Origin of the sequence: Vibrio sp. 10N.261.52.C2 (genome assembly GCF_041471425.1) — a bacterium.
GTDB lineage: Bacteria > Pseudomonadota > Gammaproteobacteria > Enterobacterales > Vibrionaceae > Vibrio > Vibrio crassostreae_C.
In genome coordinates, this window is record NZ_JBFROH010000050.1 from 1 (window position 1) to 57,671 (window position 57,671).

Here is a 57,671-nt window from a genome sequence, read left to right on the forward strand (position 1 = left end):
TGAAACCAAATTTGATTCCGCGGAATCTGTTTTACTTCTCTTTAAAAAAGGGAAGATAAAACGTTTTGATATTCATCAACGAGTGCCCACACAGATTGATAGGTTTAAATTGTTAAAGAGCTTCTCTTCGTTGTGACTTACATCACTTCGGAAGAGGCGGCCATTCTAGCGATTTAATTCTCAGTGTCAAACACTTATTTGGAATTAATTCCTACTTTCTAAAAGTAGAAGCGAATCATCGCTTAAAGCTAGTTGCCTTACTAACATTTCTCGCTGAAGCCTTGTGGCGTCTGCCGTGTCAGTGAGGCGGCATTATAGAGATGCCGCTCATATTGGCAAGCAATAAATGCGTTTTTTATTAAAAAAAGAGGTTAAGCGAAGACATTTCAACCAAGGGCTTATTTATACCACTTTCACCCCAAGTTTCGAACAAATTACCCACAACGACCTGTGGATAACTACTCTCCACTATCAAAAAAGTAAGATAAACGAGCCCTAGGGTTTAGATACTCTCGAACTTGTTCAGGTAATTTGCTTGGATGAACGGCATTAACGATTTTGATCTCTTTAATAAAGAGGTCAATGATCGGAGCTTGGGTTCTTGGCACGCTAGGATCATAGATAAGTACATTTGGATAAAGCATATGTTTAGCGTTAACGGATATCACAATCCCAATCGAGTCATTTGAAAGCTGTACTACAGTTCCTGGTGGATAGACTCCCATGAACTTAACTAACAGCCCCAAGTTATCTTGGCTATATAGATGCTTGCAGCTCTTATATAGGTGGGACAGTGCCAAATACGGGATCATTTGTTGAGATTGCGTTTTACCATGGCAAAGGTTATCAAATGCATTAGCCACGGCGACTATCTTGGCAAATTCATCAATCTCATGTTCTTTTAAGCCCTCGGGGTAGCCAGAACCATCATTCATCTCATGATGTTGAGCGATCACCTTTTTAGCACTTTCAGGAAAGTCATCAATTGCCGATACAATATCCGCACCGTATTTAGTATGAAGCTTCAGGTAGTTCTCTTCTGGCACCGTTAGTGCACTCTGCTTTCTTAGTATCGCGACTGGTATTTTGATCTTGCCTACATCGTGAAACAACGCTGCGAATGAGAGGTCTTTCAATTGCTGTGTGTTATAGCCTTTGGCCTTTCCTATCATCAGTGCAACAACCGAAACATTTAGAGTATGAAAGTAAATATCTTCGAAATCTGCTTTAGCATTCATAAGGTGCAAGGTGACGTTATCATCGCTCACTAGAGTTTCAACGATATCATCAACAAGAGCCTTAACCTCCCCTACTGCATCTAAAGGTCTGTTACGGATCTTGGTCATCACAGATCGCATTCGAGCAAGCGAACGTTCAAACTCTCTCTCACAATGACTCACCCTGCGGCGGTAAGAGCTAAGGGTTTCGATACGCTCATGCTTATCTTTCCACATTCTTTCCGTTTCAAGGCTTACCTGTGAATCAATATCGACTTCTTGTTCACCTACGTGATTAACAGGTAAAGGTGAGGTATCACTTTGACTCAGGTTTATATAGACGTGCTTAATCCCAAGATGTCGAATTACTTTTACTTGAGCGTCATCTTTGATTTTAAAGCTGTTGAATAAAAATGGGTGTTCATTCCATTTTACGGGGAGTCGTATATGCAGACCGGGCTGAATGCGATCTACGGTAATCTTTATGCTGCCCATTTTTATATATAATATTGATGATTAATCTCTATTTATAATTCTAATAAAACCAAGCAGCAATTTCACTATCCAATTTCACAGGCTCAACTTAAAGAATCACAGTGCACCATCCAGCGTATACCGAATTTATCTTCTACTTTGCCAAATCGAGCCCCCCAAAAAGTATCTGCGAGTGGAGTCATTATCCGCCCTCCCTTCTTGAGCTTTTCAAAGATTTGTTCTTGAGTCGCGGTATCTTCAGTCACAAGAGAGAGAGCGAGATTGTTGCCTTCAAGTTCTTTTGCCTTAACACCATCAGACATCATCAGCTTCATACCAAACGCTTCGAACTCAGCATGCATAACCCAATCAGGTTGAGCGCCCTCGATTACCTGTGGTGCATCACTAAAAAGCTGCTTAGATAAAACCACACCACCAAAGCACTTGTGATAAAAATCCAACGCTTCATTACAACGACCATCAAAAAACAAGTAAGGGGTTACTGTCAGCATATCTATCTCCTCTGTTAGTCCTTTAAACATAGACAATAGAAAAGAGAATGACAGGTAACATCATGATTTAAGATAATTAATTCATTATCAGATCGAATAGCGAAGGGAAATTATGAGATTTAGGAGTGAAACATCAAGATCTGTCTGATTGAAGAACAACTGCAACGACACGCCGGATTTCAAATTCACATACGTCCAAAACATAGAAAGGTCGCTATAAAAGCGACCTTTCTATGTTTGGTACCGATAGGCGGACTGATTGGACAGGCATTCTTGCCGCCACCGTGAAGGCAATGCTTCCTATACCCCAGATACAACAAAGCCCCGATTTTCATCTAGGCTTTGTCATTTAAATATGGTGCCGGTAGGTGACTTGACTGGGCTTGCATCCAAGCCGACACGCTGGATTTAAAATTCACAAACGCCCAAAACGACGAAAGGTCGCTATAAAAGCGACCTTTCTATGTTTGGTACCGGTAGGCGGACTGATTGGACAGGCATTCCTGCCGCCACCGCGAAGGCAACGCTTCCTATATCCCAGATACAACAAAGCCCCGACTTTCGTCGAGGCTTTGTCATTTAAATATGGTACCGGTAGGCGGACTTGAACCGCCACGCCCGAAGGCAACGGATTTTGAATCCGTCGTGTATACCAATTTCACCATACCGGCATTATCTTGGGGCATTGCCCTTTCGATGTTTGGCATTATACGTATGCGAACTGATGTGGCAAGTATAAAAACTTGAATTCATGTGTGTTTGCCGATAATTTCGCCACTAAGTCATAAGCTGTGCGTCATGTCTCTTTTCAGGCTAAGCCTTAAACTATATTCTGACGCCTCAATTTTTAAAGAAGTAATAACACATGACATCAACAAACACTCTGCCACCAGCAGGAGTCATGCGCCGATTTGGTGCCTTGTTCTACGACGCTCTGATCGTAATCGCTATTGAAATGTTGGCGGCTGGCGTCATTGTCGCTCTACTGCACGCGCTCATGGCTCTCGGCATTTTTAACCACAGCGGTTATGCCGATGTTAGTGACTTCTTAACCAACCATCCGATTTGGAGCCCTGCATATACCTTTTACTTAGTCGCCGTTTGGGTATATTTCTTCGTGTTCTTCTGGACTAGAGCTGGTCAAACTCTCGGCATGAGAGCTTGGAAGCTGCGCGTTCAAAACAAAGATGGCTCAGCGATCACAGTAACTCAGGCGCTGATTCGTTTAGGTACTTCAGGTTTTGGACTGGCAAACCTATGTGTTCCATTCGATCCTGAAAAACGTGGCTTTCACGATATCTGGGCAAAGACCGAAGTCGTTGTGTTACCACAAGCACGATAATGTGATTTAAGTTAGCTCCAATCAAGATCAAAAAAGGAAGGCGTTATGCCTTCCTTTTTACTATTTACAGTTTCCGCCTCAAGAGCATGATGGCAATTCCAAGGAACACCACGCTCGGGGCTATTGCGCCAAAGGCGGGTGGTATTTGATAAACCAAACTCACTGGGCCAAAGAACTCACTGGATATATAGAAGGTAAAGCCAGCAATAACACCTGACAAAATCCTCGCACCCATGGTCACACTACGCAAAGGACCAAAGATAAACGACAGTGCCATCAACATCATAACCGCGATCGAAATTGGCTGGGTTATCTTTCTCCACAGCGCCAATTCATAGCGTGATGCATCTTGCTCTGACGCCTTCAGATAAGAAACATAATCATACAACCCACTTAACGATAGCTCTTCTGGTTTAACCGTTACTATCGCCAACTTATCTGGAGCTAATGACGTTTCCCAAGAGTAAGTCGGTAAACTTTCTTTAGTAATTTGAAGTTCGTTTTCAAAAGACGTGATCTCTACATCCTTCATCGTCCACACGTTGTCTCCAACGTAATCAACTTCGTCAGAATAAATAGCGGTTTTAAGTGCCTTGTTTTCATCAAAGCGCCACATGTTCATTCCATATAGCTTCTGGTCATCGATTTTGACAATGAAGATGAAGTCATTGGCATCACGAGCCCAGACACCACTTTGCGTCGAAATAATATTACCACCAGCAATCGAGATAGTTCTTAAATCACGAGCCATTTTCTGCGCTTGCGGTGCTCCCCATTGACCAAGCAATGTCACCACGATCATCAGTGGAATAGCTGTTTTAAGTACTGATAGGCCGATATCTAACTTAGAGAAACCAGCTGCCTGCATAACGACAAGCTCAGAACTTGCAGCAAGCATACCAAGCCCTATCAATGCGCCAAGCAATGCAGCCATTGGAAAGAACATTTCGATATCACGAGGGATACTCAATAAAACGAAATACAGCGCTTGTAATAGATCGTATGTACCACGGCCAACTTTTCTTAGCTGTTCTACATATTTGATGATCCCAGAGAGACCAACAAACGTCACCAATACCAGTGACGTCGTTGCGATGATGGTTCTGCCTATATATAAATCGAGAATCTTAAACACGGCTTAAGCCAACCTCTTATTCTTGAATTTTTCTTTCAAACGCCTTACTGGCACGCTATCCATAAAGTTGGCACCAATCGCGACAAATAACAATAACGCATTGATTGGCCACATGCCGATTACCGCAGGAATGCTCCCCTCTTCGATTGAAGACTTGGTTGCACTGATTGCTAAGAAATAGGTGAGATAAATCAGTATTGCTGGGCCGATTTTCGCAAAACGACCTTGTCGAGGGTTTACCGCAGACAGTGGCACGACAAGCATGGTCAACAATGGAATACAAAGTACCAAAGAAATACGCCACTGCAACTCTGCTTTCGCACTATTATTTGAGTTACCAATCAGTTCAAGCGTAGGGATCGCTTCCCAGTCTCGACCTTTCTTCTCAACTTCACGCTGACCAATCAGGCCTTCGTATTCTTCAAAGTGCGTCACCCTGTAGTCGAGGCGAGTCGGAATGCCTTCATGACGAGTACCATCGTACATTACGATCACTTGGCGACCATCACTGAGCTCTTTTACATCACCTGACTTCGAGAACATCACACTTGGCAGTACAGAATCACGCGGACGCATTTGAGCTACGAACACGTTTTCTAACTTATTACCGTCGATATCATCAATAAACACGACAGAAGAGCCATCCGGCGTACCTTCAAACTTACCTTTTGGTAGCAAATCAACGCTGTTCTCTGCAGCTACTTCTTCATACATTTGTTCAACTTTGTCTTGTGACCAAGGAGATAACCAAAATGAGTTAAAGGCTGCAACAGATGCCGTAATTAAAGCGAGGTAAAGCGCAGATTGGATCAGGAATTTATTACCGATACCGGTGGCGTTCATGACCACTATTTCACTTTCAGCGTAAAGGCGGCCAAAAGTAAGCAAAATACCAATATAGATACTGAGTGGAAGCATCAATAGGCCCATCGCTGGCATATTTAAGCCAACAATCGACAATATAAGACTCGCAGGGATATCACCATCAGAGGCATCCGCTAAAACACTGATGAATTTTTGGCTGAGAAACACGAGAAAGAGAACAAAAAAGATCGCAAATTGGCTCTTGATTGTCTCGCGGATCAAATATCTAACAATAATCACGCTCAAATTACCTATACAAAACTTGTTTTTTTGATTGAATCACTATAATTTCCCGTTGAACCTTTTATTTTTTTAAATTTTTAGCTAAGTGTTAGCGTTCTTCTTTAAGGTTAGTTCCATTATAGGATCCAACAAGTAAGAACCCATTATCTAACATTTAGTTCGATTTGTCTTCAGGATGTAGGAGTACGCATGGAGTTCAGTGTAAAAAGTGGCAGCCCAGAGAAACAGCGCAGCGCATGTATCGTTGTCGGTGTATTCGAACCGCGCCGCCTTTCTCCAGTAGCCGAGCAATTAGATAAGATTAGCGATGGCTACATTAGTTCACTGCTTCGTCGCGGTGATCTAGAGGGTAAACCTGGCCAGATGCTACTACTGCATCAAGTACCTGGTGTACTTTCAGAACGTGTTCTACTGGTAGGCTGTGGTAAAGAACGTGAGCTAGGCGAGCGTCAATACAAAGAAATTATCCAAAAAACCATCAGTACACTAAACGAAACAGGTTCTATGGAAGCTGTATGTTTCCTTACAGAACTTCACGTTAAAGGTCGCGACACTTATTGGAAAGTTCGCCAAGCGGTAGAAGCGACTAAAGATGGTCTTTACACATTTGACCAATTCAAGAGCAACAAGCCAGAGACTCGTCGCCCACTACGTAAATTGGTATTCAATGTACCAACACGTCGCGAATTGAGCCTGGGTGAGAAAGCAATCTCTCACGGCCTTGCTATTGCTTCAGGTGTAAAAGCGTCTAAAGATCTAGGCAACATGCCACCAAACATCGCAAACCCTGCTTACCTTGCTTCTCAAGCTCGTCGTTTAGCCGACGATTACGAGACAGTGAAGACTAAGATCATTGGCGAAGAAGAGATGGAAAAACTGGGTATGACATCATACCTAGCAGTTGGCCGTGGCTCTAAAAATGAATCGATGATGTCTATCATGGAATACAAAGGCGCTCCGGATCCAGATGCGAAGCCGATTGTATTAGTAGGTAAAGGTCTGACTTTCGATTCAGGCGGTATCTCACTTAAGCCTGGCGAAGGCATGGATGAGATGAAGTACGATATGTGTGGTGCTGCCTCTGTATTCGGTACAATGAAAGCATTGGCGAAACTTAACCTGCCAATCAACGTTGTTGGTATTCTAGCGGGTTGTGAAAATATGCCTGGTAGCAACGCTTATCGCCCTGGTGACATCCTAACTACGATGTCTGGTCAAACCGTTGAAGTATTAAATACTGATGCAGAAGGTCGTTTGGTTTTATGTGATGCTCTAACTTACGTTGAGCGTTTTGAACCTGATTGTGTTGTCGACGTTGCGACACTAACTGGCGCATGTGTTATTGCTCTAGGTCACCACATCAGTGGCGTTCTATCAAACCACAACCCACTATCTCATGAACTTGTTAATGCTTCAGAGCAAGCAAGCGACCGAGCATGGCGTCTACCAATGGCAGACGAGTACCATGAGCAGCTAAACAGCCCATTCGCTGATATGGCGAACATCGGTGGCCGTCCTGGCGGCACAATCACTGCTGGTTGTTTCCTGTCTAAATTCACTAAGAAGTACCACTGGGCACACATCGACAGTGCTGGTACAGCTTGGAAGTCAGGCGCAGCGAAAGGCTCGACAGGTCGTCCTGTCTCAATGCTAGTCCAATTCTTATTGAACCGCAGCGGCCAAGAGACTGAAGAGCAATCTTCAAAATAATAAAAAGGGCCTACGGGCCCTTTTTTAATAAGCGCTATTTGTTAGACCCTGTTAACCAAGTAACATTGATATCCACGATTTTCAGTTCGAGTATTAAGTATGCAGACTGCTACATTTTACATTGTGCCTTCAGACAGCCCGCAAGCCAGCGAAGATGGTTTTGGTCACTATGTGCTGTTTCTTGCTCAGCACTTTGCAAAACAAGGCGCTAAACTTTATCTCAACTGTAATGACAAAGAGCATGCCGAGCGTATTGCTGAAGTTTTCTGGCAAGTCGAACCCTGTGATTTTATTGCGCACAACTTGGTTGGCGAAGGCCCGAAGTATTCAACCAACATCGAAATTGGCTATCAAGGCGTAAAACATAATTGGAATCGTCAGCTAGTAATTAATCTGGCCGATAATCATACAACCTTTGCGAACGCCTTTGCTCAGGTGATAGACTTCGTCCCTTGCGAAGAAAAAGCTAAGCAACTCGCTCGAGAAAGGTATAAAATTTACCGTCAAGCTAGATATCAGCTACAAACTATCGAGATTCAACATCCATAGTCAAACCTCATAGTTAAAGCTATCTTTGGATTTAGATTCAAGAAGCTTCACTTATGAAGTTTGACCACGATTAACCATTCACAGTATCCGTTTAAGAGCACTATGGAAAAGACATACAACCCAACATCAATCGAACAAGCTCTGTATAAGACTTGGGAAGAGAAAGGCTACTTTAAGCCACACGGTGACACATCAAAAGAAGCTTACAGCATCATGATCCCGCCACCGAACGTCACTGGCAGCCTACACATGGGTCACGCGTTCCAAGATACGATCATGGATACGCTTATCCGTGCTCAACGTATGAAAGGCAAAAACACGCTTTGGCAAGTGGGTACTGACCACGCTGGTATCGCAACTCAAATGGTTGTTGAGCGTAAGATTGCTGCCGAAGAAGGCAAAACAAAACACGACTACGGCCGTGAAGCTTTCATCGACAAGATCTGGGAATGGAAAGGCGAATCAGGTGGCACGATCACTCAACAACTTCGTCGTCTTGGTGCATCTGTAGATTGGGATCGTGAACGATTCACTATGGATGACGGCCTATCGGCTGCGACTCAAGAAGTGTTTGTTCGTCTATACGAAGAAGACCTAATCTACCGTGGTAAACGTCTAGTAAACTGGGATCCTAAACTGCACACTGCAATCTCGGATCTTGAAGTTGAAAACAAAGACAAAAAAGGTTTCATGTGGCACTTCCGCTACCCGCTAGCGAACGGTGTTAAAACGGCAGATGGTAAAGACTACATCGTTGTTGCGACGACTCGTCCTGAAACCATGCTTGGCGATACTGGTGTTGCTGTTAACCCAGAAGATCCTCGTTACAAAGATCTTATCGGCAAAGAAATCCTACTTCCTGTTGTAAACCGTCTTATCCCTATCGTAGGCGATGAGCACGCAGACATGGAAAAAGGCACGGGTTGTGTGAAGATCACTCCAGCTCATGACTTTAACGATTACGAAGTGGGTAAGCGCAACAACCTACCGATGATCAACATCCTAACGTTCAATGCTGATATCCGTGATGCTGCTGAAGTCTTCACGACTAACGGCGAAGAAAGCGATGTTTACTCAACAGGTATCCCTGCTAAGTACCAAGGTATGGAGCGTTTTGCTGCACGTAAAGCTATCGTTGCTGAATTCGATGAGCTTGGTCTTCTTGAAGAGATCAAAGATCACGACCTGACTGTCCCTTACGGCGACCGTGGTGGCGTGGTTATCGAACCAATGCTGACTGACCAATGGTACGTGCGCACAGCACCTCTTGCAGAACCTGCAGTTAAAGCGGTTGAAGATGGTCAAATCCAATTCGTACCTAAGCAGTACGAAAACATGTACTTCGCGTGGATGCGTGACGTGCAAGACTGGTGTATCTCTCGTCAACTTTGGTGGGGCCACCGTATCCCAGCATGGTACGACAACGATGGTAAAGTTTACGTAGGTCGCACTGAAGAAGAAGTTCGTGAAAAGAACAACCTAGCGCCTGTTGTTGTGCTTAAGCAAGACGACGACGTACTGGATACTTGGTTCTCTTCTGCACTTTGGACGTTCGGCACACAAGGCTGGCCTGAAGATACTGAAGCACTGAAAACATTCCACCCATCTGAAGTACTAGTATCTGGTTTTGATATTATCTTCTTCTGGGTTGCTCGTATGATCATGATGACCATGCACTTCGTGAAAGACGAAGATGGCAAGGCTCAAGTACCTTTCAAAACGGTTTACATGACAGGTCTTATCCGTGATGAAAACGGCGACAAGATGTCTAAGTCGAAAGGTAACGTACTTGACCCAATCGACATGATTGACGGCATCGGCCTTGAAGAGCTAGTAGAGAAGCGTTGTGGCAACATGATGCAACCTAAACTGGCTGCTAAGATCGAAAAAGCGACACGTAAGACTTTCGAAAACGGTATCGAACCATACGGTACTGATGCGCTACGTTTCACTCTTGCTGCTATGGCTTCAACTGGCCGTGACATCAACTGGGATATGAAGCGTCTTGAAGGTTACCGTAACTTCTGTAACAAGCTATGGAACGCAAGCCGTTACGTACTAATGAACACAGAAGAGCACGACTGTGGCATGTCACTGTCTGTAGAAGACCGTGCAAACATGGAATTCTCTCTAGCAGACAAGTGGATTGAGTCTCAGTTTGAAGTTGCTGCGAAAGAGTTTAACGCTCACCTAGACAACTACCGTCTAGACATGGCAGCAAACACGCTTTACGAATTCATCTGGAACCAATTCTGTGACTGGTACTTAGAGCTAACTAAACCTGTTCTTTGGAAAGGTACTGAAGCTCAACAACAAGCGACTCGTTACACGCTTATCACGGTTCTTGAGAAGACTCTGCGTCTTGCTCACCCTGTTCTTCCTTACATCACTGAATCTATCTGGCAGAGCGTTAAGCCGCTAGTAGACGGCGTTGAAGGCGAGACAATCATGACTCAAGCGCTTCCTCAGTTTAATGAAGCTAACTTCAATGCTGAGATCGTTGACGACATCGAATGGGTTAAGACTTTCATCACTGCTATCCGTAACCTACGTGCGGAATACGACATTGCACCAAGCCAAGGCTTAGAAGTAATGATCAAGGTTGCTGATGAGAAAGATGCCGCTCGTATCGAAGCGAACAAGATCGTTCTTACTTCTCTAGCTAAGCTAGACGATATTAAAGTTCTAGCTGATGGTGAAGAGACTCCTGCTTGTGCAACTAAACTGGTTGGCAAATCTGAGTTGATGATCCCAATGGCGGGTCTTATCGACAAAGATGCAGAGCTTGCTCGTCTAGATAAAGAAGTCGCTAAGACTCACGGCGAGATTAAACGTATCGAAGGTAAGCTAGGTAACGAAGGTTTCGTTGCTAAAGCACCAGAAGCAGTTATCGCGAAAGAGCGTGAAAAGCTTGAAGGCTACAAGGAAACTCTTGTTAAGCTTGAAGAGCAAAAAGCGACAATCGCTGCGCTTTAAAACCGAGTGAACGAGAAGGCTTCAAACTTCTCGGTCTAAATAGAAAGGTTGGTCTTGGTGACCAGCCTTTTTTTATGTCCCTGATTCCAATATTCCAATGCTTCTCACTCTAGCCGCACTGATTGATAGGTTTCATCTATCAAATTAATCTCTACTTCCCATTATACTTAATGATAATAATTCTCAATAATAGACCTATCAAAACAACACAACGACTGAGTAATTATCATGAAAAAGACACTAACCTTTGCTGCATTACATTTTACTATCGCATTTAGTGTCGCTTATGTACTAACAGGCGACATCTTAATTGGTAGCTTAATCGCTATGATTGAGCCCTCTGTGAATACTGTTGCCTTCTATTTTCATGAAAAGGCGTGGGCTCAAGTTCCAGCTCTTAAAGCTCGCCAGTGGATGACCAAATTAAAAACAGCAAGCTTTGCTACCATCCACTTTAGTGTTGCCTTTACCGTTGTCTACTTGTTGACTGGAGATGCTTTCATAGGCGGCGTGATGGCTTTGCTAGAGCCAACTTTAAATACCGTTGCTTACTACTTCCACGAGAAAGTCTGGTTACGTAAATCAGGCGACCAAATGGCACAACAACAATTCTGTTTGCACCAACATGCTTAGTCACCATATATTGGGTCACATATTTAGTGACCCTTTCATAGGCAGATCATGGAACAAATTGCTGAGTTCACCCTTAGACCCATTACACCGCAAGACAACCCAAGCATCGCACAAATCATTCGCCAAGTTTCGGCTGAGCATGGGCTCACAGAAGATAAAGGCTATGGCGTGGCCGATCCAACACTCGACGATATGTACTCTGTCTATAGCCAAGCGAATGCAATGTACTGGGTTATCGAACACAACGGAAAGATCGTCGGAGGCGGTGGCTTTGCCCCTCTAGCAGGTAAACCCAATGTGTGTGAGCTACAAAAGATGTACTTCTTACCGCAAACTCGAGAGCATGGCCTAGCCAAGCGAATTGTCGCTTTGAGCTTAAAGCAAGCCAAGCAATTTGGGTATCAACACATGTATTTAGAAACGACGGAGTGCTTGGGTGCTGCGGTCAAACTCTATGAGAAGCTTGGGTTTGAGCATCTTGAGTCAGCTTGGGGAGAAACAGGCCACGACGCTTGTGAGGTTGTCATGGCCAAATCGTTATAAGCAGAATGCGCCGCTATAGCGAAAGAAGGTAGCACTAAAAGATTATGAATTAGCGTAAAAAGTTACTGACGCAAGAAGTTGGGTTCAAGGCAACAAAAGAACTCTCTTCTTGCCCATCAAGTACCACTTCTAATGGGTATAGATACTTGGGGTTAGGATTCTCAATATCAAAAATGATAGGAGCTTCGACCTGGAACACGACGCCAGTATGTTCAGCGCGTACATCAATCGGCATCACGAGAGTCATACCATTAAACTTGATGGATGCCGATACTAACCCCGCCTTTAGCGTTTGATAGATAACATCCACTTTAAACTCACAGCCACCACCGTGGTGCCAGATCTGCTCTGTGACAACTTGCTCTAGCTTGACGTTTCGAACGAACTGCAGGTATGGCGCTTGCCAAATCCCGATGCGTGAATCAGATTTAGCGATAGCCTGTGAAGATACAGAGTCATCCATGTCTTCTTCAAGCAATAGGCTCTCCTCTTCTTCAAGGAAAAGGATCTCGAAACGGTTTCGGCCGGACTGCATATAAGGACGGATATCTTTACGGTATTCAGCTTGGCTACCATCACAATCAAAAACAGCCACACCATTAAGTCGAACTTCAGCAAAATAATCGACTCCAGCCATCACTAACTCAACAAATGGACACGCTAACATAGCGTCATCCACTTCGATGTCGTGCATCAGGTGCCACTCTTGCTCTGCAATTTGACTTTCACTCAAGCTATCAGGGAGCTTTGAGCTTAACGGAGCCGGAAAGGTGATGTCATCTTGTGGGATAGAGAGATCCGTCAGTGGCGAAATTTGCCAAAGACCATCGAGAAGCAACCGCATATCATTCCTTGAGCTAGATCAATTTTGACCGCATTATAATGAATGAATGCATATAAAGACATTTATTTTTCTGAGGGTAAAAAAATGCCAGCTCGAGGCTGGCATTTTTTAAAATTGGGAAAGAATTACTCTTCGCCTTCATCATCTTCGTCTGGGTAGATAGCATCTTCACCTTCGTAGTAAGTGCCCCAACCGTCGTAGATAATGTCAAACTTCTCTGCAAGGTTTACAAGCTTCTCAACTTGCTCATCAATCGCTTCTGCATTCAGAGTACATTGCATCGTTGCATCACAACAAAGTAGCTTATTGCCATCTTCGTCTTCTGTCTCTTCAGCTTCAAGCACTTCAAAGCCCATTTTGAATGCTTCAACAACCGCTTTCTCAAGCACATCGAAATCTTCAGCAAATAGGTGATGCTCGATATCGTATAGAGCTTCAGGATCGCTACCATCTTCAATTAATGCTGTAATGATGTCGCGAGTCTCTTCCTTTTGAAATTCAATTAATTCCGCTACTGATAGATATTCATCTTCGTGAGACATGTGTCTGCTCCAGAGTGTTGACTATGAAAAGATCAAATTTGATTGCCACGAAATATGGCACGGATCGTCCAGAAAAGCCACCCAGATCAGGCCTAGAAAGGTAAGTTTATCGCGAGATCGCAGCGCCAATATCAATTCAAAAGTGAAATCAAAATCACAGAAACAAATTTTCAACATTTTATTAACTGCGCCGTATTTTAGCATTTCGTTTTTGTGGCCACTTTAGGGCTTATTGAATAAAACTTGCGTGATTAGTCACGTTAGGTGCATACGCTAAACCGCTTTTGGGGTGCATAAATCCTCAGCTTGTTATCAAAAAGTGCATAATAGTGAATAAAAAATCACGATTAATAAGCAAAATTCAATTCTAACAAGCCACGAATTGAGCATAGATCCTCAAAAACGTTGTTCCGTTCGATAGCCAGTTAGTTGGAATTTAATCTGTATAAACTTAAAAATCACAGGTTTTATGACCAATTATTACCCAAATACCTTGTATTAACTCAATCTACAAAACTTGCATATTACGGACAAGCTTGTCATAAATAGACGCTGGATTAATAGTAAGGATGCAAAATGAGTAAGCTGTACGTTGGCTCCGAAGTCGGTCAATTGAGACGAGTTCTCCTAAATAGACCTGAAAGAGCACTCACCCACCTCACCCCTTCAAACTGTCATGATCTTCTATTTGATGATGTACTTGCCGTTGAAGCCGCTGGTGAAGAACATGATGCCTTTGCAGAAACGCTGCGCAGCCAAGACGTAGAAGTACTACTGCTGCATGACCTGCTAGTAGAAACGCTTGCCGTATCTCAGGCTCGTGAGTGGTTGCTGAATACTCAAATCTCAGATTTCCGTTATGGGCCGACTTTCGCCCGTGACTTAAGAAACTACCTTGCTCAAATGGATAATGAGCATCTAGCAACGATCTTACTCGGTGGCTTGGCCTACTCTGAGCTTCCTATCAAATCATCATCGATGCTGCCTAAAATGCATCGACCACTCGATTTCGTTATCGAGCCACTGCCTAACCACCTATTTACGCGAGATACTTCTTGCTGGGTTTACGGTGGTGTATCGCTTAACCCAATGATGAAGCCTGCACGTCAACGTGAAACGAACCACCTGCGTGCTATCTACCGCTGGCACCCAGTGTTCGCAGGCCAAGATTTCATTAAGTACTTTGGTGACGAAGACCTTCACTACGACAACGCTAACATTGAAGGCGGTGACGTACTGGTTATCGGTAAAGGTGCGGTACTGGTTGGTATTTCAGAGCGTACGAAACCACAAGGTGTCGAAAACCTAGCGGCTAGCCTATTTAGATCAGGCCAAGCGAGCGAAGTGATTGCGATCGATCTACCAAAACACCGCTCTTGTATGCACCTTGATACGGTGATGACACACATGGATATCGACACGTTCTCTGTCTATCCAGAGATCGTTCGTAAAGACCTCGACACTTGGCGCTTAACGCCAAAAGAAAACGGCGAAATGCGTGTCGAGAAAGCTGAAAACTACCTGTCAGCGATTGAAGGCGCACTAGGCCTTGATCAACTGAAGATCATCACTACCGGCGGTGATAACTACGAAGCTGAGCGTGAACAGTGGAATGACGCTAACAACGTACTGACAGTGAAACCTGGTACCGTGATTGGTTATGAGCGTAATGTTTACACCAATGAGAAATACGACAAAGCGGGTATCGAAGTTCTAACGATTCCTGGCAACGAGCTAGGCCGTGGTCGTGGCGGCGCGCGCTGTATGAGTTGCCCTATCGAAAGAGACGGTATCTAAGTCAAAGAGCTCAGTCAAACAGACTCAATAGTCTTATCTAGGCCAGTATTCATTTACTGGCCTTTTTTATCAAATTAATAAAATAAATATTCACAAATATAGCATTTTTATGTTTAACTAAGTTCTTCATTGATTCTATATACGCAAGGAGCGAGAGATGGCCTTTAATCTTCGCAATCGTAACTTTCTAAAACTTCTCGACTTTACTCCTAAAGAGATTCAGTTTTTACTCGACCTGTCTGCTGACCTAAAAAAAGCTAAGTATGCAGGCACTGAGCAGAAGAAACTCAACGGCAAAAACATTGCTTTGATCTTCGAGAAAGCATCAACTCGAACACGATGTGCGTTTGAAGTGGCCGCCTTTGATCAAGGTGCTCAAGTCTCTTACCTTGGCCCTTCTGGTTCTCAGATTGGTCAAAAAGAATCAATGAAAGATACGGCGCGTGTATTGGGACGCATGTACGATGGCATTGAATATCGTGGCTTTGGCCAAAGTATCGTTGAAGACTTAGGCGCTTATGCGGGCGTGCCGGTTTGGAATGGCTTAACCGATGAGTTCCACCCTACTCAGATCTTGGCTGATTTCCTCACTATGCTTGAGCATGGCCGCGGGAAGCATCTACACCAAATCAGCTTTGCTTATCTAGGCGATGCACGCAATAACATGGGTAACTCTCTGTTAGTCGGAGCCGCGAAGATGGGCATGGATATTCGCCTTGTCGCGCCAAAAGCCTTTTGGCCAGAAGAGCAGCTTGTTGAAGAGTGCCAAACCATTGCGCAAAACACTGGCGCAAAAATCACGTTAACTGAAGACGTTGCTGAAGGCGTGAAAGGTTGTGATTACCTATACACCGATGTTTGGGTTTCGATGGGCGAAGCCCCTGAAGCTTGGGACGAACGTGTGGCGGTAATGAAACCATACCAAGTGAATATGGATGTCATTAAGCTAACTGGTAACCCTCAAGTGAAGTTCATGCACTGCCTACCCGCTTTCCACAACAATGAAACTGTGATTGGTCAGCAAGTCTCTGACAAGTATGGAATGAACGGCTTGGAAGTGACTGACGAAGTGTTTGAATCTGACTACTCGATTGTATTTGATGAAGCTGAAAATCGCATGCACACCATCAAGGCGGTGATGGTCGCGACGCTTGGTCAATAGACAATAATGAAAGTAAACAAAAGCTTGATGTAATCGCTTGCGCTCACAAATTGAAAGCGTATAATTCTCGGCAATTTGTCTGAGAGTAGTGAAAATGACGCCAACCAATATTGTGATAACACATAGTAATATTGTGAAAACACCAAATATTGCTCGTAAGCTAAGATGCTTACCAGGCCGTCTATTCTGCTTTTCAGCACTTTTTTAAAGCCTCCCATTATGGGGGGCTTTTTTATGGCCAATACATTATTGTGGGGAAGAAGATCATGGCGAATTCGCTCTATCAAAAGCACATCATCTCAATTCCAGAGCTTTCTCGTGAAGAGCTAGAATTAATTGTTCAAACGGCAGGTCAGCTAAAGGCTGAGCCAAACCCAGAACTCATCAAGAACAAAGTTGTTGCCAGCTGCTTCTTCGAACCTTCTACGCGAACTCGTCTCTCTTTTGAAACTGCGATTCAACGCATCGGTGGCGATGTGATTGGTTTCGACAGTGGTGGTAACACTTCTTTGGCAAAGAAAGGCGAAACGCTAGCGGACTCGGTACAGGTTATCTCTTCATACGTTGACGCTTACGTGATGCGTCACCCTCAAGAAGGCGCAGCGCGTCTGGCTTCTGAGTTCTCAAACGGTGTTCCTGTTATTAACGCAGGTGACGGCGCAAACCAACACCCAACACAAACGTTATTAGACCTATTCTCTATAGCTGAGACACAAGGCCGCCTCGACAACCTAAACGTTGCATTCGTTGGTGACCTTAAGTACGGCCGTACGGTTCACTCGTTGACTCAAGCACTAGCGAAGTTCGACAACATCTGTTTCTACTTCGTGGCTCCAGAAGCTCTAGCGATGCCAGACTACATTTGCGAAGAGCTTGATGAAGCGGGCATCAAGTACCAACTATTGACGGACATGGAAGATGTGATTCCTGAGCTCGATGTCTTGTACATGACTCGAGTTCAAAAAGAGCGCTTCGATGAGTCAGAATACGCGCACATAAAATCCGCATACATCCTGACCGCTTCGATGCTGGAAAATGCACGCGATAACCTGAAGGTTCTGCACCCTCTTCCTCGCGTTGATGAAATTACTGTCGATGTCGATAAAACACCTTACGCTTACTACTTCCAGCAAGCAGAGAATGGTGTTTACGCCCGTGAAGCATTGCTAGCCCTTGTTCTTAACGAAACGCTGTAGAGGAGAGATATAATGTCTAAAGAGACTCAATTAAAAGTTGAAGCAATCAGAAACGGTACTGTTATCGACCATATCCCAGCCAATATCGGGATCAAGGTTCTAAAACTGTTCGACATGCACAATTCTCATCAGCGCGTGACGATTGGCCTGAATCTACCGTCTTCTGCACTGGGCGGAAAAGACCTGCTCAAGATTGAGAATGTGTTTATCACAGAAGAACAGGCGAGCAAGCTGGCACTTTATGCGCCTCATGCAACAGTGAACCAAATAGAAGATTACGAAGTAGTTAAGAAGCTACCACTAGAACTTCCTGAGCAAATCAACGATGTGTTCGAGTGTCCAAATACTAACTGTATTACTCACAATGAACCGGTTGAAAGCAGCTTTAAGATCTTTGAAAAGAAAGAAGATATTCGATTGAAGTGTAAGTATTGCGAAAAAGTCTTCTCTCGCGAGATCGTGACAGAAAGATAACGTCATACTGCAAAGAAGACCGAATGTAAAAACTATCAAATACCTCGCCTGTGCGGGGTATTTTGCGCTTTACCTATCCAAAGTTTGAAGGCACACTGAAAATTGATTTTTATCTAATAACTGATGGAATAAACCAATGACTAAAGTACTTCACACAGAATCTGCTCCAGCTGCAATCGGCCCATACGTACAAGGCGTTGACCTTGGCAACATGGTACTGACTTCTGGTCAAATCCCAGTAAATCCAGCAACTGGTGAAGTATCTGCTGATATCGCAGAGCAAGCTCGCCAATCTCTAGACAACGTTCAAGCGGTTGTTGAAGCTTCAGGCCTGACTGTAAAAGACATCGTAAAACTAACGGTATTCGTTAAAGACCTAAACGACTTCGGCACAGTAAACGAAGTTTACGGTAAATTCTTCGATGAGCACGGCGTTGCAAACTACCCTGCACGTTCATGTGTTGAAGTAGCTCGTCTGCCAAAAGATGTAGGTATCGAGATCGAAGCGATTGCGGTTCGCAAATAGGTTTTAATCTTTAGATTAAACACCTTCTAATAAACGACTTAGCGTAATACTGGGTGTTTATTAGATACAAAAAAAGGTTGCCCAGTTGGCAACCTTTTTTATTGTTCATCGTTTCGCTTAGATAATTACTTTTTATTAAGCTCAACCACTTCTTTGTCTAACTCTTCAAGTTTCGCAGCCATCTGCTCACGAGCTAGGTTAGCCAGTTCACGAACATTAGACTTGTCGTAGCCTTCAGTGCTGATTGGTGGCAGCATTTCAACAATCACGTGACCATTGTTCCAACGGTTTAGCTTCACGCCACCGGTTGAGCTACACACGATAGGGACGATAGGCAAGCCAGCACCAATCGCAGCATGGAATGCACCTGTTTTGAATGGCAGCAGACCACGGCCACGAGAACGAGTGCCTTCAGGGAACATCCAAACTGAAACATCGCTCTCTTTTAGACTCGTCACGACCTGATCAATCGTACCTACCGCTTTGCTACGGTTAGCACGGTCAATTAGGATGTTACCCGTCAACCAGTAAAGCTGACCAAATAGAGGCATCCACACTAGGCTTTTCTTACCAACAGTTACCACTTTTGGCGTTACCGCTGATGAAATCGTGAATAGATCCCAGCTGTTTTGGTGGTTCGCCACATAAACATGTTGGCCGCGAGAGTAGGCATCTTCTGGGATGCGAAGCTCTAACTTCATGCCGAAGATCTTCGACATGCGACCGAAATAACGGCCAAAGGTAAATACGTGTTTCGGGTTGCGTGGACTTAATAGGCAGTAACCACAACCAAATACAAACATAAGAATCGCAAATATCGCCACTGCGAAAATACGTAATATTGCTATCATTTTGTTCCTCACCGACCGCCAAGTTGATTCATCTATTCGCGCAAAAATGAGCAATAGATTTACTCGCGGTAAATACAACTATAAAAAAGCCGAAACCAAGGTTCCGACTTTTATGTTTTCATCTTACTGATTCATGAATCCACTAACCTAGGTTAGTTCGACTCACTAAATCGTGTAATGTTTGCGCCTAAGGCTGACAATTTATCTTCAATCTTATCGTAGCCACGATCGATGTGATAAATACGGTCAACGATGGTTTCACCTTGAGCAATACAGCCAGCAATAACAAGGCTCGCAGATGCGCGAAGGTCCGTTGCCATTACTTGAGCGCCGCTCAGTTTTTCCGTTTCACCACAGATAGCCGTGTTACCTTCGATTTCCGCTTTTGCACCCATTCGCTGTAACTCAGGAATGTGCATAAAACGGTTTTCAAAGATAGTCTCAGTGATAACACCACTGCCCTTCGCCATCATGTTAAGCAGAGTAAACTGTGCTTGCATGTCGGTTGGGAAACCAGGGTGAGGTGCCGTTACGATTTTCACCGCTTTCAGTTCACGACCCGTCATATCAAGACTGATCCAGTCTTCGCCCGTTTCAACCTTCGCACCCGCTTCTTCAAGCTTCGCTAAGGCAGCTTCAAGAAGATGAGCGTTGGTGTTGCGACAAACCACTTTACCGCCAGAAACAGCAGCAGCAACCAGGAAAGTACCTGTTTCAATACGGTCAGCAACCACAGAGTGTTGGCCACCACCAAGACGTTCAACGCCTTCGATAGTAATCGTATCTGTACCTGCGCCAGAAATTTTAGCACCCAGTTTGTTTAGGAAGTCAGCCGTATCAACAATCTCAGGCTCACGCGCTGAGTTATCGAGTACTGTTGTTCCTTCCGCTAGCGTTGCTGCACACATGATAGTAATGGTGGCACCCACACTTACTTTATCCATCACGATGTGCGCGCCTTTCAGACGGCCATCAACACTTGCTTTCACATAACCATCTTCCAACTTAATGGTCGCACCTAGTTGCTCTAGGCCGTGGATATGCAGATCAACAGGTCGAGCACCAATTGCACAACCGCCTGGAAGTGACACTTGGCCTTCACCAAAACGAGCGACTAGAGGACCTAAAGCCCAGATAGAAGCACGCATTGTTTTCACTAAATCGTAAGGCGCACAAAATTCATTAATTTCGCTGCCATCAACATGAACACTACCATTACGCGATACTTTTGCGCCTAAACGCTTAAGCAGTTCCATCGTAGTATCGATGTCACGTAGGTGAGGAACGTTACTTACTTCCACTGGCTCTTCAGCAAGAATTGAAGCAAATAAGATAGGTAGCGCTGCATTTTTTGCGCCTGAGATCGTCACTTCACCGCTTAGCGGCTTATCCGATCCAATAACTCGAAACTTTTCCATCATAAACCTTAAAGTGACATCAGTTTCTTATCACGTTCCCACTCTTCCGGCGTGAAAGCCTTAATAGAAAGAGCATGGATGTCATTGCGTTGAATGTATTCCATTAGTGGGCCGTAGATTAGTTGCTGCTTCTTAACTCGATTCATGCCGTCAAAACATGGATCAACCGCAACAACTTCGTAATGACTGCCTTCCCCTTTCACGAAAATTTCCTGAAGGTTCAGTGCTTCTGCTAATAATTCTTGTACTTTTGTGCTGTCCACAAATAGCTCCTGCCTAATTTTTTATGTGTTCTGCCATCATTGGCTGGATATTGCTCAATTGGAACAACGTTCGTAATTGTTCTGGCACGAAACTGAGCATTATATGACAGTTTTGATTTTTTGCATGCTCTAATAAGTGAATTAGCATCACCATTCCTGCTGAATCGACTCGATTTATATGGCTAAGGTCAATTTCAACGCTCGATTCCGTCGTTTGCCACTTTTCCAATATACGCCAGATTGCAGGGACACTGTCTCGGTCTAAATCACCGAACAGTTGATACTCTTTAGAGCTTAGTGCTTGCCATTGAGAATGGCTCATTATTTGTTACTCTCAAAACGAATCGGTTGTGCGGCTAATTTCTCTAGTTCGTCTGCAACTTGTAAGATGCCTTCTTGACGAATCTTAGTATTCCACTCCGATTGCTTGCTCGACAACAAGCTAATACCTTCGGCAACCATATCAAATGCTTTCCACTCGCCAGATTTCTTGTCTTTGCGAAGCTTAAATTCAAGCTTAATGTTTGGTCGCGGCGTATCGATGATGTCGACCTTGATACTGGTAATGCGGCTATCCGCTTTGATTTTTGGTTCTGGACCAAATTCAATCGTCTGATCTGTGTATTGAGTCAGCACTTGGGCATAAGAAGAAACAAGGTATTTACGGAATGAATCGATAAACACGCCCACGTCTTTTCTATCCGCGCCTTTCAAGTTTGGTCCAAGTAACTTAAGAGCTGCATATTGTGCATTCACATAAGGCATCAACTCTTCTTCCACGATGACCTTCAATAACTCTGGATCTTGGTGGATGTTGTCTTGTTCACTCTTCAAACGCTCAAATGCCACTTCGGCAACTTGAGTCATCATCTGGTAAGGCTGAGTACGGTCAATCGATTCTGCAGCAAAGGCTTGGGTAGAAATAAGCAACGCCATTGCCGCCATAAACATTGATTTCAAGTAACCAATAGCTTTTAAATAACTAATAGTTTTCAACATTATCTTATTCCTTAGCTTCGCTGTCATTAGAACCACCAACGCTATACAGCACTTGGCCAATCAAATCTTCTAGTACCAATGCTGACTTAGTGTCTTCAATTGAATCACCATCGACCAACATCTCTTCATCATCAAAAATGAAGCCTGGAACCAGACTAATGTACTGCTCACCAATTAAGCCAGATGTTAAAATTTGAGCACTAGAGGTATCTGGAAATTGTGAGTACTTCCCGTCAATAGACAGTTCAACGACAGGAAGGTAGCTCTCGGTATCAAGCTCAATGCTTTTAACTCGTCCAACAACGACGCCACCCACTTTCACTGGAGAACGAACTTTTAGGCTGCCAATGTTGTCAAAGGTCGCTTTTAGATTGTAAGTATGGTTCGAACCTATGCCTTTTACGTCAGCGACTTGAAAGATCATGATTAAGATTGCGCAAATTCCGGCAATAACAAAGGTGCCGACCCATAATTCTAATTTTCGAGTTTGTTGCATGATTAATTCCCAAACATCAATGCGGTAAGAACAAAATCTAGCCCTAGTACCGCTAGAGAAGAGTGCACTACAGTGCGTGTGGTTGCCTGACTGATACCTTCTGAAGTCGGTACTGCGTCATAACCATTGAAAAGTGCGATCCAAGTTACGGTGATAGCGAAGACCATACATTTGATCATGCTGTTACCAATATCTCGGCCAAGTTCTACTGAAGACTGCATCGCAGACCAGAAACTGCCGTGATCAATGCCTTTCCAATCAACACCAACCAGTTGACCGCCCCAAATACCTACCGCCATAAAAATCATAGCAAGCAATGGCATTGAGATAAGCCCGGCCCAAAGACGTGGTGCAATAATGCGTTTAAGAGGGTCAACGGCCATCATCTCAAGGCTTGAGATCTGCTCTGTTGCCTTCATTAACCCAATCTCTGCCGTGAGTGCTGAACCGGCTCGACCTGCAAATAATAACGCAGTCACCACAGGCCCCAACTCACGCAACAGTGAAAGCGCGACCATTTGACCAAGGTTTCCCTCAGCGCCGTAGTCAATTAACACGACATAGCCCTGCAGGCTGAGCACCATGCCGATAAACAGACCCGAAACTAAAATAATAGCCAATGACTGAACGCCAACGCTATAAAGTTGTTTTACTAATAAGGGGAAGTTTTTTAGTCGCGGGATGCCAAACAAAGCCCCAAATAACATCAAGCTTGCTCGACCAAATGACTCACAGCTCGCAAGTGTACGCTTACCGACACCCGCAATAGTTTTAACAATCATATTAAAACAAATCCTTTTCTAAGCTCTTCGCAGGGAATCTAAATGGTACTGGACCATCGGCTTCGCCTTGCAAAAATTGCTGCACTCTCGGATCGCTATTGTTGTACAACTCATCAGGTGTTCCAGCGGCAATAATCTTGCTATCTGCCATGAGGTAAACCCAATCAGCAATACTCATCACCTCTGGCACATCGTGAGAAACAACAATCGAGGTTAAGCCCAAGGCTTGATTGAGATTTCGTATCAATTCAACCAATACGCCCATGGTGATGGGATCTTGGCCAACAAACGGCTCATCGTACATGATAAGTTCTGGATCCAGTGCGATTGCGCGCGCCAGTGCGGCACGCCTAGCCATTCCGCCAGACAACTCACTCGGCATCAATTGCGCAGCACCACGTAATCCTACCGCTTCAAGCTTAAGTAATACGATGGTACGAATGAATTTTTCATTAAGTTCAGTGTGCTCTCGCAGCGGAAACGCCACATTATCAAAGACATTGAGATCCGTAAAAAGCGCACCCGATTGGAATAGCATGCTCATTTTCTTACGTGCTTGATATAGCTTTCGACGTGATAATGCAGGGATATTGTCACCATCAAACCAAACTTCGCCTTCATCTGGCGGCAGTTGCCCACCGATCAAACGCAGTAAAGTCGTTTTGCCGATCCCAGACGGCCCCATGATGGCGGTTATCTTGCCTTGAGGCACCTCTAAACTGATGTCATCAAAGATAACGCGGTCACCGCGTGAGAAGCTGAGGTTCTTAACTTTCACAAGCTCAGTGTTCAACATATTTTTGTTGTTTCCTTGCTTTAAAAAACGCCAATTATGGCTGCAATAATAATGAGTCTACTTTAGAATTAAAAGCACTGTTCAATTAATTCATATTAAACAGGAATCTATGCAGGGATTTGAAAGCATTAGGAAATTATCTATTGATCTCTCTTTCTTGCCTGCTAACTGGTAATTAATTTGCCGAGTGACTTCCCTTTTATCTAGCAACAGGTCAAAATTAGCGGTTAATTCTCCGTTTTTATTAATTTTTTAGGAATCATCATGCTTGAAGCGATTGCGTTTCTTATTATCGGTCTAGGTTTTTTGGTGTGGAGTGCAGATAAGCTGGTTTACGGTGCCGCTGCTCTTGCTCGCAACTTCGGTATTTCACCACTAGTTATCGGTATGACGATCTTAGCAATGGGGTCTTCGGCTCCTGAAATGATGGTTTCTGCGACAGCAGCCCTTGATGGCAAAACAGATACAGCTGTAGGCAACGTACTGGGCTCTAACATCGCCAACATCGCGCTGATTTTAGGTATTACAGCCCTTATCAAGCCGTTATCGATTAGCTCAGGCGTGATTCGTCGTGAACTACCATTAATGATCGGTGTCACTCTGCTAGCGGGCGCCCTATTGTGGGATAACCATTTAGGCTTCTATGAAGGCGTGTTGTTGTTTGTTCTTTTTGCCGCGTTTTTGTTTGCTATGTTGCAAATCAGCCGCAGCGAGAAAAAGAACGGCGATGCTTTCCTTGATGAGCAAGAATCAGAGATCCCTGAAGGCGTAAGTAACCCTAAGGCTGCAATGTGGGTAGTGATTGGTCTAATCGTCCTACCTTTAGCTGCTGATATGCTGGTAGATAACGCTGTGATCATCGCGAAGTTCTTCGGCATGAGCGACCTTGTCATTGGTTTAACCATCATTGCTGTTGGTACTAGCCTTCCTGAACTTGCAGCATCACTAGCCGGCGTTATGAAGGGTGAAGATGATATGGCTGTAGGTAATATCATTGGTTCAAACGTATTCAACATCCTTGCTGTTATGGGTATCCCGGGCATCCTAAACCCTTCGATCTTGAGCGAGTTCGCTATGGGTCGTGACTTCTGGGTAATGCTAGGCGTATCGCTACTACTTGTTGTGATGGCACTAGGAAAATCTCGTAGTGTGAATCGTATTGAAGGCGGCGTGTTAATTGTGACGTTCGTGGCCTACCAAAGTTACCTATTAATGAACATGTCGGCTTAATTGTTGATTTAACTTCCCGTACTTGGAGTATTTGATGTCTCAGCCATTTGATTACCGCAGCGTTGCAAAACAAGTTTTGGAAACCGAAGTTGCAGGTCTCACTCAATTAGACCAATATTTTAATGATGATTTTTGTAAAGCTTGCGACCTTATCCTGAACAACAAAGGCAAAGTCGTTGTGATGGGCATGGGTAAATCAGGCCACATTGGCAACAAAATCGCAGCAACATTGGCAAGTACCGGGACATCGGCTTTCTTTGTTCACCCAGGCGAAGCGGCGCATGGCGACTTAGGCATGATCGAACCTGGTGATATTGTGATTGCAATATCCAACTCCGGCGAATCGGGAGAAATCCTCAGCCTATTTCCTGTGTTAAAGCGTCTGAGCATCAAGATCATCAGCATGACAGGCAAGCCAGCATCAAACATGGCAACCCTGTCTGATATCCATTTACAAATTTCAGTACCGGAAGAAGCTTGTCCGCTGGGCTTAGCACCAACAACAAGCACCACGGCGACTTTGGTCATGGGTGATGCATTAGCCGTTGCACTTTTGCAGGCTCGAGGCTTCACCGCTCAAGACTTTGCCCTGTCTCATCCTGGCGGCGCTTTAGGTCGTCAGCTGCTGTTGAAGCTCGACGACATCATGCACACAGGCGATTCACTTCCTGTTGTAGCACCCGACGCACTAGTAAGAGACGCTCTACTAGAGATATCTCAGAAAGGCTTAGGCATGACAGCAATCGTTGGTGAAGATGGCCAAATGGCCGGTATTTTTACCGATGGTGATTTACGCCGTATCTTAGACAAACGCGTTGATATCCATAACACGCAGATCGGTGATGTGATGACGCTAAACCCGACGGTAGCCGAGCCAAACATGCTCGCGGTTGAGGGCTTAAACTTGATGCAAGCGAAGAGCATCAATGGCCTGATGTTATGCCAAGAAGGTAAATTAGTAGGAGCGTTAAACATGCATGACTTACTGAAAGCAGGAGTAATGTAATGACACAGACAGTCGAAACTCTATACGGCACTGTTAATTCAGATGTATTTGCGATTGCAAAAGAGATCAAACTGCTGATTTGCGATGTCGATGGTGTCTTCTCTGATGGTCGCATCTACATGGGCAACAACGGTGAAGAGCTGAAAACCTTCCACACTCGTGACGGTTACGGTATCAAATCACTGATGAACGCAGGCATTGAAATCGCGATCATCACGGGTCGCAAATCTCAAATTGTTGAGAATCGTATGACCGCTCTAGGCATTAAGCTGATTTATCAAGGTCAAGACGATAAAGTTAAGGCATACCAAGATATTTGCGATAAGCTTTCTGTAAACCCTGAAAATACAGGTTACATCGGAGACGATCTGATTGACTGGCCTGTAATGGAAAAAGTTGGCTTGAAGGTCTGTGTGGCAGATGGGCACCCGCTACTTGCAAAGCGTGCAAACTACGTGACAACCATTAACGGTGGTCATGGCGCGGTACGTGAAGTCTGTGACCTTATTTTACAAGCAAGAAATGAACTCGACGTGCATAAAGGTTTAAGCATATGAGTTTTACTCGTATTATCTATTTAATACTCATATTTATTGCCTCTTGGTCGACCTATTACTTGTACGACAAAGAGCAAACATCAACGATACAAGTGGCTCCAAATTTGGAGCTGCCCGCGTTTAGTGGCAAAAGCCTGAACAACATTAGCTACGACGAAAGCGGTATTCGCAGCTATCAGGTTGAATCGACGTATTTAGAACACTACTCAGTAGTTGGCGATACGCACTTTCAAAACCCAGTTCTTTCGGTATTCCGTGAAGGGCACACGATTGAATGGCAAGTCACCGCTGATCGCGCGATTATGGATGAGAATCAAGTTGTCACGTTTTATGACAACGTCGTGGCAAAGAACCTGTTGCCAGAAGCCAGCTTCGATACAATGACCACAGATAAAATGGTTGTTGAGCTGCCTAGCCGAGATTTTTATTCAGAGACTCCGGTCCATATGATCGGTACATTTTTTGAAACTGAGGGACAAGCAATGAAAGGTAACTTCGGTACCAACAATGCAACCCTCTTTAATTCTGTTCAAGGTAGATATGAAACTCTTACACCTTAGTTTATTCGCTTTGACCCTTGCGGCACCTAATGTCTATGCTCTGTCTTCGGATAGTGAGCAACCTGTCTACATTGACTCAGACAGCCAGCAATTGGATATGAAAAGTAACCAAGTGACTTTCCTTGGTGATGTGAACCTTAAACAAGGCAGCATCAATATCAATGCCGATAAGGTTATTGTTACTCGTAACGCCGTAAACGGTGAGATTGAAGAAATTCAAGGCTTCGGTAAGCCAGCAACCTTCTCTCAGCTTACTGACGACGGTAAGACACTCTACGGTGAAGCTGACGACCTGCACTACCAGCTTGTTGCCGACCGACTGATCATGACTAAGAATGCGATGTTATCTCAAGATGGCAGCATCATTCGCGGTTCTAAGATCACTTACCAGATCGGTTCTCAGAAATTAGTCGCTGACAGTGGTGAAAACAAACGAGTGTCAACGGTTTTACAACCAACGGAAGTGAATAAGTAACGATGGCTGTTCTTAAAGCAAAAAACCTAGCGAAAACCTACAGTAAACGTAAGGTTGTTACCGATGTAAGCTTACAGGTAGAGTCAGGCCAGATCGTCGGTCTGCTTGGGCCTAACGGTGCAGGTAAAACCACATCTTTCTATATGATTGTTGGTTTGGTGGCGCGTGATGAAGGTACCATCAGCATTGATGACCGAGACATCAGTATCTTACCAATGCACAGCCGCTCTCGTCTTGGTATCGGTTACCTGCCTCAAGAAGCATCGATTTTCCGTAAGTTGTCCGTAGAGAACAACATCATGGCGGTTTTACAAACCCGTGATGAAATGACCAACGAACAACGCCAAGATAAGCTGGAAGACCTGCTAGAAGAGTTCCACATCCAACATATCCGCACCAGCAATGGTATGGCTCTGTCGGGTGGTGAGCGTCGTCGTGTAGAGATTGCTCGTGCACTAGCAGCAAACCCGCAGTTCATTCTATTGGATGAACCATTCGCCGGTGTTGACCCGATCTCAGTAATCGATATCAAAAAAATCATTGTTCACCTGCGTGATCGCGGCTTGGGCGTTTTGATTACCGACCACAACGTTCGTGAAACATTAGACGTGTGTGAAAAAGCTTACATCGTAAGCCAAGGACACCTGATCGCTGAGGGTACTCCTGAAGATGTTCTCAATAACGAACAAGTTAAACAAGTTTATCTAGGCGAACAATTCCGTCTATGATTATATAGAGAGTATCGAGAGTTCTAAGAATAATAACTAGGTAAGTCACACTGAATGAAACCCTCATTACAACTTAAGCTAGGCCAACAGTTAGCAATGACTCCTCAATTGCAGCAAGCGATTCGTTTGTTGCAATTGTCTACTTTAGATTTGCAGCAAGAGATTCAAGAAGCACTTGAATCTAACCCACTACTCGATGTCGAAGAAGGCAATGAAGATACGCCAACATCGGAAGAAAAACCTAGCAGTGACGAAAAAGAAACTGTTGAAGCCACAGAGCAAGACTTACCTGATAGCTCAGACTTAATCGAAAAATCAGAGATTGGCAACGAACTAGAAATCGACACAACTTGGGAAGACGTCTACAGCGCGAACACCGGTAACACGGGTATTGCGATTGATGACGACATGCCGGTTTATCAAGGCGAAACCACTCAAAGCCTGCACGATTACCTACTTTGGCAACTCGACTTAACGCCATTCACTGACACCGACCGAAGCATCGCTTTTGCATTAATCGATGCCATCGACGACTACGGCTACCTCACTGTAACTTGTGAAGACATCCTTGAAAACTTCGACAATGAAGAGATCGAGCTTGATGAAATTGAAGCGGTACGTAAACGAATTCAGCAGTTTGATCCGCTAGGTGTCGGTTCAGTCAACCTGCAAGATTGCTTGTTACTGCAACTGGCAACCTTTCCCCAAGATACGCCTTGGCTTAACGAAGCTAAGTTAGTACTTACTAGCCATATCGACCAACTCGGCAATCGCGATTACAAACTGGTTATCAAAGAGACCAAGTTGAAAGAAGCAGAACTACGTGAAGTTTTGCAACTGATTCAACAGCTGGACCCTCGTCCTGGCAGTAAGATTACTCCGGATGAAACTGAGTATGTGGTTCCAGATGTATCTGTCTTCAAAGACCTTGGCAAATGGTTAGTGACCATTAACCCTGATAGCGTGCCTAAGTTGAAAGTGAATCAGCAGTACGCTGATCTGGGCAGTAAAGGCAACAGCGCCGACAATCAATACATCCGCTCAAATTTGCAAGAAGCAAAGTGGTTAATTAAAAGCCTAGAGAGCCGAAATGAGACGCTACTCAAAGTTGCGCGATGCATTGTTGAACATCAGCGTGATTTCTTCGAACATGGCGAAGAAGCGATGAAGCCAATGGTTCTTAATGATGTTGCGTTAGCTGTTGATATGCACGAATCCACGATCTCTCGTGTGACGACTCAAAAATTCATGCATACGCCACGTGGCATCTTCGAGCTCAAATACTTTTTCTCAAGCCATGTCAGCACTGACAATGGCGGTGAATGTTCATCTACAGCAATTCGCGCACTCATCAAGAAGCTTGTCGCAGCGGAAAATACCGCGAAGCCTCTAAGTGATAGTAAGATTGCTGCTTTACTGGCTGACCAAGGAATTCAGGTAGCTAGACGTACCATAGCGAAATACCGTGAGTCTCTGGGCATTGCCCCATCGAGTCAGCGTAAACGCCTGCTATAAGCTCATTTAGTCGCTAGTTACTTAGCAACTATGATCAGGCAACCAACTGAAAAGGAAAGTCTATGCAAATCAATATTCAAGGCCATCACGTTGATCTTACCGATTCAATGCAAGACTATGTTCACACCAAATTCGACAAACTTGAGCGCTTCTTTGATCATATCAATAGCGTTCAGGTTGTTTTAAAAGTTGAGAAAATCAATCAAATCGCAGAAGCTACCCTGCATATAAATCAGGGGGAAATCCATGCGACAGCAACAGATGAAAGCATGTATGCCGCGATTGATTCATTGGTTGATAAACTCGTCCGCCAACTCAACAAGCACAAAGAAAAGCTAAGTAGTCACTAACATGCAATTAAGCGAAGTACTTTCATTGGACTGCACCAAAAGTGCAGTCCAATGCACAAGCAAAAAAAGAGCCCTTGAGCTCATCAGCCAGATAGCAGCTGAGAGCTGCGGTCAAGATTCAACAGAGCTATTTGAGTGTATGTTGAGCCGTGAGAAGATGGGCAGTACCGGTATTGGTAATGGTATCGCGATTCCCCATGCTCGTATGAATGTCAGTGATAAAGCGATAGCTGTATTACTGCAATGCCAAGATCCTATCGAATTTGATGCGATTGATAATCGTCCTGTCGACCTACTATTTGCCCTGCTTGTTCCTAGCGAACAATGCAAAGAGCATCTAAAAACCCTTTCTTGTATGGCAGAACGACTAAACGACAAGCAGACTCTTAAACAGCTGCGTAATGCTCAGAGCGATCAAGAGCTTTACGACATCATGATTCAAGTGCCAACTTGCGAGCAATAACATGCGATTAATCGTGGTTAGTGGCCAATCAGGGGCCGGTAAAAGTGTTGCGTTACGAGTCCTAGAAGACTTGGGGTATTACTGTGTCGATAATCTACCAGTAAACCTGCTCAACAACTTTGTCGAATCGGTACGCGAAAGCAACCAAAACGTTGCGGTAAGTATTGATATACGTAACCTACCGAAAGAGCCTCAGTTAGTCACCGACACGCTCGAGCAACTCGAGTCAGCTACAAACATCGATGTTGATGTATTGTTCCTCGATGCCAGCAAGCAGACACTCCTTAAGCGCTACAGCGAAACCCGCAGAATCCACCCTTTATCAATTGGCCAAGAAAAGCTCTCTCTTGAGCAAGCGATTGATTTAGAGAAGACACTTCTGACACCTCTCGCAGAGCACGCCAGCATTGTGATCGACAGCAGTGACTGCAACCTCTACGAATTGAGTGAAAAGGTTCGATTTAAAGTTGAAGGCAAAGAGAAGCAAGAGCTGATCATCGTCTTTCAATCTTTCGGTTTTAAGTATGGCTTGCCAAGTGATGCCGACTACGTGTTTGATGTTCGCTTTTTGCCGAACCCTCACTGGGAACCTGCACTACGACCACTAACCGGGCTAGATGCACCAATTCACTCCTTTCTAGAAGAACACTCAGAAGTTCTGGAACTCAAGCAACAGATCCAAGGCTTTGTTGAACAGTGGTTACCAATGTTAGAGAAGAACAATCGCAGTTACCTAACGGTCGCGATTGGCTGTACTGGCGGCAAACACCGCTCGGTTTATCTAACCCAGAAAATTGGTGAGTACTTTGAGCAACTTGGCCATCAAGTTCAAATCAGACACGCCTCCCTAGAGAAGCACCAACAGGGCTAACCATGGAATTAACTCGAACTGTACTGATCCAAAATCGCTTGGGTCTTCACGCTAGAGCAGCCGTAAAGTTGGTTGAGCTTGCACAAAGCTTTGATGCAACCATCACTATCCATAGCGAAGAAGATAAAACAGCAACAGCAGACAGCGTAATGGGGTTACTTATGCTGGAATCAGCGCAAGGGCAACATATTACGATTCAAGCTGCAGGTACCGATTCACAGCAAGCACTGGATGCCGTCTGTCATCTCATTGAAGACAAGTTTGATGAGGGTGAGTAGCGAAAACGCTTCACTCACAACGCCTAAGACTCAAACAACGAACCAACCAATATTAAATCTTAGTTCTATCTAAGTTTATGATTTAAATAAGCCCCAGAATTAAGTTACTATTCCAACCATTGTTAGAATAATGAGATAGGAGGAAAATATGGCAGAGCAATTAGAATTCGACCAAGCTCACCAAACCCTCCAAGAAGTCAGCGAAGCCCTAGAAAACGGCCGATTTGTTCACGTACGCCGACAACTTCAGGACATGGAGCCTGAAGATATTGCACACCTTTTAGAAGCCTCCCCTCGCAAAAGTCGTGACGTACTCTGGCAACTCACCGATCCTGAAGACTACGGTGAAATTCTTGATGAACTAAACGAAGACGTCAAAGATGCTCTTGTGTCGAAAATGGCACCTGAGACCTTGGCAGAAGCAACCGAAGGTATGGAAACCGATGACGTCGCGTACGTACTTCGAAGCCTACCCGACGATGTTTCTCGCGAAGTCCTTTCTCAAATGGACTCCGTCGATCGTGCATTAGTTGAAACTGCCCTGTCGTACCCTGAAGATTCAGCGGGTGCGATCATGAACACCGACGTAATCACGATTCGTGGTGATGTCGATGTTGACGTTGTATTGCGCTACATGCGTATGCGTGGCGAACTGCCGGATGCAACTGATGCTCTGTATGTTATTGATGAAGAAGAACGTCTTATCGGTAACCTATCACTTACCACGCTAGTAACGACTCAACCTGATGTCCCTGTTTCAGAAGTGATGGATGATGCCGACGAAGCGATCGCGGTAGAAACCAGTGCGTCAGATATCGCGAGCCTGTTTGAACGTCGTAACTGGGTTTCTGCGCCTGTCATCGATAGTAACCAGCACCTTGTTGGTCGTATCACCATCGATGACGTGGTTGATGTTATCCGTGAAGATGCCGAACACTCAATGATGAGTATGGCGGGTATGGACGATGACGAAGATACCTTCGCACCGGTCGTAAAATCTGCTCGTCGTCGTAGTGTGTGGCTTGGTGCTAACGTACTCGCAGCACTGGCGGCAGCATCTGTATCAAACATGTTTGAAGCAACGCTCGATCAAATGGCAGCGATTGCGGTTCTGATGACTATCGTGCCTTCGATGGGGGGTGTTGCGGGTAACCAAACCGTTGCTCTGGTGATTCGTGGTTTGGCACTCGGTCATATCGGTGACAGTAACAAACGCGAACTGCTACTCAAAGAGGCAGCCATCGGCTTCCTAAACGGCGTTCTATGGGCCGTTATCATTGGTGGTATCGTGGTGGCTTGGAAAGGTAACTGGATACTGGGAGGCATCATCTCAGCGGCGATGATGACCAACTTGATTGTCGCAGGTATTGCTGGTGTAACTATCCCAGTGATGTTGAAGAAGATGAATATCGATCCAGCCCTTGCTGGCGGTATGGCACTGACCACAGTAACCGATGTTATTGGCCTATCGGTGTTCCTAGGCTTAGCGACCATACTGATCTAGTTAGCATAAGCAGTTAGCCAATTTTTGGCGAAATACAGAAAACAAAAAGGGAGCCACGGCTCCCTTTTTTAATTCATCAGATTCGCTTTAATTGAATTACTCACCCGCGACTTTCATCGACTCAAGCAGGATAGAACCCGTTTGAATTTGCGAACGTGTTTCTACGTCGTTACCCACAGCAACAATCTGAGTAAACATGTCTTTTAGGTTACCTGCGATTGTTACTTCTGATACTGGGTATTGGATCTCTCCGTTTTCAACCCAGAAACCTGCAGCGCCACGTGAATAATCACCCGTTACGGTGTTTACGCCTTGGCCCATCACTTCAGTGACTAGGAAGCCAGTACCCAACTCTTTTAGCATCTGCTCAAAGTTTTGACCGGTCGATTTAACGAACCAGTTATGAATACCACCAGCATGACCGGTTGGCGTCATATCCATCTTACGTGCGGCATAGCTCGTTAGTAGGTAAGTTGCTAGCACACCGTCAGTGATGATTTCACGATCTTGAGTGAACACACCTTCGCTATCAAATGGGCTTGAAGCCAAACCACGTAGGATGTGAGGACGCTCAGAGATATTGAACCAATCAGGTAGGATTTTCTGACCTAAATGATCCAATAAGAAAGATGACTTACGGTAAAGGTTGCCGCCACTGATCGCCATCACAAGGTGACCGATAAGACCTGTCGCAACATCGTTAGCGAACATAATTGGGTATTGGCCTGTTGGTAGCTTTTTCGCATCCAAACGGCTAATCGTCTTTTCTGCAGCTTCCTGACCTACACGCTCAGGCGTCCACAGCTCGTCACGGTGACGTGCAACGGTGTAGCTGTAGTCACGCTCCATCTCACCGTTAGCGCCTTGTCCAATTACACAGCAGCTCGTGCTATGACGACTAGAAGCATAGCTTGCTAGTAAGCCATGGCTGTTACCATAAACCTTAACGCCATAGTGGCTGTCGTAGCTTGCGCCATCACTTTGTTTGATCTTATCGCTATAAGCTAACGCTTGCTTCTCAGCAGCAATCGCAATCTCAGCGGCATAGTCAGGGTTTGGTTCATCAGGGTGAAAAAGATCCAAATCTGGAATTTCTTTTACCATGTATTCTTTTGCCGCAGGACCGGCAAATGGGTCTTCAGAAGTGTACTGAGCGATATCAAGTGCGGCCGCGACGGTTTGAGCAATCGCCTTTTCACTCAGATCAGATGTAGATGCGCTGCCTTTTTTCTGGCCGCGATAAACAGTAATACCTAGCGCACCATCACTATTAAATTCAACGTTTTCCACTTCACACATACGTGTTGAAACACTTAAACCCGTTGACTTAGTAATAGCGACCTCAGCTGCGTCTGCACTCACTGATGCCATATCCAACGCTTTAGCTACTGCGGCTTCTAGCTCAACTCTTTGCTGGGCGACTTGCTGTTTTACATCCATATCTATTCTAATTTTTTAGGTCAATATTACGTAGGATAACAAGAATTTCGCTTTCTCCCCAAGATTCTTGCTAAAATAGGCAATATATTCGTTTGAGATAGTGACATAGGCAGAAAAGATGGCTCGCAAAAACCAAAAAGCCCCATGGGAACCAGAAGAAGAAATCATCTGGGTAAGTAAGACAGAAATGAAAACGGACATGGATGCCCTGCAAAAGCTGGGAGAAGAGCTTGTTGGTCTAAAGCCTTCTGTATTAGATAAATTTCCACTGTCTGAAGATTTGGCACAAGCGATTAAAGATGCACAACGCTTTAAAAATGAAGCGAAGCGTCGTCAACTTCAATACATTGGTAAAGTAATGCGTAATGTCGATCCTGAGCCAATTCAAGCGGCTTTGGATAAAGTACGTAACAAGCACTCACAAGCAACAGCTGAACTACATAAGCTTGAGCAACTGCGTGATCGTGTTGTTGCTGAAGGTGATGCGGCTATTTCAGAAGTAATGGACATGTACCCTGAAGCAGACCGTCAGCGTCTTCGTCAGCTAGCTCGCCAAGCTAACAAAGAGAAATCAGCGAACAAGCCTGCAAAGTCTTCTCGTGAGATCTTCCAAATCTTAAAAGAGCTAAAGCTAGAAGACTAATCGTTATCTCGCTTTACTCATAGAGTGAATAAAAGACCTAGCACATGCTAGGTCTTTTTGTTTTTGACGCACTCGATATCAAGAAGCACTCAATATCAATAAATACTCACAGGAGTGATGAGTCGTCACTCACCCGCTTTAACAAATGAGCTTAATTCTGTCTGTGGATGATCCGCCGTCAGTGCCTCTATCGAGTCTTCAACCAACACCTTACCTAGCGCCACAAACACAAACTTATTCGCGATACTGCGTGCGTCACCTAAATGGTGAGTCACCATCAAGACCGTAATATTTCGCTCTGCCGCTAATCGCTTCACTAAGCTAAGCATCTCTTCACGCAGCAAAGGATCAAGCGCAGAGAAAGGTTCATCAAGCAGCCAAATATCATGAGGTTGGACAAAACAACGCGCTAACGCAACACGCTGGCGTTGACCGCCGGATAAGTGCTCAGGCAACCTATCCAAATACTCAGCGACGCCAACTTGCGCTGCGGCTTGCTCCACAGCTTGCTTTTGGGTTGCAGTAAGCTTTAAACCTGGATGCAGACCTAAACCAATATTTTCTCGCACCGTAAGGTGAGCAAACAGGTTGTGCTCTTGAAACAACATCGCCAACGGACGCTGATGTGCTTCTTTACCAATAAGCGACTGCCCAGCCACTGATATCTCACCCGATGTAGGCTCGATGAAACCAGCAACTAGCGCCAACAGTGTAGACTTACCCGCACCACTCGGCCCCATAAGCGCAACAATATCGCCCTGCTCAGCTTGAAAATCAAAGCTAAACAACTCTCTGTGATAGTGGTAATCCACATCTTTCATCACTAACATCATCGGTTCCTTAATTCTTTAGCATCGAGCTTAGATCTTCGAGTAAATAAGAATTCTATTAAGCTAAAGCTGCCGACACTCAATAACAGTAAGCTCACAGAAACTACCGCCGCCGCTTCCATTTGATAGCTGCCTAACAATTGGAATAGGTACAAAGGCAGAGTTCTAAAATCTTGGCTACCAAACAAAGCAATCGCGCTTAAATCACCCATCGCCAACATAAAGCTGATCGAGAAGGCTTGCGCCATCGGCTTACGCAATGCGCGCCATTCCACGAGCCTGAATCGAGTGAAGCCAGTCATCCCTAAACTCGCACACACATACTGATACTGCTGAGACAGGTGCAGCATAGGTTGAGCCAAGGTTTTAATTACGTAAGGCAGCGCCATTAAACTGTTGACGGCAATCACGACAAAGAAAGCTAAACTGAATACATCGGTGAATGAACGCAGTAATAAGAAGATACCCGTACTGATCACCAGCCCCGGAGTCACTAAGATAATAGTGCCAATCAGCTCGATTTTATCGGCTCGAAAATTCTTGTTCTGTAAACGCCATGCTCGGCTAGTCAGCAGTATGGCGATACCAATACCAACTGCGATAACACTTGCTAATGACGCGACTTTAACCGAGGTCATTAACGCCGCCCAAAACGGCTCGCTGCTGAGTACGGTTAATGCCTGTGAGTTAATTCCACTGACGATAACCATAGCTAATGGCGGCAATACCAGCATTGAGACTATGATGATCCAAAAGCTATCCCAAGCTTTTGACCACCAGCTGTCCTTAACCAAATATTTCTCTTCAGACAACTGACTGGCCGTCACTGAAATAGGCTTCGATAGGCGTTGAATGCTCACCGCTAGCACACCACACAGCAGCATTTGCCATATCGCGAGCAAGGCACCAGCTTGAAGGTCAAAGTCGAATTTAATCGCCTGATAAATAGCGAGCTCGATAGTGGTTGATTTAGGTCCACCGCCTAGCGCCATCACGGTAGCAAAGCTGGTAAAACACAACATGAAGACTAAGCCACACACATGTGGTAATTGCTGTCTTAAGCGAGGCCATTCAACCCATCTGAATTTGTTCCAATGACTCATACCCAAGTGAGCACAAAGCTTGTGTTGCTCGGCAGGCACGGTATCTAACGCTTGCAGAAGTAAGCGACTGGCATAAGGCAAGTTGAAGAAAACGTGCGCCAGCAAAATACCATTCAATCCGTATATGGAAAATGGCAATTCAATATCGAAGTTCGCCAAAAACTTAGCTAACCAACCACTATTGCCATAGATCGCAAGTAAGCCAAATACACCCACTAACACTGGCAGGACTAAGGTCGACGCGAACAGCCTTAACAACAAAGCGCGTCCAAAAAATTGTCTACGACACAGCGCATGAGCAATAGGTATAGCAAAGCCAACACTCAGCACCGTTGAGAGTGTCGCCTGATAAAAACTGAATTTCGTTACATGCCAATAGTAGGGATCGGACCATACTTGGCTGATATCAAGAGAAGGGGCATTGCTAAGCAATGCCCCAACTGCTGAAACCACGAAGGCGGTAATGAGTATCGCTACCCAAATCCCAACCTTAGGTGTTTTCTTTATCATAGATTGATTTTTTACCGTAAATGGTTCGCTCAGTTAACATCGAACAAACCTTTAAATACAGAAAGTTAGAAAGCTAATTTTTTAAAAGCAAATTAAAAAGTAAGTGCACTCTGCCATTCACGAATCCATGGCTTACGCTTAGCTGCAATTTCTTCGGGCGTAAAGCTTAGCGCTTTCTGAGGAACCGTAAGTTGCTCGAACCCTTTTGGAAGCTCAATATCGGTCACTGGGTACATCCAGTTGCCTGTTGGCATCGCCGATTGGAATTCATCACTTAGGATAAACGCCATAAACTCATCAGCAAGCTTTTCGTTCTTGCTGCCTTTAACCTTAGCGGCCACTTCCACTTGAGTGTAATGCCCTTCTTCGAAGCTTGCTGCTGCATACTTAGAATCGCTTTCAGCAATAATGTGGTAAGCCGGAGACGTTGTATAAGACAACACTAAATCCGACTCGCCTTCTAGGAACATTGAGTAAGCTTCAGACCAACCTTTGGTTACAGTCACTGTTTTCTGAGCAAGCTTCTTCCATGCTGCTGTCGCTTCATCACCGTATACTGATTTCATCCAAAGCATCATGCCTTGGCCTGGTGTTGATGTACGTGGATCTTGGTAGATAACCTTAAGATCATCACGCTGCTCAACCAGTTCTTTCAAGCTCTTCGGCGGGTTTTCCAGTTTCTCTTTATTGTAAACAAAAGCAAAGTAGCCAAAGTCATAGGGTACAAAAGTGCTGTCGTTCCAACCATTAGGAAGCGTTACCGATGACGTATCAACATTATGCTCAGCCAATAAGCCCGTCGCTTTCGCTTCAGCCATCAGGTTGTTGTCGAGACCTAGCAAGATATCGGCTTTGCTGTTGCCGCCCTCAAGACGTAAACGGTTCAGAATAGACACGCCATCTTCTAGAGCGACAAAATTCACATCACAACCACACTTCTCTTCGAATGCTTTTTCAACGGCAGGACGAGGGCCCCAATCCGCAGCAAAAGAGTCATAGGTGTATACAGTCAAAGTGTTGTCTGCAGCAAAGGCAGAAAAAGAAATAGCTGTAGTAACAGCAAGGGTAGTTAATGTGAATTTCACTGGACGCTCTCCATGGTCTGAGCGGCACAGGTTTGAGGGAGGAGAACGGTAGAGGTTGTTCCTAACTCAATTCCTACGCCAGCATTATCTGGTTCAGGTTTACGGGTCCCAAGCACCTGCTTGATCTCAGCTCGCATTCATTATTTGAATGGTTCGCTCCCCGATGAGTGTTCAGAATTGTAATTTGATTTTTAACAATAAGCTATCAAGTTTGGATCAATTACGTTGATCGTAACCCCAACGTGGCACTAAACCTTGTTCGATACCAAGGTGATCTAGAATACGCGCCACCATAAAGTCGACCAGATCTTCAATTGACTTGGGTTGATGATAAAAACCCGGAGCTGCAGGCATGATCGTTACGCCCATGGTCGAAAGTTTGTGCATGTTCTCGAGATGAAGCGTCGAAAATGGCGTCTCGCGAACCACCAACAACAATTGGCCTCGCTCTTTCATGACTACGTCTGCTGCTCGCTCAATCAGGTTATCTGATAGACCATGAGCAATCGAAGCCAAGCTTCCCGCTGAACATGGACAAACGACCATCTGTTTAGGTGCTGCTGAACCAGAGGCAACCGGCGAGAACCAATCATCTTTGCCACACACCACCAGCTTTTCAGGGTCGCAGCCAAGATGTTTAACCAAAGCTTGTTTCGCCGCATCTGGCCCAGCAGGTAACTTAAGTTCATGCTCGGTCGCCAATACCACTCGCGCTGCCGATGAAATCAGCAAGTAGACCTGATAATCGGCTGCCAAAAGGCATTCAAGTAAACGCAGGCCATAAGGCGCACCGGATGCACCAGTGAAAGCAAGGGTTATCGCTTTATCGTGTTTTGTCATGTTCTCAATTACTTCAAATTATAAGGTCGTGGATGCCGTTAGCCTTTGAGTGCCAATCCATCCAACAGTTTTTGATGAATGCCACCAAAGCCACCATTACTCATTACCAAAATTTGGTCGCCAGCTTGTGCCTCTGAGACAATTTTAGCAACGAATGCATCCATGTCATCACTCACGTGTGCCGGTTGGTGACAAGCGTCTGCAACATCTTGAACTGACCAATCAATGTTATCCGGTTGGAATAAGTAGGTAGAATCCGCCTGCTTCAACGAATCAGCCAGTATTTCTTTGTGCACACCACGTTTCATGGTGGCAGAACGAGGCTCTAAAACGGCAATGATTTTCTTAGTGTCGACCTTATTACGTAATCCGCCGAGCGTAAGTTCAATCGCCGTTGGGTGATGAGCAAAATCGTCATAAACAGACACACCTGCCACCTCGCCTTTAAACTCCAAACGGCGCTTAGTATTAATAAAGGTAGCTAGTGATTCACAAGCAAGGTCAGGTGTCACGCCCACATGACGTGCAGCTGCAATCGCCATCAAAGCATTATTTACGTTGTGGTCGCCCACTAAATCCCAATTTACGGTTCCAACACATTCATTTTGGAAGTAAACCTCAAATTGAGAGCCATCTTTGACCAGTTTCTTGGCATCCCAGTCGCCTTGCTCGCCACTCGATTCAGTTTCACTCCAGCAACCGCGAGCTAGAACATCTTCAATAGCGCTGTCTTGCTTAGGTGAGAAAATGCGACCATTGCTTGGCACAGTACGCACCAAATGATGAAATTGTCGCTTAATCGCTTCAAGATCGTCAAAGATGTCCGCATGATCAAACTCTAGGTTATTCATCACTAAGGTTCTTGGGTGGTAATGAACGAACTTAGATCGTTTATCGAAAAAAGCACTGTCGTATTCGTCGGCTTCTACCACGAAGAACATGCTTTCACCAAGGCGAGCAGAGATACCAAAGTTACCCAACACTCCGCCAACTAAGAAGCCCGGTGCATAGCCACAGTCTTCCAAGATCCAAGCCAACATGCTTGATGTCGTGGTCTTACCGTGCGTTCCCGATACCGCTAACACCCAACGGTCATGCAGTAAGAACTCTTGCAACCACTGAGGACCAGAGGTGTATCTAAGGTTGTTATCCAACACATACTCAACACACGGATTACCGCGGCTCATTGCGTTACCGATAACCACGAGATCTGGCCTTGGTTCTAATTGGCTAGGGTCGAACCCTTCAATAATTTCAATCCCTTGTGATTCCAACAAGGTGCTCATTGGTGGGTAAACATTCGCGTCACTACCCGTAACCTTGTGACCTAATTGACGAGCCAATACCGCAGCACCACCCATGAAGGTGCCACAAATTCCTAAGATATGAATATGCATAAATTGCTTCCAAACGCTTGGCTAAATAAACAGTGCCTAATTAAAACGGCTTGCACTCATTATCATTAAATGGCGATTAAAAGCGAGCGGCAATGCAAAACAAATTGAGTCGACATAGTAAGTGAGATCTGTGTCGCTTAGTTCATTACCATTAAAAAGATCTAACCTTTAGAATTTAGGTAAGCGTCTAGATGAATAAAGCCCACTCAAGAGGCCGAATCTACAGTGCTCAAATCCCCCCTAATATTGAGAGAAGTTTAAGGAAATAACATGTCTGAGATGCGCACCCTTGGTGAGTTCATTGTTGAGAAACAGAGTGACTTCCCCCATGCAAGCGGTGATCTATCATCCCTTTTGTCGTCTATTCGACTTGCTGCAAAAATTGTTAACCGTGAGATCAACAAGGCTGGCCTAGTCGACATCACTGGCGCTGTTGGTACAGACAACGTGCAAGGTGAAGAGCAGCAAAAGCTAGACCTTTACGCGAACGACAAATTTAAAGCGGCTCTAGAAGCCCGTGACCAAGTTTGTGGTGTTGCAAGTGAAGAAGAAGACGAAGCTGTCGCCTTCAATAAAGAGCTCAACAAAAACGCAAAATACGTTGTACTGATGGATCCACTAGATGGCTCATCAAACATCGATGTAAATGTATCGGTTGGTACAATTTTCTCTATCTACCGTCGAGTATCACCGATCGGTACACCACCAACACAAGAAGATTTCTTACAGCCCGGACACAAGCAAGTAGCCGCGGGTTACGTGATTTACGGTTCTTCAACCATGCTTGTATACACAACAGGTGCTGGCGTAAATGGCTTCACCTACGACCCATCACTGGGTACCTTCTGCCTATCTCATGAAAACATGATGATTCCAGACGAAGGTAAGATTTACTCAATCAACGAAGGTAATTACATCCGCTTCCCTACGGGTGTTAAGAAGTACATCAAGTACTGCCAAGAAAATGAGCCAAGCGACAATCGCCCTTATACATCACGTTACATCGGTTCTCTAGTATCAGATTTCCACCGTAACCTTTTGAAAGGCGGCATCTACTTGTACCCAAGCACGCAAAGTCACCCTCAAGGTAAACTGCGTCTGCTTTACGAGTGCAACCCAATTGCTTTCCTTATGGAACAAGCGGGCGGCATCGCTTCAGACGGTGCTCAACGTATCATGGATATCAAACCAACTGAGCTGCACCAACGTGTACCTTTCTTTGTTGGCTCAACAAACATGGTTCGCAAAGTAGAAGAGTTTCTTGAGCTGAACCCTGAGTAGCCCTCTCATTTCATTCTCAAACTAACGCTATTAAAAAGCCAGCACCTCAGTGCTGGCTTTTTGTTGTCTCGTAAGGTGATTAACTAGTTAGGAATCATTGTTCCGCTGACACCAGTTACCCGAAAGTATTTCTTTATTAGCTGTTAGATCAAGCTGATACAAATATACCCATGCTAATCCAAATATAGTCTCTATTTGCTCGCGACGATACTCAACAGGAACATCTTCTAGCCGATCGAGCGACTCTAAAATTTCGTCGTTAATGATATAGACCTCACCAGCGACACTTTTCTTTCCCAAAATCATCGCCGGATAGGCACCTAAATCAAAAAGTGCGTATTCCTTAGGTGTATCAAACTGCCCTAATAAATCGCAGCCCTGCAAATAATGGTGATTGGACTGACCTTGCCTCAAGGTTCCATAGACAAAAACAAGATGCTGCATACTCACTCCCTAGCATTCGTCACCCGCGAATCAATCGCCGCTCAAAGTGTTACTCAAATTCAAATTGATAGAGAAGATCCACAGCACTGTCTAGGCCAGAAACAGCTTCAACATAGAGATCCTGCATCAATCGATAACGAACGGTAAACTCACCTAACGAGTTAAAGATACCCACACCATACTTCACCTGTAAGCCAGGCAGGATGTAACCACTTACCGTCACTTGAGAGTCATCGCCAGAGCCTGCAGTATCCAGTTGCAAGTCCTTTACACCAAAGGCTTCACCGATTTCACCAACAACCTTACCACTCTTCGCTAAACTCAAACCGATTAAAGTCGTTGTCATCGAACCGCTCGACTCACCGTCGATATCTTGGCCACGCAAAATATAAGACAGTGCGTTCGCTTGTGGCATCGCTGGGTCAGAATAAATCTCGATGGTAGGCTCTGTCGCAGGGCCAGTCACTCGAATACCAGCGGTCACGTCATCCTGAGTATTATCAGGATTACGAATCGCGTTGATGGCTACGTATGGCTGATCCGGTGGTCCATTCATTAGGATCTTACCCTCTTCGATCAAGAGGTCTTGCCCGAATGATTGATAAGTACCATCGACGATGTTCACTTCACCTGTAATAAATGGACCTTGGTCTTTTTGAGCCACGTTGAGCTTACCGACCAAATCACCTTCAAGACCGAAGGCAGACAGTTTAAAGTCATCACCAATGGAGATATTAATATTCGTCATCACATTGAATGGAATCGTATCTTCGTTTTCTGGCTCTAGATCTTTATTCAAAATAACCTGATCAGAAGAGACGCCAACCGCTGACGGTGGTAAATCTTCAACAACAATTCGTCCCCATGGTAATGCAATATCACCGGTGATTTTCGCCAGATCTGGTGTGACATCAATAGTCATATCAGGTACGACCTTCACCTTAACCATCGGTGGGATATCAACCATCAACTCATCAGCGAAAACTCTAACGTTCGAGTGCCATGCTTTAAGATCTTGCCAATCTCCGGTTCCCTCAATATCAAGGTGACCATCAGGCGTTTCGACATTCGCATCCAGTTTTGCACTATAACCATCAAAGTCGAGGTCGATGCGGCCATCTTTCACATCAACAGGCGTAACATCGCCTTTGACTTGAATACCACCAACAGAGAATTGGCCAAAGACTTGAGGGTGCATCAGAGAGCCTTTAACTTGAAGATCACTCTCAAGGTCGGCTTTCAATAAGCTGTATTCACCTAGAATTGGTTGTAAGAAATCAAGATGGAACGTGGTCAGCTTAATTGCCGCATCGACCATTTTGTCTTCGGCAAGAATATCCGGTAACGACACCGTGCCAGACAGGTCACCATTGTCGGAAACATCCAACTTAAAATCGGCATCCAGTTTGTTGTCTTTCAGTTGGGCATTCAATGCAACGCTTTCCCAACCCAGTGTGATTGGCTCACCCACTTGTTGAACAACCTGACCTTTCGGCATATCAACGCTTACCGTGACTTCAGGCTCATCTTGTTCAGACCACTTTGCATGAGCAGTCGCATTGACTAAGCCCTGTAATTGCGTCTCTTTAGGCACAAAGGCTTTAATCTGCTCGAAATCGAATTGATTGATGGCTACCTTGGCCTCACCCGATTTTCCGACACGAACGTCTTCATCCAAACACACGCTCGAACCCGATTGTTTCCAACAGTGCGCTTGAACATCGGCAAACTGTTTATCAACATCCGCATTTATCGCGACAGGTTGCTCTAACACCCAAGGACCTTGCTGAGTGGTGATTTTGACTCTGTCTAACGATCCATACCAAATAAGAGAAGGCTTTTGAATCAACTCTCCGGAAATAGCTAAGCTTGTAGACACGATGTCGGATATCACATCAAGTGTCACTGTGTGTTTCTTCTCACCACCACTCACCGTGAGATCAATGCTTTTTACGCTCTGATCTTGATAGGTTAGGTTGTTAGCTTTTAATTCAAGATCAGCTTGAGCTTCAGGCAATGGCAGAGGAACCACAGAACCATTAAGCGACAAGGATTCTAGTGTTGCTTCGTTATTCCAATCTACCTTATCCACATTTAGAGCGAGATCGACTTCAGGCTTTTTCGTTGGACCACTGAGCTGGATGTTACCAATCACTTTACCTTTCAAATCAGGGACGCTTTTTACAAGCTCAGGGAAGTGAATCTCAACACCCATGTCCCATTTCTTATCAAGCTCACCCTGAGCCTTAATCGAGTTAACACCGTGAGCTAAGTTCAAACCACTGGTTTTCAGTTTTGGTTCACCGCTCGCGCTGCGATCCGACGCTGACAACTGACCTTCGATATCCAGAGGGTATTCTCGCAAGATCCCTTCAATATCCAATTTAGGCAGTTCAATCGCCCAGCCGCCCGCTTCCGTCAACTCACCTGAGGTGACGATGTTTCCACTAATGTTGCCCTCAGCTTCTGGCCACTGCAGACCCGGTTGAATATCTTTGAGTGTCACGTCAGCTTGCCAGTTAACGAGACTCTTCCAGTTCGCTTTAACGACACCGTTAAGCTCACCGCCTAGCGTGTTGAGCTTTAGACGCTCGAGAACAATTTGTTCCGTCGTGCCTTTACCCTGTAGATCGATGGCTAATTCAGGGATTTCCTTACCATCGGCTTCACCTTTAAGAAGAACATTAAAACCATCTAGTGAGCCATCAGCTTTAAATTGCTCAATTGTCGCTTGGTAATCGCTTTTTCCGGTAAGGGGCCACTGTGCTTGTCCGCCCTCTAAAAGAAGGTCAAATGGCAGAGTCGGTTCTAAGGGTTGAATATCCCCAGACAACTTTGCCTCAATCAGCTCAGAAAATTGGGAGTCTAGGTTTAGCTTAGCCACGCTGCCTTGTGCTTTCAGAGACAACTTCTGCCCAACAAGGTCGGTTTCTTTCACCAACGCATCCAAAGAAAGTTCTAGCGGGTAACCGCCCTTGAGCTCAACCTTCGTGGTTAGATTGGCGCTTGCTTGTGGCATATCGAGTTCGAGAGTTGAAACATCAACCGTGTGTTTGCCCGCGCGAGCTTCTAGCCCAAGGTGGTTAACAACGATTGGTGTTTCTTGTTCTAAGGTGAAACGGTTGAGGTCAAAACGCTCCAACACAACCTGCAGAGGAATCCAGACTTCCGGCAATTCGATAGCCGTTTTAACGGCAGCTTTTGGCTCAACCTTTTCTGCTTGCGGTTCTTCTGTCGACTCAGCGAGTTTAACCTTAAGATCATTGAATAAGGTTGGCGATACAGTTAGCTTTTCGCCCTGCATACTCAAAGCCGTAGAGAACAAGCTCCATTCAATTTCATGCCCTAAGATATTCAACTTGATATCAGACAAAGCGATACGGTTGATTACGATTGGCAACGGTGTTTTTACCGATGTTACGGGCGGAGTAGGTTCTGTTTCTTCTGTAGAGGCCGGAGGCAGTTCAGTAAATGCGAAGTCCAATCCTTGAATCGCTAAACGATCGACACACAACTTAGGGTCGAGCAGACAGCGAGGATTAATCGCCAAGTTCAGCTTTTGAACTTTGGTGTCTATATGCAGGCTGTCATCTTTAAACTGAACATTATTAAGCGTAAAGCTCGGGAACAGAGCCCCTTTAGTGCTTTCCACTTTAAGCTGTGGCAACGCTTTTTCAGCGCCCCACAACACAGTGTTCAACCCTGGATTGGTGAACAAAACAAAACCTAGCAAGGCTATCAACAACAGCAAAATAGACGTCAATGAGATCGACGTCCACTTGATGTACTTGCCCATCACTTTGATCATAATTCTGGCCCTAAACTAAAGTGTAACTGGAACTCATCACCTTTTTCTGCATCTAGACCCCAAGCAAAATCTAAACTCACTGGACCAACAGGTGACGCCCAACGAACACCGACGCCGGTGCCGTGTTTCCATTCGGGTTTGTCATTAAATGCATCACCAATGTCGTAGAATGCTGCGCCCCACCAGTTTCCAACCAAGCGGTATTGGTATTCAAACGAGCTGGTTGCAATGAATTTGGCACCCGTTAGTGCGCCACTTTCATCTCGAGGAGAGATCGACTCATAACCATAACCACGAATGCTATTGTCACCACCAGCAAAGAATCTTAGGGAGGGAGATAGCTTATCAAACTCGTCGGCAAAGTTGCCGCCAAATTGAAGTCGAGTTAAGCCTCGGTGATTGTCGCCAATGCTTCGAATCCAAGCGGTTTGACCTTGAAAACGAACAACCTTAGTTTCAGATAACAAGGTATCATCACCCGCTTCAACCATAATGGTTTGTTTATCGCCCCACATCGGCATCGAACCGCCTCGCGTTCGAGTGCGTGAGAAAGAGATACCCGGCAGCACAAATTGCGCTAAATCATCCTGCAAACCTTGCTCATAGTTTTCGACCAAGTATCGAATGAAGACCGTGCGTTGCCAACCGTTATCCAGTCGCCAATATCTTTCTAGCGCTAAGTTTGACTCCAAACTCTTGGTATCACGATTATCCAAGTTTTTCATACCGTACTTAACTTGATAGTAGTCGTTCAGCACGTCATCCAGAGGGATTTTATAGGTAGCGGTAATCGTCTGTTCAGGTTTAGAAATCGACAGGCTGCTATTGAAGCTATGGCCTTGTTCATTAACCCAAGGTTTTTTCCACTTCAGAGTGCCTTTTACGCCAAGGTCGGTGGATACACCGATACCCGTTTCGATTTGGTTACGAGCTTGCGGAGCAAGGCTAACCTTCATCGGGATCTCTCGGCCTTCGCCTAACTGGCTTAAATCTGGTTCAACAAATACCGAGGAGAACCAATCCGTATTGGACAGGTTTTGGTTGTACTCACCGACTTTGGTGATTGAGTAAGGTTCGCCATCCTCAAATGGTTTAAGTGACTGCACCTTATCTTCTTCTATCTGGCTACCAGTAACCTGAGTAGTACCAAAGTGATAGCGGATACCACTGTTATAATGAAGACGAACATAAGCGCGGTTCAATTCAGGAGCGACTTCTAGCTTACTAAGATCATAAGCACCATCGAAGTAGCCTTTCGCTAAGCCAAGGTTGCGGATCGACGATTTCAAAGAGTCATAATTACCATGATTCAGAGTCGAACCTTTAGACAAGCTACTCTTCGCTATCAAGGCTAAAAAGTCTGGGTCATCCTTGGCTTCACCAGTTAGAACGATATCTGAAGTATAAATAACAACAGGCTCTCCCGGCTCAACCGTAACGGTCATTTCGGTATCATCTTCGGAGTGAGTAAATGTGATTTTAGGGTGGTAGTAGCCTAACGCATTCAGGGCTTCTTTAATCATAGATTCCAAGCGGGATTGGAATCTTAGTGAAACCGAATACTCTTCTTCAGGGATCGCACTCAGATAAGCATCAACATTATCCTCAAGCGCTCCATCTAGCCCTTTGATTTCAAGGGAAACGTCAGCGAAAGCGAGCGTCGATGACAATAGAGTGCCAATCAGAACTGGTAAAGTTTTTCTTATCATGTTTAATTGGTGAAGAAGTTATCAATACGTTAATAAGTGAAAAGAAATAATACCGCTAAATAGGCATTGAGTCTGTAATAAATCCTGGAATAACACGGTCTAATTTAAAGACTTATTCAATATTGACCAACAGTTAATATGAACCCACGTTAAATAAAAGCCAGCGCGGTAAACGTATGCGAAAAGGAATATAACATGCTAAACAAACAACAACTGGTTTCTGCAGCAACCGCACTACCGGGAAATGCTGACCCAATTCGAATCACTGAGCGCCATTTCGTCAATCAAACCGACCTGCTCGATGCACCCACGGGCTCTCAACAAGAAGTCCTGTTTGGTATGGGGTGCTTCTGGGGAGCTGAGCGTTTGTTTTGGCAATTGGATGGCGTTATTTCAACATCCGTTGGTTACGCTGGCGGATACACAGTTAATCCCACTTATGAACAAGTATGTACTGGGCAAACCGGCCATACCGAGGTCGTTCGTGTCATATTTGATAGTGAACAAACCTCTCTAGCTCGAATACTTGAAACCTTTTGGGAGCGTCATGACCCAACTCAAGGGATGCGCCAAGGCAACGATTTAGGGACTCAGTACCGTTCTGCGATTTACACCTTCAGTGAAGAACAACAATCTATCGCTGAGCACTCTAAACGTGAATATCAACGAGCAATGACTGAATCTTTAGGCAACGAGATCACGACGGAAGTTCTGCCTGCTGGAAAATATTTTTTCGCAGAAACCTACCACCAGCAATACCTAGCTAAAAATCCGAATGGGTATTGCGGGTTGGGTGGAACAGGTGTGTGCTTCCCTCCACAATAAAGTGCCGTTCGACATACCATCGTGAACGACACGCATTAAAAAAGGGCTTCCATCAGGAAGCCCTTTTCATTGTTAATCTATTCGGTGCAAGACAAATCGATAAAGCTCAGTTACACCGGCAACGCTGCAATGGTGCCGTTAACTTCTTTAAAAATAGTGAGCTTTTGTTTGTCTGAAACTTCAGGAAGTAGCACCTTGCCTTGGTCGAAGCGAAACTCTCCAATACCTTCAATAGCAAATTGGCCTTTGAACAGGACTTTAACGAAACGCGCCACCTGACGTGGACGGTAAGTAGAAAATTTTCTTAACATAATACAACCTCAATTCCATTTGAGTACTACAGTCACATACCTGAACAGCGTCGCTGTTCAAAGCACATTTAATCGCTAATTCCTTTAGCAAACAGCAAGATAATCTATTGTTCATCTTGATATTGATGCATTATACCTTTTGGTAACAAGCCTGCAACTTCTTTCTACGTCGTACGATAAAAAAGTTAAAGAGGCATTTTTCAAATTTCATATTATACTTCCTGTGCAAACCAATAAGCGGAACAAAAATATAATGAAAAACAAAACTCTACTGGCTTTTCTAGCCGCAGCCTCTCCACTCTTCGCCAATGCTCACAACCTATCAGTAGGCGCTACCCTGCCTGCCGTCGATGTGAGTAACTATGGTGAGATTGTTCTAAACGACGGAAATACTGGATATCAAGCTTGGGCAACCAATGATCTTCTAGGTAAAGTTCGCGTCGTTCAAGCTATCGCTGGCCGCAGCAGCTCTAAAGAGCTCAACGCACCACTGATGGCAGCCATTACCGCATCGAAATTCTCAGAAGACAGCTACCAAACCACCACTATCATCAACCAAGATGATGCGATTTGGGGTACTGGGTCTTTTGTTAAGTCCTCTGCCGAAAGCAGCAAAGAAGAATTTCCATGGTCTTCTATGGTCCTAGATGAAGACGGCGCCGTTGCGTCAACATGGGCTCTAAAAGAAGAAAGCTCAGCGATTATCGTTCAAGACAAGCAAGGTAAAATCTTGTTTGTAAAAGAAGGTGCATTAAACGAATCAGAAGTCACTCAAGTCATTGAGTTGATTAAAGCGAGCCTTTAATAAGATATTCGCGTCTTTTTCGAGACCTAACCAAAGGATATTGTTATATTATAACAGTATCCTTTTTTTAATTCTGTGGTTAATCATCCTGATGTGGCAAAACACACCCAACAATGTGAAACGCAAAACAGGCTTCTTGCTTGGGCTTATGCTCATGTTAAGCGTGTTAGCCGCAACACACATTGTGGATATCGCACCAGAGCACCACACTTCACACCATTGTGAGCTGTTTTCGCTTAATCAGTTCATCACAGCGCACTCACTACCACAGATTCCAGAGTTCCATTCGGAATTTACTGTCGCTATTACAGAGTCAGTAACTTCACTACAGCGGCTATATTTCGCTTATTTGGCACGCTCACCTCCTGTAAATATCGCTTAATTACCACTACTTTTTAATTAACCTTTATTCAGGAAAAAACATGAAACCTACTTTTTTAGCCGTTGTTATCGGCATGACTGTCTCTACAAATGCTCTAGCTAACGAAGAATTCCGCTCTCATGATGCACACGTACATGGCCAAGTTGAAGTAAACATCGCGCAAGATGGGCAAGAATTGCTTGTTGAAGTAACAGCTCCAGGCGCAGATGTGGTTGGGTTTGAACATGCTCCAAAAACTGCAGAACAGAAGAAAGTGTTTGAACAGGCTATCGCACAATTAAACAAGCCAGAAGAGCTGTTTAGTTTTAACAATGCGAGTTGTACTCTGAAGTTCAAGTCAGTAGCAAACACCTTAGAAGGCGGTCATGACGACCATGAAGGCCATGACCATGCGGAACACGGTTATGGCGACCACAAAGACCATGATCACGCTGAACACGATCATGACGACCACAAAGACCATGACCACGCTGAACACGATCATGATGACCACAAAGACCATGACCACGCTGAGCACGATCATGATGACCACGAAGGTCACGACCACCACGATCACTCAGAAGGTGGCCACGGTGAGTTCACTGTTGAGTACCACTATGAATGTTCAGATGTTGCTAAGCTAGACACAGTTAGCACTCAGTGGTTCTCTAAGTTCAGCAACACTGAAAAAATGACGGTGAACCTACTAACAGACACAGCTCAAGTACAAGAAGTGCTTAACGCAGAGCGTATTAGTTTCCGATTCTAATCACTCCTAGATCGGATTAAACGTAAAATAAACAGCCAGGTAAGTCATCGCTTACTTGGCTGTTCAAATCGGTGTGTTCCTGGGAATTTATGTTTCAAATTACTGTCCAGTAGATACACCGCTTTAATTATTGGAGCTAGCATGTCTTCTGACAGTTCATCACTTGTGGTCAAACTCGAAAATATCAGCTTTCGTTGGAAGCCTGAATTACCACCAACGCTAGAGATCCCCTCTCTTCACATCCAAGCCCAAGAGCACCTTTTTATTAAAGGGCCAAGTGGTTGTGGAAAATCAACTTTGTTAGGGCTACTGACCGGAATCAACCAAGCTGAGCAAGGAGAAGTCTCTATCCTTGATCAAGACCTCACTCAGCTTACACCTCGTCAAAGAGATAAATTCAGAGCCGATCATATTGGTTATATTTTCCAACAATTTAACCTGCTTCCTTATCTATCAGTTATCGATAACGTGACGCTTCCTTGCCAGTTTTCACAGATTCGTAAACAGCAAGTCGCTGAAAGCCAGAAAAGCTTACAAGAGACGGCTCGAGAGTTGTTACTCAGATTAAAACTACCTCAAGCTTTAATGGACAAGCCCGTTACCGAGTTAAGCATCGGTCAACAACAACGTGTTGCTGCCGCTCGTGCTTTGATCGGCCAACCCAAAATCATTATTGCCGACGAGCCAACCTCGGCTTTGGATCATGACAACCGAGAAGCTTTTATCGAACTGTTGTTAGAACAAGCCAACCAGGCAGGTTCTACTCTTATCTTTGTTAGCCATGATCCAACACTAGAAAAGTTGTTCACTCGAACCATAGATTTAAAAACCGTTAACCAAGCTAAGGTTGTCGTATGAAAGTAATTACTCACTTAGCCTTAAAAAGCGTACTCAACCGTAAAGCCACAGCCATTCTAACTATTCTCACTGTGGCTGTATCCGTCATTCTATTACTCGGTGTGGAACGTGTAAGAACCGAAGCTAAGAGCAGCTTCGCCAATACGATTTCAGGTACTGACCTTATCGTCGGTGGCCGCTCTGGTCAGGTAAACCTGCTGCTTTATTCCGTATTTAGAATCGGTAATGCGACCAACAACATCGACTGGAAAAGCTATGAAGAATTTAGCCAGCACAACGCTGTAAAGTGGGCGATCCCAATATCATTGGGCGATTCACACAAAGGCTTCCGTGTGATGGGTACAAATCATAGTTACTTTGAAAACTATCGCTATGGAAGTAAGCAATTACTTACTTTCCAACAAGGTAAAGAGTTTAATCAGCTATTTGACGTAGTGATTGGTGCCGACGTCGCGAAGAAGCTAGATTACAAAATAGGTGATCAAATCATTCTTGCGCACGGTATCAGTGATGTTGCGTTTAGCCGTCACGATAATCTGCCCTTCAAGATTGTGGGAATACTCGCGCCAACAGGAACACCAGTAGACAAAACCGTACACGTATCGCTAGAGGCAATCGAAGCAATTCATGTTGGCTGGGAATCAGGTGCCAACCTCGGGCACACACCGAATGCTGAAGCGCTAAAGCAACGTGACTTCCAACCGAAGCAGATTACCGCGATGATGGTTGGCCTTAAATCGAAGATCCAAACCTTCGCACTGCAACGAGAAATCAATAACTACCGCCAAGAACCTTTAAGCGCCATTATGCCGGGCATTGCGCTTCACGAATTGTGGGGAATGATGGCTGTAGCAGAACAAGCATTACTGATTGTTTCAGGGTTTGTTGTTGTCGCCGGATTATTGGGTATGCTCAGTAGCCTACTCACTAGCTTGCAAGAAAGGCGTCGAGAGATGGCTATCCTACGTGCGATGGGCGCAAGACCTCGTCATGTGTTTGGTTTACTGATCAGTGAAGCCAGTGCACTAACCTTCCTTGGCATTACATTAGGTGTTGCAGTGCTGTTTGCGCTGATCGCAGTGGTTGCTCCTATTGTGCAACAAAGTTATGGTATCAACATATCGATATCCGCAATCACACCGCATGAGTGGAAACTGCTTATGCTGGTACAAGTTGCCGGAATCATTATCGGCTTTATTCCCGCTTTCAGGGCTTACCGCCAGTCATTGTCTGATGGCATGACGATTCGAATCTAAAATAGGAACCTACGATGCAACGCAAATTCCTACTGATACTTGGGCTACTTCTGTTCCCATTTATCAGTACAGCTCACGCTGAAACCACTCAGAATGACGAATCGGTATTAACACTTGAATGGATTGATTTGATTCCAGAATCAGAACGTGCTCAGCTAGATTCATTTGGTATGCCGATGGTTGACCACAATAGTATGGACAAACCTCAACAATCGACACTTGGTGCTGTTCGCCCAGAGCTGAATGGCAGCACAGTGAAGATTCCTGGCTTTGTGATTCCATTGGAAGGTGATGAGAATATGATCACTGAGTTTCTGCTGGTACCGTACTTTGGCGCATGTATCCACGTGCCACCGCCGCCACCGAACCAAATCATCTACGTGAAGTTCCCGAAAGGTGCACCAATACAGCAGTTATGGGATGTGATCTATTTGGTCGGAACGCTGAAAACTGAGTCAATCAGCCATGACTTAGCGCAAACCGGTTATCTTATTGAAGGTACTGCGATTGAAGAGTATGACGACATGTAGTCATTAGAAGGGTGGCTCAAGGATGAGCTGCCGTCACTGAACGAGTGTGATCATTCAATAACAGTTTAATAACGATAATTTTCTTCTGAATTACGCGATGTAATTAGATAAGTAAGCTAGAACAGCGACATAAATCGCGAGTAATAACCCTATACTAAGCTGTTTCTTCAGCTTGTTATCATTGACTTGATTCATAACTCCTCCTTGAGAATTACAACAAATTTAACATTTTATTATCATTAACAAAAGTAAAATTTTGTTGAAACCTTCAACTATGCTCGCAAAATCTAGCCACCAATAAGATAAAGAGTTACATTTTAGACAGTTATACCAATCACAATAAGTAAGTGTTCAGAAATAGCGTAGGAAAAAGCCTTGAGAACAAGGCGGAGCTTTTTGATAAGTAGTTATTCTACAATCAAAAATTGTAGCTCAGTTATCAAGCGTTTTAACAAGCTAGGCTGAGCAATTATTTACTACGATTGGTTTTGAGTCGTCTCCTAACGGTACTCTTATGTCAAAAACCAAACAGCCAGTGATCATTGAGCATGCTAGCGACACACAGCATAAGCATGAGAAAAAGCCTCATATTGCCGACAGTGCCAGCAGAATGCTGCACATCGCACAAAGCTTCGGCCTCGATTCCTTAATTAGTCATAGTGCCAAGCCAAAGGATAAAGCTGAGAGTACGCTTATCGAACGGGCACTATTGCGAGAGAAAAAACGTAGAGAGCTTCGCCAAAAGAACCTAGAACAGATTCTAAAGTTGGCGCACTCTTCATGTAAGGATGAAGCGGCTGGAGACCCGGATCAGGACTGGTTATACCGTTTCTTCGACATGGCACAAGAGATCCACAATACATCGATGCAGAGGCTATGGGCTCAAGTACTGAAACGAGAAGTCACCAACCCAGGCTCGACGTCGATGAAGGCACTGCAAATCTTAAAAGACATGACACCAAAAGAAGCGTTAACCTTACAAAGGGCAGCATCACTGGGTTGTAGCTTTGGTAGCGATAACAGCAGAAAGCTCTTACTCGGCTTTAAATCTCATGCTGGGCTATTCAACTTTGGCAAAAGGGACACCACCAACACCATCAACCTTGGTGGGCACAACCTGCCCTACTCCAGCTTGCTCCACTTGATAGAGCTCGGGATTATTCTGGGCACAGAATTAGAATCCGGAGAGATTGATTTCGATCCAGCCCTGCACCTAACCTATCAAGGTAAGAGCATGTCACTGGCACCATTATCAAAAGGCGTGAAGCTGGTTTACTACCGATTCAGCCCTACAGGCAATGAGCTTTGTACCTTGCTCGGTAACAAGCCAAACACGCAGTATTACGATCAACTGATTGCACTATTGAGCCAGAAATTCACAGTACAGACAGAAGTGAAAAGCAGCGTAAATTACACCGTCTAGACACTCGACGGAGCTAAAATAGACGGTGTAAAAAGTGAAGTATAGAGAGGAATAAAGAGAATCTAGAGGATAGGTTTCTTGTCTCGGTAAACTAAGGCTGCACTATTTATCAGTCGTGAATAAACAGATAAACAGCTGAGTAGCCTTAGTCATACCAACGATCTCAGTTGGCTAAGATATTTCGCTTCTCCAACGCATCAATACACAGTTCGACCAATTCATCGAGTGTCTTCTCACCTGCAGGTAGATCAATCTCAGGGTTCTGAGGCGCTTCGTACACTGAACTAATACCTGTAAAGTTCGGGATCTCTCCGGCACGTGCTTTCTTATACAGACCTTTAGGGTCACGCTGTTCGCAAACCTCTAATGGAGTATTGACGAACACCTCAAGAAACTCACCTTCCGGCAATAAATCTCTCACGAGTTGCCTTTCAGCTTGATGCGGAGAAATAAAGGCTGACAACACGATCAAGCCTGCATCTGCCATCAATTTAGCAAGCTCACCAATACGACGGATGTTCTCTCGACGATCTTGCTCAGAGAAGCCAAGGTCGCTACATAAGCCATGACGCACATTGTCACCATCCAATAAATAAGTATGGTAACCAAGCTGTGCCAAGCGATTTTCTAATGCTCCAGCGACTGTCGATTTACCAGAACCAGACAACCCCGTGAACCAGAGCACGGCTGGCTTTTGTGATTTCAGATCCGCGCGAAATGTTTTATCAATCGAGTGTTGATGCCACACAACGTTCTCATCTTTGGGTTTGAGTACTGCGGTCATAATTAGTCCTTTAAATAAACAGCATTAAAATGGGAAAAAATAAGGAATTAGGGTCAGCACCAAGCCCGAATATACAATCGAGATTGGAATGCCGATACGCAGATAATCCGTTAAATGGTAATTACCTACGCTATAAACAAGTAAGTTGGTTTGGTAGCCGTATGGAGAGATAAAACTGGCACTGGCACCAAACAGTACCGCCATGATGAACGGCATAGGGTCAACGCCATAACCTACTGCCATACTGTAGCCAATCGGAAATGAGAGTGCTGCAGCCGCATTATTAGTCACCAGCTCTGTCAAAACCAAAGTCATAAAGTAGGTAGCAACTAACGCACCGAATACGCCCCAGCCATTAAACGCCTCCATAAACATCAGCCCCATCCGCTCAGATAAACCCGATGAAATCATCAGTTGAGCAATAGAAAGTGCAGAGCCCACGATCACCACAATATCGACTGGGAAACGGCGACGGAGCTCACCCAGTTGCACCACGCCAAATGCCACCAGCAACAGTAGAAAACCAGCTAAGCCTTTGATAATAGGTACTGCATCGATAAGGGCTAAACCAATCACGCTAGCAAAGCCGAGCAACACGAACGTCGATTTGTCGGCATCAAGCTTGGCACTCGAATCTAAGTCATTCATCAACACAAACTCTTTGTTGTGTTGTTGGCGCTGTTCTTCAAAGCGTTTACCTGGAACCAAAATCAAGGTATCACCAGCGGTCAATGTGATATTCCCTAGCCCACCTTCTAGGCGTTCATGGCCACGACGA

The 57,671-nt window shown here is 44.8% G+C and carries 59 protein-coding genes, 1 tRNA gene and 1 riboswitch (1 of these 61 running past the window's edge); of the genes, 33 read left to right on the forward strand and 27 right to left on the reverse strand.

Translation table 11 applies throughout. The features are described 5' to 3' along the window. Positions 1–458: 458 nt before the first annotated feature. From AB4307_RS17860 to AB4307_RS17870, 3 genes are all read right to left on the reverse strand, one after another. Entirely contained in the window at positions 459–1,712 is a 1,254-nt protein-coding gene (locus AB4307_RS17860; RefSeq protein ID WP_017063746.1) for a cyclic di-GMP phosphodiesterase, read from the reverse strand. A gap of 83 nt (positions 1,713–1,795) precedes the next feature. Beyond that, positions 1,796–2,203 carry a VOC family protein gene (locus AB4307_RS17865; protein ID WP_017055297.1) on the reverse strand — a complete coding sequence of 136 codons (408 nt, stop codon included), beginning with the start codon at positions 2,201–2,203 and terminating at the stop codon, positions 1,796–1,798. A gap of 586 nt (positions 2,204–2,789) precedes the next feature. Beyond that, positions 2,790–2,874, reverse strand: a tRNA-Leu gene (locus tag AB4307_RS17870). A 194-nt stretch (positions 2,875–3,068) separates the two neighbouring features. On the opposite strand from AB4307_RS17870, the gene AB4307_RS17875 reads away from it, so the two are divergent. Continuing rightward, positions 3,069–3,545, forward strand: a complete 477-nt coding sequence (locus tag AB4307_RS17875) for an RDD family protein (RefSeq protein ID WP_017058939.1) — start codon at positions 3,069–3,071, stop codon at positions 3,543–3,545. Positions 3,546–3,609: 64 nt separating this feature from the next. Here AB4307_RS17875 and lptG read toward each other — a convergent pair whose 3' ends face one another. Together lptG and lptF are read right to left on the reverse strand one after the other, a co-directional pair. After that, positions 3,610–4,680: an LPS export ABC transporter permease LptG gene (lptG, locus tag AB4307_RS17880; RefSeq protein WP_017058938.1), complete on the reverse strand. Its 1,071-nt coding sequence runs from the start codon at positions 4,678–4,680 to the stop codon at positions 3,610–3,612. Between the two features lie 3 nt (positions 4,681–4,683). Beyond that, positions 4,684–5,784, reverse strand: coding sequence for an LPS export ABC transporter permease LptF (gene lptF, locus AB4307_RS17885; protein WP_017058937.1), 1,101 nt, complete (start codon positions 5,782–5,784; stop codon positions 4,684–4,686). Positions 5,785–5,976: 192 nt separating this feature from the next. Between lptF and pepA the strand changes: the two genes are divergently transcribed. The 5 genes from pepA to AB4307_RS17910 all read left to right on the forward strand — a co-directional run bounded on the left by pepA (position 5,977) and on the right by AB4307_RS17910 (position 12,198). Beyond that, positions 5,977–7,497, forward strand: a complete 1,521-nt coding sequence (gene pepA, locus AB4307_RS17890) for a leucyl aminopeptidase (protein ID WP_017058936.1) — start codon at positions 5,977–5,979, stop codon at positions 7,495–7,497. 99 nt (positions 7,498–7,596) lie between these two features. Further along, positions 7,597–8,046: a DNA polymerase III subunit chi gene (locus AB4307_RS17895; protein ID WP_372132840.1), complete on the forward strand. Its 450-nt coding sequence runs from the start codon at positions 7,597–7,599 to the stop codon at positions 8,044–8,046. 102 nt (positions 8,047–8,148) lie between these two features. Next, positions 8,149–11,022, forward strand: coding sequence for a valine--tRNA ligase (locus tag AB4307_RS17900; protein WP_017058934.1), 2,874 nt, complete (start codon positions 8,149–8,151; stop codon positions 11,020–11,022). A gap of 228 nt (positions 11,023–11,250) precedes the next feature. Further along, positions 11,251–11,655 (forward strand): DUF2061 domain-containing protein, encoded by a 405-nt coding sequence (locus tag AB4307_RS17905; RefSeq protein ID WP_017058933.1) that lies wholly within the window; start codon positions 11,251–11,253, stop codon positions 11,653–11,655. A 48-nt stretch (positions 11,656–11,703) separates the two neighbouring features. Next, positions 11,704–12,198, forward strand: a complete 495-nt coding sequence (locus AB4307_RS17910; RefSeq protein WP_372126910.1) for a GNAT family N-acetyltransferase — start codon at positions 11,704–11,706, stop codon at positions 12,196–12,198. Between the two features lie 49 nt (positions 12,199–12,247). Here the strand turns inward: AB4307_RS17910 and AB4307_RS17915 are convergent, their stop codons facing one another. Further along, positions 12,248–13,042, reverse strand: a complete 795-nt coding sequence (locus tag AB4307_RS17915; RefSeq protein WP_017058931.1) for a glycosyl hydrolase 2 galactose-binding domain-containing protein — start codon at positions 13,040–13,042, stop codon at positions 12,248–12,250. Positions 13,043–13,167: 125 nt separating this feature from the next. Beyond that, on the reverse strand, positions 13,168–13,584 hold the full coding sequence (rraB, locus tag AB4307_RS17920) for a ribonuclease E inhibitor RraB (protein WP_017058930.1): 417 nt from the start codon (positions 13,582–13,584) through the stop codon (positions 13,168–13,170). 576 nt (positions 13,585–14,160) lie between these two features. Here rraB and arcA point away from each other — a divergent pair. The 5 genes from arcA (at position 14,161) to AB4307_RS17945 (ending at position 18,739) form a co-directional block, all read left to right on the forward strand. Then, positions 14,161–15,381 carry an arginine deiminase gene (gene arcA, locus AB4307_RS17925; protein WP_017069412.1) on the forward strand — a complete coding sequence of 407 codons (1,221 nt, stop codon included), beginning with the start codon at positions 14,161–14,163 and terminating at the stop codon, positions 15,379–15,381. A 157-nt stretch (positions 15,382–15,538) separates the two neighbouring features. Beyond that, on the forward strand, positions 15,539–16,543 hold the full coding sequence (locus AB4307_RS17930) for an ornithine carbamoyltransferase (RefSeq protein WP_017063738.1): 1,005 nt from the start codon (positions 15,539–15,541) through the stop codon (positions 16,541–16,543). Between the two features lie 266 nt (positions 16,544–16,809). After that, positions 16,810–17,739 (forward strand): aspartate carbamoyltransferase, encoded by a 930-nt coding sequence (gene pyrB, locus AB4307_RS17935; RefSeq protein ID WP_012604860.1) that lies wholly within the window; start codon positions 16,810–16,812, stop codon positions 17,737–17,739. A gap of 12 nt (positions 17,740–17,751) precedes the next feature. Further along, complete coding sequence (gene pyrI / locus AB4307_RS17940) at positions 17,752–18,213, forward strand: aspartate carbamoyltransferase regulatory subunit (RefSeq protein ID WP_017058927.1); 462 nt, start codon at positions 17,752–17,754, stop codon at positions 18,211–18,213. 136 nt (positions 18,214–18,349) lie between these two features. Then, complete coding sequence (locus AB4307_RS17945; RefSeq protein ID WP_004735319.1) at positions 18,350–18,739, forward strand: RidA family protein; 390 nt, start codon at positions 18,350–18,352, stop codon at positions 18,737–18,739. 125 nt (positions 18,740–18,864) lie between these two features. Here AB4307_RS17945 and AB4307_RS17950 read toward each other — a convergent pair whose 3' ends face one another. The 8 genes from AB4307_RS17950 to mlaF all read right to left on the reverse strand — a co-directional run bounded on the left by AB4307_RS17950 (position 18,865) and on the right by mlaF (position 24,344). Continuing rightward, complete coding sequence (locus AB4307_RS17950) at positions 18,865–19,590, reverse strand: 1-acylglycerol-3-phosphate O-acyltransferase (protein WP_372132843.1); 726 nt, start codon at positions 19,588–19,590, stop codon at positions 18,865–18,867. Positions 19,591–19,742: 152 nt separating this feature from the next. Further along, positions 19,743–21,008 (reverse strand): UDP-N-acetylglucosamine 1-carboxyvinyltransferase, encoded by a 1,266-nt coding sequence (murA, locus tag AB4307_RS17955; protein ID WP_017058925.1) that lies wholly within the window; start codon positions 21,006–21,008, stop codon positions 19,743–19,745. Positions 21,009–21,016: 8 nt separating this feature from the next. Further along, the gene (gene ibaG, locus AB4307_RS17960) at positions 21,017–21,271 is read right to left on the reverse strand and encodes a BolA family iron metabolism protein IbaG (protein ID WP_017058924.1); all 255 of its coding nucleotides are present in this window, start codon (positions 21,269–21,271) and stop codon (positions 21,017–21,019) included. A 13-nt stretch (positions 21,272–21,284) separates the two neighbouring features. Next, positions 21,285–21,593, reverse strand: a complete 309-nt coding sequence (locus AB4307_RS17965; RefSeq protein ID WP_017058923.1) for an STAS domain-containing protein — start codon at positions 21,591–21,593, stop codon at positions 21,285–21,287. Further along, entirely contained in the window at positions 21,593–22,222 is a 630-nt protein-coding gene (locus tag AB4307_RS17970) for an MlaC/ttg2D family ABC transporter substrate-binding protein (RefSeq protein ID WP_120459707.1), read from the reverse strand. Before AB4307_RS17970 ends, AB4307_RS17965 begins: the two co-directional genes overlap by 1 nt. Positions 22,223–22,274: 52 nt before the next feature. Further along, on the reverse strand, positions 22,275–22,766 hold the full coding sequence (gene mlaD, locus AB4307_RS17975; protein WP_017058921.1) for an outer membrane lipid asymmetry maintenance protein MlaD: 492 nt from the start codon (positions 22,764–22,766) through the stop codon (positions 22,275–22,277). A gap of 2 nt (positions 22,767–22,768) precedes the next feature. Next, positions 22,769–23,548, reverse strand: coding sequence for a lipid asymmetry maintenance ABC transporter permease subunit MlaE (mlaE, locus tag AB4307_RS17980; protein ID WP_017058920.1), 780 nt, complete (start codon positions 23,546–23,548; stop codon positions 22,769–22,771). Position 23,549: 1 nt separating this feature from the next. Then, on the reverse strand, positions 23,550–24,344 hold the full coding sequence (gene mlaF / locus AB4307_RS17985) for a phospholipid ABC transporter ATP-binding protein MlaF (RefSeq protein WP_017058919.1): 795 nt from the start codon (positions 24,342–24,344) through the stop codon (positions 23,550–23,552). Between the two features lie 264 nt (positions 24,345–24,608). Between mlaF and AB4307_RS17990 the strand changes: the two genes are divergently transcribed. From AB4307_RS17990 to mgtE, 12 genes are all read left to right on the forward strand, one after another. Next, the gene (locus tag AB4307_RS17990) at positions 24,609–25,574 is read left to right on the forward strand and encodes a calcium/sodium antiporter (protein ID WP_017063737.1); all 966 of its coding nucleotides are present in this window, start codon (positions 24,609–24,611) and stop codon (positions 25,572–25,574) included. A gap of 34 nt (positions 25,575–25,608) precedes the next feature. Then, on the forward strand, positions 25,609–26,580 hold the full coding sequence (gene kdsD, locus AB4307_RS17995; protein ID WP_017058917.1) for an arabinose-5-phosphate isomerase KdsD: 972 nt from the start codon (positions 25,609–25,611) through the stop codon (positions 26,578–26,580). Further along, positions 26,580–27,137, forward strand: a complete 558-nt coding sequence (gene kdsC, locus AB4307_RS18000) for a 3-deoxy-manno-octulosonate-8-phosphatase KdsC (RefSeq protein ID WP_017058916.1) — start codon at positions 26,580–26,582, stop codon at positions 27,135–27,137. The genes kdsD and kdsC overlap by 1 nt, the downstream gene beginning before the upstream one ends. Beyond that, positions 27,134–27,697 (forward strand): LPS export ABC transporter periplasmic protein LptC, encoded by a 564-nt coding sequence (gene lptC, locus AB4307_RS18005; RefSeq protein ID WP_004735306.1) that lies wholly within the window; start codon positions 27,134–27,136, stop codon positions 27,695–27,697. The genes kdsC and lptC overlap by 4 nt, the downstream gene beginning before the upstream one ends. Next, the gene (lptA, locus tag AB4307_RS18010) at positions 27,678–28,172 is read left to right on the forward strand and encodes a lipopolysaccharide transport periplasmic protein LptA (RefSeq protein WP_017058914.1); all 495 of its coding nucleotides are present in this window, start codon (positions 27,678–27,680) and stop codon (positions 28,170–28,172) included. Before lptC ends, lptA begins: the two co-directional genes overlap by 20 nt. A gap of 2 nt (positions 28,173–28,174) precedes the next feature. After that, entirely contained in the window at positions 28,175–28,900 is a 726-nt protein-coding gene (lptB, locus tag AB4307_RS18015; protein ID WP_004735304.1) for an LPS export ABC transporter ATP-binding protein, read from the forward strand. Positions 28,901–28,954: 54 nt separating this feature from the next. Beyond that, positions 28,955–30,415 (forward strand): RNA polymerase factor sigma-54, encoded by a 1,461-nt coding sequence (locus tag AB4307_RS18020; RefSeq protein ID WP_017058913.1) that lies wholly within the window; start codon positions 28,955–28,957, stop codon positions 30,413–30,415. Positions 30,416–30,477: 62 nt separating this feature from the next. Beyond that, positions 30,478–30,765 (forward strand): ribosome hibernation promoting factor, encoded by a 288-nt coding sequence (hpf, locus tag AB4307_RS18025; RefSeq protein ID WP_009847742.1) that lies wholly within the window; start codon positions 30,478–30,480, stop codon positions 30,763–30,765. 1 nt (position 30,766) lies between these two features. Next, complete coding sequence (ptsN, locus tag AB4307_RS18030; protein WP_004738707.1) at positions 30,767–31,228, forward strand: PTS IIA-like nitrogen regulatory protein PtsN; 462 nt, start codon at positions 30,767–30,769, stop codon at positions 31,226–31,228. Position 31,229: 1 nt separating this feature from the next. Further along, complete coding sequence (gene rapZ / locus AB4307_RS18035) at positions 31,230–32,099, forward strand: RNase adapter RapZ (RefSeq protein ID WP_017063735.1); 870 nt, start codon at positions 31,230–31,232, stop codon at positions 32,097–32,099. A 2-nt stretch (positions 32,100–32,101) separates the two neighbouring features. After that, a complete protein-coding gene (locus AB4307_RS18040) occupies positions 32,102–32,377 on the forward strand; it encodes an HPr family phosphocarrier protein (protein WP_017066670.1) in 276 nt (91 codons plus the stop codon). Between the two features lie 148 nt (positions 32,378–32,525). After that, a complete protein-coding gene (gene mgtE, locus AB4307_RS18045) occupies positions 32,526–33,881 on the forward strand; it encodes a magnesium transporter (protein WP_017058911.1) in 1,356 nt (451 codons plus the stop codon). Positions 33,882–33,977: 96 nt separating this feature from the next. Here mgtE and pmbA read toward each other — a convergent pair whose 3' ends face one another. Beyond that, positions 33,978–35,321: a metalloprotease PmbA gene (gene pmbA, locus AB4307_RS18050; protein WP_017058910.1), complete on the reverse strand. Its 1,344-nt coding sequence runs from the start codon at positions 35,319–35,321 to the stop codon at positions 33,978–33,980. A 118-nt stretch (positions 35,322–35,439) separates the two neighbouring features. Here pmbA and yjgA point away from each other — a divergent pair, with 118 nt between their 5' ends. Then, positions 35,440–35,964: a ribosome biogenesis factor YjgA gene (gene yjgA / locus AB4307_RS18055; protein WP_372132846.1), complete on the forward strand. Its 525-nt coding sequence runs from the start codon at positions 35,440–35,442 to the stop codon at positions 35,962–35,964. A 125-nt stretch (positions 35,965–36,089) separates the two neighbouring features. Here the strand turns inward: yjgA and thiQ are convergent, their stop codons facing one another. The 5 genes from thiQ to mpl all read right to left on the reverse strand — a co-directional run bounded on the left by thiQ (position 36,090) and on the right by mpl (position 41,729). Further along, complete coding sequence (gene thiQ, locus AB4307_RS18060; protein WP_017071293.1) at positions 36,090–36,794, reverse strand: thiamine ABC transporter ATP-binding protein; 705 nt, start codon at positions 36,792–36,794, stop codon at positions 36,090–36,092. Beyond that, positions 36,794–38,407, reverse strand: a complete 1,614-nt coding sequence (thiP, locus tag AB4307_RS18065) for a thiamine/thiamine pyrophosphate ABC transporter permease ThiP (RefSeq protein ID WP_170967441.1) — start codon at positions 38,405–38,407, stop codon at positions 36,794–36,796. Before thiP ends, thiQ begins: the two co-directional genes overlap by 1 nt. Before the next feature lie 92 nt (positions 38,408–38,499). Then, entirely contained in the window at positions 38,500–39,492 is a 993-nt protein-coding gene (gene thiB, locus AB4307_RS18070) for a thiamine ABC transporter substrate binding subunit (protein WP_017058906.1), read from the reverse strand. Between the two features lie 53 nt (positions 39,493–39,545). Continuing rightward, a riboswitch (TPP riboswitch) is annotated at positions 39,546–39,665 on the reverse strand. 43 nt (positions 39,666–39,708) lie between these two features. After that, positions 39,709–40,332, reverse strand: coding sequence for a flavin prenyltransferase UbiX (locus tag AB4307_RS18075; protein ID WP_016787846.1), 624 nt, complete (start codon positions 40,330–40,332; stop codon positions 39,709–39,711). Between the two features lie 38 nt (positions 40,333–40,370). Beyond that, a complete protein-coding gene (gene mpl / locus AB4307_RS18080; RefSeq protein WP_065584318.1) occupies positions 40,371–41,729 on the reverse strand; it encodes a UDP-N-acetylmuramate:L-alanyl-gamma-D-glutamyl-meso-diaminopimelate ligase in 1,359 nt (452 codons plus the stop codon). A gap of 270 nt (positions 41,730–41,999) precedes the next feature. Here mpl and fbp point away from each other — a divergent pair, with 270 nt between their 5' ends. After that, positions 42,000–43,010, forward strand: a complete 1,011-nt coding sequence (gene fbp, locus AB4307_RS18085) for a class 1 fructose-bisphosphatase (RefSeq protein WP_017633404.1) — start codon at positions 42,000–42,002, stop codon at positions 43,008–43,010. Positions 43,011–43,097: 87 nt separating this feature from the next. Here fbp and AB4307_RS18090 read toward each other — a convergent pair whose 3' ends face one another. The 3 genes from AB4307_RS18090 to tamA are packed head-to-tail and all read right to left on the reverse strand — an operon-like array spanning position 43,098 to position 48,971. Then, on the reverse strand, positions 43,098–43,454 hold the full coding sequence (locus AB4307_RS18090) for a gamma-glutamylcyclotransferase family protein (RefSeq protein ID WP_017069403.1): 357 nt from the start codon (positions 43,452–43,454) through the stop codon (positions 43,098–43,100). 49 nt (positions 43,455–43,503) lie between these two features. Then, positions 43,504–47,262, reverse strand: a complete 3,759-nt coding sequence (gene tamB / locus AB4307_RS18095; protein ID WP_372128572.1) for an autotransporter assembly complex protein TamB — start codon at positions 47,260–47,262, stop codon at positions 43,504–43,506. Next, positions 47,259–48,971 (reverse strand): autotransporter assembly complex protein TamA, encoded by a 1,713-nt coding sequence (tamA, locus tag AB4307_RS18100; protein WP_017063725.1) that lies wholly within the window; start codon positions 48,969–48,971, stop codon positions 47,259–47,261. Before tamA ends, tamB begins: the two co-directional genes overlap by 4 nt. Before the next feature lie 195 nt (positions 48,972–49,166). Here tamA and msrA point away from each other — a divergent pair, with 195 nt between their 5' ends. Continuing rightward, positions 49,167–49,796 (forward strand): peptide-methionine (S)-S-oxide reductase MsrA, encoded by a 630-nt coding sequence (gene msrA / locus AB4307_RS18105; RefSeq protein ID WP_017058899.1) that lies wholly within the window; start codon positions 49,167–49,169, stop codon positions 49,794–49,796. A 110-nt stretch (positions 49,797–49,906) separates the two neighbouring features. Here msrA and ytfK read toward each other — a convergent pair whose 3' ends face one another. Then, on the reverse strand, positions 49,907–50,107 hold the full coding sequence (gene ytfK, locus AB4307_RS18110) for a stringent response modulator YtfK (RefSeq protein ID WP_017080878.1): 201 nt from the start codon (positions 50,105–50,107) through the stop codon (positions 49,907–49,909). 253 nt (positions 50,108–50,360) lie between these two features. Here ytfK and AB4307_RS18115 point away from each other — a divergent pair, with 253 nt between their 5' ends. The 7 genes from AB4307_RS18115 (at position 50,361) to AB4307_RS18145 (ending at position 56,109) form a co-directional block, all read left to right on the forward strand. Further along, positions 50,361–50,912, forward strand: a complete 552-nt coding sequence (locus AB4307_RS18115; protein WP_017063723.1) for a YtfJ family protein — start codon at positions 50,361–50,363, stop codon at positions 50,910–50,912. 91 nt (positions 50,913–51,003) lie between these two features. Beyond that, positions 51,004–51,294 (forward strand): DUF2607 family protein, encoded by a 291-nt coding sequence (locus AB4307_RS18120; protein ID WP_017063722.1) that lies wholly within the window; start codon positions 51,004–51,006, stop codon positions 51,292–51,294. A 40-nt stretch (positions 51,295–51,334) separates the two neighbouring features. Beyond that, entirely contained in the window at positions 51,335–52,042 is a 708-nt protein-coding gene (gene zrgA / locus AB4307_RS18125) for a zinc uptake protein ZrgA (RefSeq protein WP_136981963.1), read from the forward strand. A 141-nt stretch (positions 52,043–52,183) separates the two neighbouring features. After that, positions 52,184–52,900 (forward strand): ABC transporter ATP-binding protein, encoded by a 717-nt coding sequence (locus tag AB4307_RS18130; RefSeq protein ID WP_017058894.1) that lies wholly within the window; start codon positions 52,184–52,186, stop codon positions 52,898–52,900. Then, entirely contained in the window at positions 52,897–54,156 is a 1,260-nt protein-coding gene (locus AB4307_RS18135) for an ABC transporter permease (RefSeq protein ID WP_017067558.1), read from the forward strand. Before AB4307_RS18130 ends, AB4307_RS18135 begins: the two co-directional genes overlap by 4 nt. A 14-nt stretch (positions 54,157–54,170) precedes the next feature. Further along, positions 54,171–54,686: a DUF3299 domain-containing protein gene (locus tag AB4307_RS18140; RefSeq protein WP_017058892.1), complete on the forward strand. Its 516-nt coding sequence runs from the start codon at positions 54,171–54,173 to the stop codon at positions 54,684–54,686. A gap of 514 nt (positions 54,687–55,200) precedes the next feature. Further along, complete coding sequence (locus tag AB4307_RS18145) at positions 55,201–56,109, forward strand: TIGR03899 family protein (RefSeq protein ID WP_017069397.1); 909 nt, start codon at positions 55,201–55,203, stop codon at positions 56,107–56,109. Positions 56,110–56,272: 163 nt separating this feature from the next. Here the strand turns inward: AB4307_RS18145 and cysC are convergent, their stop codons facing one another. After that, complete coding sequence (cysC, locus tag AB4307_RS18150; protein WP_017067555.1) at positions 56,273–56,893, reverse strand: adenylyl-sulfate kinase; 621 nt, start codon at positions 56,891–56,893, stop codon at positions 56,273–56,275. Between the two features lie 24 nt (positions 56,894–56,917). Next, on the reverse strand, positions 56,918–57,671 hold the 3' end of the coding sequence (locus AB4307_RS18155) for an SLC13 family permease (RefSeq protein ID WP_017067554.1). The gene runs 971 nt beyond the window's last position; only the last 754 of its 1,725 coding nucleotides appear in the window; its start codon lies off the right edge, out of view — the gene reads right to left on this strand; its stop codon occupies positions 56,918–56,920.

Bases quoted from the DNA above. Each gene is read 5' to 3' on its own strand.
- AB4307_RS17860 (WP_017063746.1), bottom strand. From the start codon at position 1,712: ATGGGCAGCATAAAGATTACCGTAGATCGCATTCAGCCCGGTCTGCAT.
- AB4307_RS17865 (WP_017055297.1), bottom strand. From the start codon at position 2,203: ATGCTGACAGTAACCCCTTACTTGTTTTTTGATGGTCGTTGTAATGAA.
- AB4307_RS17875 (WP_017058939.1), top strand. From the start codon at position 3,069: ATGACATCAACAAACACTCTGCCACCAGCAGGAGTCATGCGCCGATTT.
- pepA (WP_017058936.1), top strand. From the start codon at position 5,977: ATGGAGTTCAGTGTAAAAAGTGGCAGCCCAGAGAAACAGCGCAGCGCA.
- AB4307_RS17895 (WP_372132840.1), top strand. From the start codon at position 7,597: ATGCAGACTGCTACATTTTACATTGTGCCTTCAGACAGCCCGCAAGCC.
- AB4307_RS17900 (WP_017058934.1), top strand. From the start codon at position 8,149: ATGGAAAAGACATACAACCCAACATCAATCGAACAAGCTCTGTATAAG.
- AB4307_RS17905 (WP_017058933.1), top strand. From the start codon at position 11,251: ATGAAAAAGACACTAACCTTTGCTGCATTACATTTTACTATCGCATTT.
- AB4307_RS17910 (WP_372126910.1), top strand. From the start codon at position 11,704: ATGGAACAAATTGCTGAGTTCACCCTTAGACCCATTACACCGCAAGAC.
- AB4307_RS17915 (WP_017058931.1), bottom strand. From the start codon at position 13,042: ATGCGGTTGCTTCTCGATGGTCTTTGGCAAATTTCGCCACTGACGGAT.
- rraB (WP_017058930.1), bottom strand. From the start codon at position 13,584: ATGTCTCACGAAGATGAATATCTATCAGTAGCGGAATTAATTGAATTT.
- arcA (WP_017069412.1), top strand. From the start codon at position 14,161: ATGAGTAAGCTGTACGTTGGCTCCGAAGTCGGTCAATTGAGACGAGTT.
- AB4307_RS17930 (WP_017063738.1), top strand. From the start codon at position 15,539: ATGGCCTTTAATCTTCGCAATCGTAACTTTCTAAAACTTCTCGACTTT.
- pyrB (WP_012604860.1), top strand. From the start codon at position 16,810: ATGGCGAATTCGCTCTATCAAAAGCACATCATCTCAATTCCAGAGCTT.
- pyrI (WP_017058927.1), top strand. From the start codon at position 17,752: ATGTCTAAAGAGACTCAATTAAAAGTTGAAGCAATCAGAAACGGTACT.
- AB4307_RS17945 (WP_004735319.1), top strand. From the start codon at position 18,350: ATGACTAAAGTACTTCACACAGAATCTGCTCCAGCTGCAATCGGCCCA.
- AB4307_RS17950 (WP_372132843.1), bottom strand. From the start codon at position 19,590: ATGATAGCAATATTACGTATTTTCGCAGTGGCGATATTTGCGATTCTT.
- murA (WP_017058925.1), bottom strand. From the start codon at position 21,008: ATGGAAAAGTTTCGAGTTATTGGATCGGATAAGCCGCTAAGCGGTGAA.
- AB4307_RS17965 (WP_017058923.1), bottom strand. From the start codon at position 21,593: ATGAGCCATTCTCAATGGCAAGCACTAAGCTCTAAAGAGTATCAACTG.
- AB4307_RS17970 (WP_120459707.1), bottom strand. From the start codon at position 22,222: ATGTTTATGGCGGCAATGGCGTTGCTTATTTCTACCCAAGCCTTTGCT.
- mlaD (WP_017058921.1), bottom strand. From the start codon at position 22,766: ATGCAACAAACTCGAAAATTAGAATTATGGGTCGGCACCTTTGTTATT.
- mlaE (WP_017058920.1), bottom strand. From the start codon at position 23,548: ATGATTGTTAAAACTATTGCGGGTGTCGGTAAGCGTACACTTGCGAGC.
- mlaF (WP_017058919.1), bottom strand. From the start codon at position 24,344: ATGTTGAACACTGAGCTTGTGAAAGTTAAGAACCTCAGCTTCTCACGC.
- AB4307_RS17990 (WP_017063737.1), top strand. From the start codon at position 24,609: ATGCTTGAAGCGATTGCGTTTCTTATTATCGGTCTAGGTTTTTTGGTG.
- kdsD (WP_017058917.1), top strand. From the start codon at position 25,609: ATGTCTCAGCCATTTGATTACCGCAGCGTTGCAAAACAAGTTTTGGAA.
- kdsC (WP_017058916.1), top strand. From the start codon at position 26,580: ATGACACAGACAGTCGAAACTCTATACGGCACTGTTAATTCAGATGTA.
- lptC (WP_004735306.1), top strand. From the start codon at position 27,134: ATGAGTTTTACTCGTATTATCTATTTAATACTCATATTTATTGCCTCT.
- lptA (WP_017058914.1), top strand. From the start codon at position 27,678: ATGAAACTCTTACACCTTAGTTTATTCGCTTTGACCCTTGCGGCACCT.
- lptB (WP_004735304.1), top strand. From the start codon at position 28,175: ATGGCTGTTCTTAAAGCAAAAAACCTAGCGAAAACCTACAGTAAACGT.
- AB4307_RS18020 (WP_017058913.1), top strand. From the start codon at position 28,955: ATGAAACCCTCATTACAACTTAAGCTAGGCCAACAGTTAGCAATGACT.
- hpf (WP_009847742.1), top strand. From the start codon at position 30,478: ATGCAAATCAATATTCAAGGCCATCACGTTGATCTTACCGATTCAATG.
- ptsN (WP_004738707.1), top strand. From the start codon at position 30,767: ATGCAATTAAGCGAAGTACTTTCATTGGACTGCACCAAAAGTGCAGTC.
- rapZ (WP_017063735.1), top strand. From the start codon at position 31,230: ATGCGATTAATCGTGGTTAGTGGCCAATCAGGGGCCGGTAAAAGTGTT.
- AB4307_RS18040 (WP_017066670.1), top strand. From the start codon at position 32,102: ATGGAATTAACTCGAACTGTACTGATCCAAAATCGCTTGGGTCTTCAC.
- mgtE (WP_017058911.1), top strand. From the start codon at position 32,526: ATGGCAGAGCAATTAGAATTCGACCAAGCTCACCAAACCCTCCAAGAA.
- pmbA (WP_017058910.1), bottom strand. From the start codon at position 35,321: ATGGATGTAAAACAGCAAGTCGCCCAGCAAAGAGTTGAGCTAGAAGCC.
- yjgA (WP_372132846.1), top strand. From the start codon at position 35,440: ATGGCTCGCAAAAACCAAAAAGCCCCATGGGAACCAGAAGAAGAAATC.
- thiQ (WP_017071293.1), bottom strand. From the start codon at position 36,794: ATGTTAGTGATGAAAGATGTGGATTACCACTATCACAGAGAGTTGTTT.
- thiP (WP_170967441.1), bottom strand. From the start codon at position 38,407: ATGATAAAGAAAACACCTAAGGTTGGGATTTGGGTAGCGATACTCATT.
- AB4307_RS18075 (WP_016787846.1), bottom strand. From the start codon at position 40,332: ATGACAAAACACGATAAAGCGATAACCCTTGCTTTCACTGGTGCATCC.
- mpl (WP_065584318.1), bottom strand. From the start codon at position 41,729: ATGCATATTCATATCTTAGGAATTTGTGGCACCTTCATGGGTGGTGCT.
- fbp (WP_017633404.1), top strand. From the start codon at position 42,000: ATGTCTGAGATGCGCACCCTTGGTGAGTTCATTGTTGAGAAACAGAGT.
- AB4307_RS18090 (WP_017069403.1), bottom strand. From the start codon at position 43,454: ATGCAGCATCTTGTTTTTGTCTATGGAACCTTGAGGCAAGGTCAGTCC.
- tamB (WP_372128572.1), bottom strand. From the start codon at position 47,262: ATGATCAAAGTGATGGGCAAGTACATCAAGTGGACGTCGATCTCATTG.
- tamA (WP_017063725.1), bottom strand. From the start codon at position 48,971: ATGATAAGAAAAACTTTACCAGTTCTGATTGGCACTCTATTGTCATCG.
- msrA (WP_017058899.1), top strand. From the start codon at position 49,167: ATGCTAAACAAACAACAACTGGTTTCTGCAGCAACCGCACTACCGGGA.
- ytfK (WP_017080878.1), bottom strand. From the start codon at position 50,107: ATGTTAAGAAAATTTTCTACTTACCGTCCACGTCAGGTGGCGCGTTTC.
- AB4307_RS18115 (WP_017063723.1), top strand. From the start codon at position 50,361: ATGAAAAACAAAACTCTACTGGCTTTTCTAGCCGCAGCCTCTCCACTC.
- AB4307_RS18120 (WP_017063722.1), top strand. From the start codon at position 51,004: ATGTGGCAAAACACACCCAACAATGTGAAACGCAAAACAGGCTTCTTG.
- zrgA (WP_136981963.1), top strand. From the start codon at position 51,335: ATGAAACCTACTTTTTTAGCCGTTGTTATCGGCATGACTGTCTCTACA.
- AB4307_RS18130 (WP_017058894.1), top strand. From the start codon at position 52,184: ATGTCTTCTGACAGTTCATCACTTGTGGTCAAACTCGAAAATATCAGC.
- AB4307_RS18135 (WP_017067558.1), top strand. From the start codon at position 52,897: ATGAAAGTAATTACTCACTTAGCCTTAAAAAGCGTACTCAACCGTAAA.
- AB4307_RS18140 (WP_017058892.1), top strand. From the start codon at position 54,171: ATGCAACGCAAATTCCTACTGATACTTGGGCTACTTCTGTTCCCATTT.
- AB4307_RS18145 (WP_017069397.1), top strand. From the start codon at position 55,201: ATGTCAAAAACCAAACAGCCAGTGATCATTGAGCATGCTAGCGACACA.
- cysC (WP_017067555.1), bottom strand. From the start codon at position 56,893: ATGACCGCAGTACTCAAACCCAAAGATGAGAACGTTGTGTGGCATCAA.